The sequence below is a fragment of the Sorangium sp. So ce375 genome (genome assembly GCF_051473855.1).
In the GTDB taxonomy this organism is placed as follows: domain Bacteria; phylum Myxococcota_A; class Polyangia; order Polyangiales; family Polyangiaceae; genus Sorangium.
Genome location: NZ_CP150335.1, coordinates 12,001,563 through 12,059,233, shown reverse-complemented (window position 1 = coordinate 12,059,233; position 57,671 = coordinate 12,001,563). Strand labels below are relative to the sequence as shown.

Annotated in this window: 41 protein-coding genes and 1 pseudogene (1 of these 42 only partly in view); 20 read left to right on the top strand and 22 right to left on the bottom strand. The window is 69.7% G+C overall.

Annotated elements, in window-relative coordinates; translation table 11 throughout:
• The 4 genes from nirB to WME90_RS44815 all read left to right on the top strand — a co-directional run.
• Positions 1-1,083, top strand: the final stretch of a protein-coding gene (gene nirB / locus WME90_RS44830; RefSeq protein WP_437278236.1) for a nitrite reductase large subunit NirB. 1,458 nt of this gene lie to the left of the window's left edge; 1,083 of the gene's 2,541 nt are visible here — the last part of the coding sequence; the start codon falls outside the window, past its left edge; the stop codon is at positions 1,081-1,083.
• A gap of 36 nt (positions 1,084-1,119) precedes the next feature.
• Complete coding sequence (nirD, locus tag WME90_RS44825) at positions 1,120-1,518, top strand: nitrite reductase small subunit NirD (protein ID WP_437278235.1); 399 nt, start codon at positions 1,120-1,122, stop codon at positions 1,516-1,518.
• 119 nt (positions 1,519-1,637) lie between these two features.
• On the top strand, positions 1,638-3,380 hold the full coding sequence (locus tag WME90_RS44820) for a DmsC/YnfH family molybdoenzyme membrane anchor subunit (RefSeq protein WP_437278234.1): 1,743 nt from the start codon (positions 1,638-1,640) through the stop codon (positions 3,378-3,380).
• A complete protein-coding gene (locus WME90_RS44815) occupies positions 3,380-5,614 on the top strand; it encodes a molybdopterin oxidoreductase family protein (protein WP_437278233.1) in 2,235 nt (744 codons plus the stop codon). Before WME90_RS44820 ends, WME90_RS44815 begins: the two co-directional genes overlap by 1 nt.
• A gap of 44 nt (positions 5,615-5,658) precedes the next feature.
• On the opposite strand, the gene WME90_RS44810 is transcribed toward WME90_RS44815, so the two are convergent.
• Both WME90_RS44810 and WME90_RS44805 read right to left on the bottom strand, forming a co-directional pair.
• Positions 5,659-9,684, bottom strand: coding sequence for an amino acid adenylation domain-containing protein (locus WME90_RS44810; protein ID WP_437278232.1), 4,026 nt, complete (start codon positions 9,682-9,684; stop codon positions 5,659-5,661).
• Positions 9,685-9,728: 44 nt separating this feature from the next.
• Positions 9,729-10,964, bottom strand: a complete 1,236-nt coding sequence (locus WME90_RS44805) for a PAS domain S-box protein (protein ID WP_437278231.1) — start codon at positions 10,962-10,964, stop codon at positions 9,729-9,731.
• 1,113 nt (positions 10,965-12,077) lie between these two features.
• Between WME90_RS44805 and WME90_RS44800 the strand changes: the two genes are divergently transcribed.
• Positions 12,078-17,099, top strand: coding sequence for an AAA family ATPase (locus tag WME90_RS44800; RefSeq protein WP_437278230.1), 5,022 nt, complete (start codon positions 12,078-12,080; stop codon positions 17,097-17,099).
• Between the two features lie 153 nt (positions 17,100-17,252).
• Here WME90_RS44800 and WME90_RS44795 read toward each other — a convergent pair.
• Positions 17,253-17,447: pseudogene (locus WME90_RS44795) on the bottom strand (IS66 family transposase zinc-finger binding domain-containing protein); the annotation flags it as partial.
• Between the two features lie 387 nt (positions 17,448-17,834).
• Between WME90_RS44795 and WME90_RS44790 the strand changes: the two are divergent.
• Positions 17,835-18,164, top strand: a complete 330-nt coding sequence (locus WME90_RS44790) for a hypothetical protein (protein ID WP_437278229.1) — start codon at positions 17,835-17,837, stop codon at positions 18,162-18,164.
• Here the strand turns inward: WME90_RS44790 and WME90_RS44785 are convergent.
• The gene (locus WME90_RS44785; protein WP_437278228.1) at positions 18,148-19,338 is read right to left on the bottom strand and encodes a 2-isopropylmalate synthase; all 1,191 of its coding nucleotides are present in this window, start codon (positions 19,336-19,338) and stop codon (positions 18,148-18,150) included. The genes WME90_RS44790 and WME90_RS44785 overlap by 17 nt on opposite strands.
• A gap of 352 nt (positions 19,339-19,690) precedes the next feature.
• On the opposite strand from WME90_RS44785, the gene WME90_RS44780 reads away from it, so the two are divergent.
• The 3 genes from WME90_RS44780 to WME90_RS44770 all read left to right on the top strand — a co-directional run bounded on the left by WME90_RS44780 (position 19,691) and on the right by WME90_RS44770 (position 22,027).
• Complete coding sequence (locus WME90_RS44780; protein ID WP_437278227.1) at positions 19,691-20,398, top strand: RCC1 domain-containing protein; 708 nt, start codon at positions 19,691-19,693, stop codon at positions 20,396-20,398.
• A 241-nt stretch (positions 20,399-20,639) separates the two neighbouring features.
• A complete protein-coding gene (locus WME90_RS44775; protein ID WP_437278226.1) occupies positions 20,640-21,368 on the top strand; it encodes a metallophosphoesterase family protein in 729 nt (242 codons plus the stop codon).
• 197 nt (positions 21,369-21,565) lie between these two features.
• The gene (locus tag WME90_RS44770) at positions 21,566-22,027 is read left to right on the top strand and encodes a hypothetical protein (RefSeq protein ID WP_437278225.1); all 462 of its coding nucleotides are present in this window, start codon (positions 21,566-21,568) and stop codon (positions 22,025-22,027) included.
• A gap of 66 nt (positions 22,028-22,093) precedes the next feature.
• On the opposite strand, the gene WME90_RS44765 is transcribed toward WME90_RS44770, so the two are convergent.
• Positions 22,094-23,047: an IS110 family transposase gene (locus tag WME90_RS44765; protein WP_437277021.1), complete on the bottom strand. Its 954-nt coding sequence runs from the start codon at positions 23,045-23,047 to the stop codon at positions 22,094-22,096.
• Between the two features lie 1,100 nt (positions 23,048-24,147).
• Here WME90_RS44765 and WME90_RS44760 point away from each other — a divergent pair.
• The gene (locus tag WME90_RS44760) at positions 24,148-24,708 is read left to right on the top strand and encodes an NADPH-dependent FMN reductase (protein ID WP_437278224.1); all 561 of its coding nucleotides are present in this window, start codon (positions 24,148-24,150) and stop codon (positions 24,706-24,708) included.
• 37 nt (positions 24,709-24,745) lie between these two features.
• Here the strand turns inward: WME90_RS44760 and WME90_RS44755 are convergent, their stop codons facing one another.
• Positions 24,746-26,683 (bottom strand): transketolase, encoded by a 1,938-nt coding sequence (locus tag WME90_RS44755; protein ID WP_437283741.1) that lies wholly within the window; start codon positions 26,681-26,683, stop codon positions 24,746-24,748.
• A 745-nt stretch (positions 26,684-27,428) separates the two neighbouring features.
• On the opposite strand from WME90_RS44755, the gene WME90_RS44750 reads away from it, so the two are divergent.
• A complete protein-coding gene (locus WME90_RS44750; protein WP_437278223.1) occupies positions 27,429-28,766 on the top strand; it encodes a hypothetical protein in 1,338 nt (445 codons plus the stop codon).
• A 144-nt stretch (positions 28,767-28,910) separates the two neighbouring features.
• On the opposite strand, the gene WME90_RS44745 is transcribed toward WME90_RS44750, so the two are convergent.
• The 5 genes from WME90_RS44745 to WME90_RS44725 form a co-directional block, all read right to left on the bottom strand.
• Positions 28,911-30,230: a serine/threonine-protein kinase gene (locus tag WME90_RS44745; protein WP_437278222.1), complete on the bottom strand. Its 1,320-nt coding sequence runs from the start codon at positions 30,228-30,230 to the stop codon at positions 28,911-28,913.
• Positions 30,231-30,954: 724 nt separating this feature from the next.
• Positions 30,955-32,499, bottom strand: a complete 1,545-nt coding sequence (locus WME90_RS44740; RefSeq protein WP_437278221.1) for a hypothetical protein — start codon at positions 32,497-32,499, stop codon at positions 30,955-30,957.
• Positions 32,500-32,504: 5 nt separating this feature from the next.
• Positions 32,505-33,605, bottom strand: coding sequence for an HAD-IB family phosphatase (locus WME90_RS44735; RefSeq protein ID WP_437278220.1), 1,101 nt, complete (start codon positions 33,603-33,605; stop codon positions 32,505-32,507).
• On the bottom strand, positions 33,602-34,252 hold the full coding sequence (locus WME90_RS44730) for an AAA family ATPase (protein ID WP_437278219.1): 651 nt from the start codon (positions 34,250-34,252) through the stop codon (positions 33,602-33,604). The genes WME90_RS44735 and WME90_RS44730 overlap by 4 nt, the downstream gene beginning before the upstream one ends.
• Complete coding sequence (locus WME90_RS44725; protein ID WP_437278218.1) at positions 34,245-35,687, bottom strand: FAD-dependent protein; 1,443 nt, start codon at positions 35,685-35,687, stop codon at positions 34,245-34,247. Before WME90_RS44725 ends, WME90_RS44730 begins: the two co-directional genes overlap by 8 nt.
• A 486-nt stretch (positions 35,688-36,173) precedes the next feature.
• On the opposite strand from WME90_RS44725, the gene hpt reads away from it, so the two are divergent.
• A complete protein-coding gene (gene hpt / locus WME90_RS44720) occupies positions 36,174-36,740 on the top strand; it encodes a hypoxanthine phosphoribosyltransferase (protein ID WP_437278217.1) in 567 nt (188 codons plus the stop codon).
• A complete protein-coding gene (locus WME90_RS44715) occupies positions 36,737-38,155 on the top strand; it encodes an MFS transporter (protein WP_437278216.1) in 1,419 nt (472 codons plus the stop codon). Before hpt ends, WME90_RS44715 begins: the two co-directional genes overlap by 4 nt.
• Before the next feature lie 769 nt (positions 38,156-38,924).
• Here WME90_RS44715 and WME90_RS44710 read toward each other — a convergent pair.
• Genes WME90_RS44710 through WME90_RS44700 form a run of 3 tightly spaced genes read right to left on the bottom strand, consistent with a single transcriptional unit; the run spans position 38,925 to position 43,375 of the window.
• Positions 38,925-39,923, bottom strand: coding sequence for a hypothetical protein (locus WME90_RS44710; RefSeq protein WP_437278215.1), 999 nt, complete (start codon positions 39,921-39,923; stop codon positions 38,925-38,927).
• Positions 39,920-41,542 (bottom strand): M16 family metallopeptidase, encoded by a 1,623-nt coding sequence (locus tag WME90_RS44705; RefSeq protein ID WP_437278214.1) that lies wholly within the window; start codon positions 41,540-41,542, stop codon positions 39,920-39,922. The genes WME90_RS44710 and WME90_RS44705 overlap by 4 nt, the downstream gene beginning before the upstream one ends.
• A gap of 30 nt (positions 41,543-41,572) precedes the next feature.
• Positions 41,573-43,375, bottom strand: coding sequence for a M16 family metallopeptidase (locus WME90_RS44700; protein ID WP_437278213.1), 1,803 nt, complete (start codon positions 43,373-43,375; stop codon positions 41,573-41,575).
• A 198-nt stretch (positions 43,376-43,573) separates the two neighbouring features.
• Here WME90_RS44700 and WME90_RS44695 point away from each other — a divergent pair, with 198 nt between their 5' ends.
• The 3 genes from WME90_RS44695 (at position 43,574) to WME90_RS44685 (ending at position 45,656) form a co-directional block, all read left to right on the top strand.
• Positions 43,574-43,765, top strand: a complete 192-nt coding sequence (locus WME90_RS44695; RefSeq protein ID WP_437278212.1) for a DUF350 domain-containing protein — start codon at positions 43,574-43,576, stop codon at positions 43,763-43,765.
• Positions 43,766-43,781: 16 nt separating this feature from the next.
• Positions 43,782-45,017, top strand: coding sequence for a hypothetical protein (locus WME90_RS44690; protein WP_437278211.1), 1,236 nt, complete (start codon positions 43,782-43,784; stop codon positions 45,015-45,017).
• Between the two features lie 228 nt (positions 45,018-45,245).
• Positions 45,246-45,656 (top strand): response regulator, encoded by a 411-nt coding sequence (locus tag WME90_RS44685; protein WP_437278210.1) that lies wholly within the window; start codon positions 45,246-45,248, stop codon positions 45,654-45,656.
• Here WME90_RS44685 and WME90_RS44680 read toward each other — a convergent pair.
• Complete coding sequence (locus WME90_RS44680) at positions 45,653-45,880, bottom strand: hypothetical protein (RefSeq protein WP_437278209.1); 228 nt, start codon at positions 45,878-45,880, stop codon at positions 45,653-45,655. The two genes, WME90_RS44685 and WME90_RS44680, sit on opposite strands and share 4 nt — an antisense overlap.
• 340 nt (positions 45,881-46,220) lie before the next feature.
• On the opposite strand from WME90_RS44680, the gene WME90_RS44675 reads away from it, so the two are divergent.
• Entirely contained in the window at positions 46,221-46,658 is a 438-nt protein-coding gene (locus WME90_RS44675) for a hypothetical protein (protein WP_437283740.1), read from the top strand.
• Between the two features lie 74 nt (positions 46,659-46,732).
• Here the strand turns inward: WME90_RS44675 and WME90_RS44670 are convergent, their stop codons facing one another.
• Together WME90_RS44670 and WME90_RS44665 are read right to left on the bottom strand one after the other, a co-directional pair.
• Positions 46,733-47,092 (bottom strand): P1 family peptidase, encoded by a 360-nt coding sequence (locus WME90_RS44670; RefSeq protein ID WP_437278208.1) that lies wholly within the window; start codon positions 47,090-47,092, stop codon positions 46,733-46,735.
• 28 nt (positions 47,093-47,120) lie between these two features.
• Positions 47,121-47,735: an NAD(P)H-dependent oxidoreductase gene (locus tag WME90_RS44665; RefSeq protein ID WP_437278207.1), complete on the bottom strand. Its 615-nt coding sequence runs from the start codon at positions 47,733-47,735 to the stop codon at positions 47,121-47,123.
• Between the two features lie 68 nt (positions 47,736-47,803).
• Between WME90_RS44665 and WME90_RS44660 the strand changes: the two genes are divergently transcribed.
• From WME90_RS44660 to WME90_RS44650, 3 genes are all read left to right on the top strand, one after another.
• Positions 47,804-48,739: a LysR family transcriptional regulator gene (locus WME90_RS44660; protein WP_437278206.1), complete on the top strand. Its 936-nt coding sequence runs from the start codon at positions 47,804-47,806 to the stop codon at positions 48,737-48,739.
• 132 nt (positions 48,740-48,871) lie between these two features.
• Entirely contained in the window at positions 48,872-49,825 is a 954-nt protein-coding gene (locus WME90_RS44655) for a class I SAM-dependent methyltransferase (protein ID WP_437278205.1), read from the top strand.
• Positions 49,826-50,008: 183 nt separating this feature from the next.
• A complete protein-coding gene (locus WME90_RS44650; RefSeq protein ID WP_437278204.1) occupies positions 50,009-51,352 on the top strand; it encodes a serpin family protein in 1,344 nt (447 codons plus the stop codon).
• A 109-nt stretch (positions 51,353-51,461) separates the two neighbouring features.
• On the opposite strand, the gene WME90_RS44645 is transcribed toward WME90_RS44650, so the two are convergent.
• The 5 genes from WME90_RS44645 to WME90_RS44625 form a co-directional block, all read right to left on the bottom strand.
• Positions 51,462-52,442, bottom strand: coding sequence for an HTTM domain-containing protein (locus WME90_RS44645; RefSeq protein ID WP_437278203.1), 981 nt, complete (start codon positions 52,440-52,442; stop codon positions 51,462-51,464).
• Positions 52,439-52,993: a hypothetical protein gene (locus WME90_RS44640; RefSeq protein WP_437283739.1), complete on the bottom strand. Its 555-nt coding sequence runs from the start codon at positions 52,991-52,993 to the stop codon at positions 52,439-52,441. The genes WME90_RS44645 and WME90_RS44640 overlap by 4 nt, the downstream gene beginning before the upstream one ends.
• Before the next feature lie 240 nt (positions 52,994-53,233).
• Positions 53,234-53,473 carry a hypothetical protein gene (locus WME90_RS44635; protein WP_437278202.1) on the bottom strand — a complete coding sequence of 80 codons (240 nt, stop codon included), beginning with the start codon at positions 53,471-53,473 and terminating at the stop codon, positions 53,234-53,236.
• Between the two features lie 1,122 nt (positions 53,474-54,595).
• Positions 54,596-55,834, bottom strand: coding sequence for a type I restriction endonuclease (locus WME90_RS44630; RefSeq protein ID WP_437278201.1), 1,239 nt, complete (start codon positions 55,832-55,834; stop codon positions 54,596-54,598).
• A gap of 485 nt (positions 55,835-56,319) precedes the next feature.
• A complete protein-coding gene (locus WME90_RS44625) occupies positions 56,320-57,261 on the bottom strand; it encodes a hypothetical protein (protein ID WP_437278200.1) in 942 nt (313 codons plus the stop codon).
• Positions 57,262-57,671 lie beyond the last annotated feature (410 nt).

Here is a 57,671-nt window from a genome sequence, read left to right as displayed (position 1 = left end):
TGCGAGCACTTCAACCACTCGCGTCAGGATCTCTATCACCTCGTCCGGATCCACCAGATCAAGACCTTCGACGACCTGCTCGCCCGCCACGGCCAGGGCAAGGGCTGCGAGATCTGCAAGCCCGCGGTGGCGTCGATCCTCGCGTCGACGTGGAACGAGCACATCCTCAGCAAGAAGCACCTCCCGCTGCAGGACTCGAACGATCGCTACCTGGCCAACGTCCAGCGGGACGGCACCTACTCGGTGGTCCCGCGCGTGGCGGGCGGCGAGATCACGCCGGATCAGCTCATCGCCCTCGGGCAGGTCGCGAAGAAGTACAGCCTGTACTCGAAGATCACCGGCGGCCAGCGTGTGGACCTGTTCGGCGCGCGGCTCGAGCAGCTGCCCGACATCTGGCGCGAGCTCATCGCCGCCGGCTTCGAGTCGGGGCACGCGTACGGCAAGGCGCTGCGCACCGTGAAGTCGTGCGTTGGCAGCACCTGGTGCCGCTACGGCGTGCAGGACTCGGTGGGCTTCGCGGTCGCGGTCGAGAACCGCTACAAGGGGCTGCGCAGCCCCCACAAGCTGAAGTCCGCGGTGTCCGGCTGCGCGCGCGAGTGCGCCGAGGCGCAGGGCAAGGACTTCGGCATCATCGCGACGGAGAAGGGCTATAACCTCTACCTCTGCGGCAACGGCGGGATGAAGCCGCAGCACGCCCAGCTCTTCGCCTCGGATCTCGACGAGGCGACGCTCATCAAGTACCTCGACCGGTTCCTGATGTTCTACATCCGCACGGCGGACCGGCTCCAGCGCACGTCCGTGTGGTTCAACAACCTCGAGGGCGGCATGGATTACCTCCGCCAGGTCATCATCGAGGACTCGCTCGGGATCTGCGAGGAGCTGGAGAAGGAGATGGCGCACCTCATCGCGACCTACGAGTGCGAGTGGAAGGCCGCCGTCAACGACCCCGACAAGCTCAAGCAGTTCCGCCCGTTCGTGAACGCCGGCGAGCCCGACCGGAGCATCGTCTTCGTCAGCGAGCGCGCGCAGCACCGCCCCGCGGCATGGCAGGAGAAGTCGAACCTCGTCGAGGAGATGATCTGACAGCAGGGCCGAGGGGCCTTGTCTGAGGGAAACGTCATGAGCGAGCTGCACACTTCGGAAGCGCGTCGGAGCGAGACCACGGCGCAGGGCTGGGTCGACGTCTGCGGGGTCGAGGACATCATCCCCAACACGGGGGTCTGCGCGCTCGTCGGGAAGCGCCAGATCGCGGTGGTCCGGGTCGGCGAGGGCGAGGAGATCTACGCCATCAGCAACTTCGACCCGTTCAGCAAGGCGTTCGTCCTGTCCCGCGGCATCGTCGGGGACAAGGGCGGCGTCCCCAAGATCGCGTCGCCGATCTACAAGCAGAACTTCGATCTGCGCACGGGTCAGTGCCTGGACGACCCGGGCGTGCTCATCCCCGTGTATCCGACCCGGATCCGGGACGGGCGGGTCGAGATCCAGGCCGCGGCGGAGCCGCCCGCGGCGGCGAGCTGACGGGATGACCTGGCGAGCCAGCGGAAGGTGCTCCCTCGCGGCGGACGCGCCGCCGTTCGCGCCGTCTTTCTTGGAGTCCTCGGGGCTGGGCTTCCGCGCCGGGTAGACAGGGAATCTCGATGAGCGTTGCAAAGGTCTCGGACACTCATTTTCGCTTGCCCATCGTCAACTCGGCGCCGAAGGTCCACGACACAAACAAGAGCCTGCTGGAGTCGCTCCTGGCCGACCAGCAGAAGCTCACGGCGGTCGAGAAGTTCTCCAAGATGCACGAGGAGCACGCGCTCCCGGCGCAGTCCAAGTACTACCGCGACCTGATCCCGCTCGAGAAGCCGAAGCCCGGGCAGCAGTACGGCTTCGAGGTCGATCTGGACGCCTGCACGGCGTGCAAGGCGTGCGTCACCGCCTGCCACAGCCTGAACGGCCTCGACGACAACGAGGTGTGGCGCTCGGTCGGGCTCCTCCACGGCGGCACGCCCCAGACGCCGGCGCAGCAGAGCGTGACGACGGCGTGCCACCATTGCCTGGACCCGGCGTGCATGTCGGGGTGTCCGGTCAAGGCCTACGAGAAGGATCCTGTCACCGGCATCGTCAAGCACCTCGATGACCAGTGCATCGGCTGTCAGTACTGCATCCTGATGTGCCCCTACGACGCTCCGAAGTTCAACCCGGAGCGGGGGATCGTGCGCAAGTGCGACATGTGCAGCGATCGGCTGGCCAACGACGAGGCCCCGGCGTGCGTGCAGTCGTGCCCGAACGGCGCCATCCGGATCACGATGGTCGACCAGCAGCAGGCGGTGCAAGAGAGCCAGACGAGCGTCTTCTTGCCGGGGGCGGCGACGCCGGAGATCACGATCCCGACGACGAGCTACAAGACGCAGAAGTCGCTCCCGCGCAACATGCTGCCCGCGGACTTCTACCAGGTGAGCCGGGAGCACTCCCACCCTCCGCTCGTCGTGATGCTGGTGCTGACGCAGCTCTCGGTGGGCGCGTTCTGCGTGAGCCTCGCCCTCAACGAGCTCCTCGGCGCGCAGGCGACGCGGGATTTCGGCGGCCACAGCGCCGCGTTCGCGCTCGTCTTCGGGCTCGCCGCGCTGAACGCGAGCCTCCTGCACCTCGGTCGGCCGCAGTTCGCGTTCCGGGCCTTCCTTGGGCTCAAGACGTCGTGGCTCAGCCGGGAGATCCTGGGGTTCTCGCTCTTCGCCGGCGCCGCGACGCTGTACGCCGCGTCCTTCTGGGTGCCTGCCATCCCGGCGCTCGCCCCGGTGGTCTCGGCGCTGCCCCCGGTCGATCTCGTGCAGGCGCCGCTCTCCTATGGGGTCGCGCTGAGCGGGAACCTCGGGGTCTTCTGCTCCGTGATGGTGTACGCCGCGACGCAGCGGGAGCACTGGCGCGGGGCGCTGACGGGCTTCAAATTCGCGACCACGGCGGCGATCCTCGGGAGCTCGACGGTCCTCATGATCGGGCTGCTCCTGAGCGCCGAGCACGCGGCGCTGCTCCTGACCCGGGGCTTCCGCGCGCTGAGCGCGTTCCTGTGCGTGACGACGGCGCTCAAGCTGCTCGTGGAGCTCTCGATGTTCCGGCACCTCCGGAAGCGGAGCCACTCGACGCTCAAGCGGAGCGCGATCCTGATGACGGGGGAGCTGAAGGGCGCGACGGGCTGGCGCTTCGCGTGCGGGACGCTCGGCGGGATCGTCCTGCCGGCGCTCAGCCTCTTCTCGGCGCCGAACAGCGGCGTGAGCTCTGAAGTGCTGATGGCCATGGCGGTCGTGGCGTTCGTGTTCTGCCTCGCGGGAGAGCTGCTCGAGCGGTACCTCTTCTTCGCAGCGGCGCCCGCCTCCAAGATGCCCGGAGGGCTCTCCTGATGACCACCACCGATCCGAAGAAGACGTCTCCGGCGCCCATGACGGACAACCTCCTCTTGCAGCGCAACGGGCCGCTGACGCGCGATCTGCTCCTCACGCCCGGCGAGTTCGGCCTCGGGAGGGTGCCTGCGCGGCTCAAGCCCGACCAGACGACGACGGTCGTTTGCGGCTTCTGCTCGACCGGGTGCGGGCTGAACGTGCACCTCAAGGACGGGGAGGCGATCAACCTCTCGCCGAACACCGACTATCCCGTGAACCTCGGGATGGCGTGCCCGAAAGGCTGGGAGGCGCTCACCCCGCTCCGCGCGAGCGATCGCGCCACCGCGCCGCTCCTGAGGAACGCGCGCGGGAAGCTGGAGCGCGTGGAGTGGGACGTCGCGCTCCGCACGTTCGTCGATCGCTTCAAGGCGATCCAGGAGGCGCACGGCAAGGAGTCGGTCGCCTTCATCAGCACGGGGCAGATCGTCACCGAGGAGATGGCCTTCCTCGGCGCCCTCGCGAAGTTCGGCATGGGCATGCTGCACGGGGACGGCAACACCCGGCAGTGCATGGCGACCGCGGTGGTCGCCTACAAGGAGGCGTTCGGGTTCGACGCGCCGCCCTACACGTACCGCGATTTCGAGGAGTCCGACGTCGTGGTGCTCGTCGGCTCGAACCTCTGCATCGCCCACCCGATCATGTGGGAGCGGCTGTGCAAGAACAAGAACCGCCCCGAGATCCTCGTCGTGGATCCGCGCAAGACCGAGACGGCGATGGCGGCGACGGCGCACTATGCGCTCAAGCCGAAGTCGGATCTGACGCTGTTCTACGGCATCGCCCACATCCTCATCCAGCGCGGGTGGATCGACCAGGCGTACATCGACGCGAACACTGTCGATTACGAGGCGTTCAAGGCGCACGTCGAGGACTTCACGCCGGCGCGGGTCTCGGAGGCGACGGGGCTCAGCGAGGAGCAGCTCAGGTCGTTCGCGGAGAAGATCCACAACGGGAAGCGGGTGTCGTTCTGGTGGACCATGGGCGTCAACCAGAGCCACGAGGGCGTGCGGGTCGCGCAGTCGCTCATCAACCTGGCGCTGATGACGGGGAACATCGGCCGCCCCGGCACCGGCGCGAACTCCGTCACGGGCCAGTGCAACGCGATGGGCTCGCGGATGTTCAGCAACACGACGGGCCTGTTCGCCGGCCACGACTTCACGAAGGAGGAGCACCGGAAGAAGATCGCCGGCATCCTCGGCATCCCGGAGGAGGTCATCCCGACCCGGAACAGCCTGGCCTACGATCAGATCATCGAAGGCATCTTGAAGGGGAAGATCAAGGGCCTCTGGATCATCGCGACGAACCCGGCCCACTCCTGGATCAACCAGGAGGATCTGCACGAGCTCCTCGGACGCCTGGAGTTCCTCGTGGTGCAGGACATGTACGCCACGACGGAGACGGCGGAGCGCGCTCACCTCGTCTTGCCGGCGGCCTCGTGGGCCGAGAAGGAGGGCACGTTCATCAACTCGGAGCGGCGCATCGGCCTCGTCAAGAAGGTCGCGCGGGCCCCGGGCCAGGCGCTGGCGGACTTTCACATCTTCCAGCTCGTCGCCCAGTACTGGGGCTGCGGCGATCTGTTCAAGGAGTGGAAGAGCCCGGAGGCGGTCTTCCAGATCCTGAAGCGGCTGTCGAAGGGGCAGCCGTGCGACATCACGGGCATCGAGGGCTACACGATGCTCGACGAGCGCGGCGGCATCCAGTGGCCTTACCCCGAAGGGGCGTCCTTCGAGACGAACGAGCGGCGGCTGTTCGAGGATGGCCAGTACTACCGCCCGGATCGAAAGGCGAAGTTCGCGTTCCAGGCGCCTCGCCAGCTGCCGGAGCCGACAGACGAGCAGTATCCGTTCACGCTGCTCACGGGGCGAGGGAGCTCCAGCCAGTGGCACACGCAGACGCGGACCAAGAAGTCGGCGGTGCTCCAGCGGCTCTATCCGAAGGAGATCTACGTCGAGCTGAGCCCGGTCGACGCGAAGAGGCTCGGTATCGAGATGAACGAGTGGGTGGTGATCGCCTCTCGCCGCGCGCAGATCAAGGCGCGGGCGTTCGTCACGAACTCGGTGAAGCCGGGGGAGATCTTCGTCCCGATGCACTACGAGACCGCGAACAAGCTGACGTTCCCGGCGTTCGACCAGTACTCCCGGCAGCCGTCGTACAAGGCCTGCGCTGTGAAGGTGCGGCGGGAAGAGGATCGCGGGTAGCCCGCCGCGGCCTCATCGGGGAGCGTGCGGCGCGTGAGGCGCGCTCAGCCGTGTGCGCCCCGCCGCGACGGGCGCGCGGCGTGTTGCCATCTCTGCGGGCCGCGGGCCCTCGTCGCGGCCCGACGCACGCCGCTCTCGGCCGGCGCCGGGGCGCGCAGGTGCCCGCTGCGCAGGTAGTAGGCCAGGAGCGTGTCCAGCAGCCGGGTGTCCATGGGGGGACACGCGATCGCCGTGCCGGCCAGCCCATCGATCGTGTTCTGGCAGTCGCACGCGGGCATCTGCGCGTACAGCTCCCATCGGGTCAGGTCGCCATGGACCTTCTCGGTCAGCATCGGCAGGAGGGGAAGGAACGGGTTGTCGCCCGCTCGTCGTATCCGCGTCAGCAGCTCCTCGCACCACTGCGCGTAAGGCAGCCGCGCCAGCGGATAGCCGCGGGCGCCGAGCAGGTCGAAGAAGCCGTTCAGGTCGAGCCGGTGCGACGGCGGGGGCACCAGGTGGAACGCCTTCCCCAGGGAACCCGGCCGGCAGGACAGGCGCACGATCGCTCGGCTGACGTAATCGACCGTCACGAGCTCCTTGCTCTGCGCCGGGAGGTCGGGGGCACAGCGCATCTCGACGCAGCCTTTGATCATCCTGCTTACGAAGTCGGTCACGTGGGCGACGCCGGTCTCGCTGTGACCCATGATGAACCCAGGGCGGAAGACGGTGACGGGCACCCCCCGCGAGCGCGCGATCCACACGAGCTTCTCGGCGACCCACTTGCTCTGGGAATAGCCCATGTCCGTATGGAGGTAGTCCGCCCAGCGATCGAGGTCGTCGCTCTCCCGCACGGTCTTCGCTCCGGTGAAATAGCCGACGTGACCGATGACCCCTATCGTCGAGATGTGGTGCACCGGCTTCGTCCGGCGCCGGCAAGCGAGCCGCAGGATCTCCTGCGTGCCCAGCACGTTCGCCGCCTTGTGGGACGCGTAGGGCTTGATGTAATTGACCTCGGCGCCTGAGTGGTAGATCGCGTCGATGCGCTCCGCGAGCGCGTCGAAGCCGGCCGGGGTGAGCCCGAGCAGCGGCTCCTTCAGGTCGCCGGGCACCGCGACGATCCTCGCGCTCATCGAGGGATCCCAGAGCGAATAGGACGCAAGGCTCCGCCGGATCCTCGAGAGCCCCGCGGCGGCGTCGGGAGCGCGGACCAGGCAATGGACCGTGGCGCGCGTCTGCGCCAGCAGATCGCGCACGAGAAAGGCGCCCAGGAAGCCCGTGGCGCCCGTGAAAAAGACGTGGCGAGGCGGAGCGCTCGTGTCGACGGGCGAGCCGCAAGGGAGAATGTCGGGGGCGAGGGCGGCCTCCGCGCGGAGATCGATCGCGCCCATCGACTCCGTGGCGCCGCGCGCCTTCCAGCGCCGCGCCTCCTCGACGGCGCGGGCGAGCCCGGCCACGGTGGGCGACTCGAACAGCCGGCGCGCGGGCACGTCGACCTGGAAGACCATCCTCACATGGAGGAGCACCTGCGCCGCCAGCAGGGAGTTTCCGCCGAGCTCGAAGAAGTCATCGTCGACCTCAGGGCCGTCGGTATGGAGGACGGACGCCCAGATCTCGGCCACGAGGCGCTGGACGGGAGAGCGGGTGCTCTTCGGAGGGCGGGTGCTCTCCGGCGCTCCGGAGTGCATCCGGCCGATGTCGGGCGGCGGGAGCGCCCTGCGATCGACCTTGCCGGTCGCGGCGAGCGGCAGCGATGGCAGCACGACGAACGCGGCCGGGATCATGTAGTCGGGCAGCTTCTCCTGAAGAGATCGGCGCAGGGTCCTCGACACGTCGCGGGACGCGGGGCCGCTGCTGTCCGCGCCGGCCTCCTCCCACCGATCCCCGCCCGCGGGGCGCGACGGAGGGCCGCCCGGGCCGAAGTCCGAGACGACGTACGCCAGGAGGCGCCTGTCGCCGGGCGCGTGCTCGTAAAGCACGACCACGGCCTCGCGCACGCAGGGGCACGCGCACAGCGCCGCCTCGATTTCGCCGAGCTCGACGCGGAAGCCACGGATCTTCACCTGGCAGTCGATCCGCCCCAGATAATCGATCGATCCATCCGCCAGACAGCGGACCTGATCGCCCGTCTTGTACAGGCGCTCTCCCGGCTCCTCGGGCAACGGGTTCTGGATGAACGCCGCGGCGGTCAGCTCGGGTCGGTTCAGGTACCCTCGGGCCAGCCCGTCGCCGGCGACATAGAGCTCGCCGGGTACACCCACGGGCACCGGCTGGAGCCGGCGATCCAGGACATAAACGCGTGTGTTCGCGATGGGCCGTCCGATCGGGACGCGGGAGGCGCCCTCCGGGACCGCGCGCACGAGGTGAGCCGTGGAGAACGTCGTGTTCTCGGTTGGGCCGTAGCCGTTCACGAGGTGCTTCGGGGGGCCTTTCTTGAGCACCTCTCTGGACAGCTTCGGATTGAGCACGTCGCCGCCGACGACGAGGTAGGAGAGCCCCTGAAAGGCGTCCGGGCTCACGCGCGCGAGGTGGTGGAAGAGCGCCGTGGTCAGGAACAGGACGGTGATGCCTTCGCGGCGGAGGAGCGCCGGCATCGCTTCCGGCGACAGCAGCGTCTCGTGAGACACGATGACGAGGCAAGCGCCGTTGAGCAGCGCGCCCCAGATCTCGAACGTCGACGCGTCGAAGGAGAGGCTCGAGGCGTGCGCCACGCGATCCGATGGCCCGAACGCGACGTAACCTGTGTCCCGGACGAGGCGGACGACCCCTCGGTGCGGGACGGCCACGCCCTTGGGCCGGCCGGTCGAGCCCGATGTGAACATCACGTAGGCGAGATCGGTCGCGGCGGCAGGGATGGCCGGGTCTCCGTCGTCGCCGGACGCGCCGTGGTCCTCGTCGAGGCACATGACGTCTCCGCGGAAGCCGAGCTGTGCCACGAGCTCTCGCTGGCCGAGCACGAGGCTCACCGCGGCGTCCTCCAGCATGAAGCGCAGCCGCTCGGCTGGATAGCTCGGATCGAGGGGGACGTAGGCGCCGCCGGCCTTGAGGACGCCGAGCAGGGCGACGAGCGCCCTCGATGAACGCTCGATGAGGACGGCCACGCGCAGCTCGGGGCCGGCGCGGCGCGCGGAGATCCGATGAGCGAGCCGGTTGGCGCGGCGGTTCAGCTCACCGTAGGTGAGCGCGTCGCCGCCCTCGATGACAGCGATGGCGTCGGGCGTCCGCGCGACGTGCTCCTCGAAGAGCTCATGAACACACGCGTCGCGCGGGTAGGCGGTCCGCGTCGCGTTCCAGGCGACGGTCATCCGGCGCCGCTCCTCGGGCGCGAGCAGCGGGACCTCGGAGATCGGCCGCTCCGCGTCCTCCGCGACGCCCGCGAGCAGGAGGCCGAGGTGGTCCAGGAGCCGCTCGATGGTCCCGGGATCGAACAGGTCGGTGCTGTAGGCCATCGTCGCGACGAGCCCTCGCTCGGACGCCGCGACGGACAGCGACAGATCGACCGGCGCGCCCCGGCGGGCGCGCGAGCGCCGCGCGGCGGTCGTTCCCCTGATCGAGGCGCGGCGGAGGACATCCCCGGGTCGCGCGAGCTCGAAGGTGGTCTGGAACATCGGGGGATCGCCCGTGTCCTCCGCCGCCCCGAGCCCCGCCGGCCGCCGGTCGAGAGGCATGGGGCGGCGGGCCTCGGCCGAGGCGACCTGCGCGGCGATCTGCGCGAGGAGATCTCGAAAGCTGAGGTCCTCGTCGAGGCGGGCGTGAAGGACGAGCGGCCGCCGAGGCCTTGGCGCCGCGCGCCAGCCCCATCGGCCGCGGCGAGGCCAGGGCGTCCCGATCAGGATCTCGCTCTGAAGGGTATGGCGGTAGAGCAGCGCTGCATAGGCAGAGAGCAGGGTGACGAGGAGCGTCGCGCCCGAGCCCCGGCGCGCGCGGTCGAGCGCCAGCGCGAGCCGAGGCGGCAGCTCTCGCGACACCGAGGCGCGGCCGCGCGACGGGGCAGGCGGGCGGGGGCGATCGGTCGCCAGATCGAGCCGGGGAAGCTCGCGCGGGAGCTCCCCCGGTGCGTGGGACAGACGAGCCTGTGTCGCTCGAGCGCGCATGATCGAACCTCCCCCTGGGACTTCAGAGGACGACGCGTGGGAGCTCAGACGGTCATCGAGCGCGCCTTGCGCTTCAGCGCATAGGCGATACCGCTTTGCAGGGTGCCGCACGTGACGAGCCCTCTGAGCTCGGTGCCAAGATTGACGAGCGCCTGCGCGACGACGGGGCGGACGCCGGACAAGACAACGTCGGCGCCGAGCAGCCTCGCTGCTTGCGCGATGCGGACCAGCGCGGCGGCCACCTCTTCGTCCACGGCCTTCACACCCGTGATATCGAGTATCGCGACTGCAGCTTGCTTTTGGCCGAGCGCGTTCAGGAGCGTCTCCAGGATCTGCTGCGCGCGCTCCCGGTCGATCGCCCCGATGAGGGGCATCGCGATCACGCCCTCGGCGATCGGGATGAGCGGCGTACCGAGCTCCCGGAGCGCCGCCTGCTGCGCCTGGATCAGCCGCATCTGGGCGAGCGTCTCCTCCTCGTACCGGAGCTGCTCCGTGATGTCCCTGAAGAACGCCGCCATGCCCGTCGGCTCCCCCGCGGGGCCCACGAGCACGACGGCGGTGGTCTGCCCCATCCACTCGCTCCCGTCGGGCCGCCGGATCTTGAGGACGCCGCGCCACGCGCCGTCCTTCATCAGGATCGGCAAGACCTCGCTCGAGAGCTGGTGGAAGCTCTCGGGCGAATAGAAGTCGGCCATCGGACGGTTGACCGAGGCGTCGCCGAAGCCGCTCATCGCCTTGAAGGCGGTGTTGGCATAGACGACCTGCCCGCTCATGGATGTCAATGTGATGCCATCTAGCGCATTGTCAATCAACCTCTTCGACACACCGAGCTCTTCGGCCTGGCGGCGCTGCTCGACCTCCATGTCCTTTCGACCTGTGATGTCCTGGACTACGCTCATGACCTGCCGGGGCGTGCCAGCGCCGTCGCGCGCGAGGACGATCTCGCGCCTCGTGAGCCAGCACCACGACCCGTCGGCCTTGCGCAGCCGATACGCGAGCTCCGCCGAGTCGCTCGCGTGGCCGTCTCCGGCGTGATCGAGGTGCTCGCGGGCCCGGGTCTGGTCGTCCGGGTGCGCCAGCGCCACGAACGCGTCGAGTCCCGCGAGCCCCGGTTCGTCTGCGGCATATCCGAGCTCGACGGAAAGCGAGCGGTTCTCGTAGAGCTTGCGCTGCTCGGCCGGATCGTGGACGCAGAGCAGGTACGGCACCGCCTGCAGCACGGCGTTCGCGCGGCCCAGCTCCGCACGCAGATCCCGCTCGATCTGCTCTAGCCTGGACACACGAGCGCGCAGGGCGGCAAGCTCGCCATGATGCGATTGGAGAACCGTATCGTGAGGTGCCATCGAACTCCCCCAATGCTGGCAAAGGTCAGGCGGCGGCGGTGGACATCTCGCCTCCACCAGCGACGTTACACCTGATGAGCCATGGCAGACAGCATCAATCTACGCGGGGGGAGCGTCACAGTGGGGACAGCATGGCTCGCCGCTCGATACCATCACAGCGCGGACGTTTGCTGCGCTCATCGATCCATCGTTCGGTCCAGCGCCTGGTCGATTGCTTGGCTGCGCGCCTCTCCGACGGAGCGGGCGCCCCCGTAACCGCGCTGCCCTGCCTGGCCATCTTCGCCTGCGCTACCTTCCAGCCCCGTGTCCGTGATCCGTCACGGCCTTGATGCACCGTTACCGTTCACGCCATCATCTCCCGCCAGGCCGCCCCTTCCCGCCGCGCAGGACAGGATGCCTTGCCCAGCTCCACCCAGATCGTGGCTCATTGGATTCGTGAGTGGCAGAGGGGATCCACGTTCGCCGTCGCCACCATCGCCGTCTGTGGCGATACCACCCATCCCGTACGCGGCGTCACGGATCCAGGGATCGCGAGCCATGCACCGTCGCCGTTCGGGCAAGTGGAGGGTCGGCTGGCTCTTCGTAGGCTAGAGCGACTCACCCCCGAGCTGCGTGCCGTGCTCGCGGGCGCCGCCTTGGGTTGCAGCTGCAAGGAGTCAGCGGCGGAGCTCGGAGGAAACCAGCTCGCCGCGAGCAGGCGGAGGCGCCGCGTGTAGAAGGCAGTTGCGAGAAGTGCTTGGCTGAGCGCGGCGCCGACGCGACGCGCGGTCGGCGCGTGTGACGAGCTCCACGCGAATTCGAGCGCAACCCCGCGCTGTGGTGATTGGCCGCCGGCGCGGGGGTCCTCGCGGTGCATGCCGGAGCGTGTTGCTGCGTACAGTCCGCGATATTTGCGAGCCTCGGATCGCCGCGGCGATCGGCGAGGCGGCGATCTGCTGACACTGATGCTTTACCAGGTCGCGCCACGTCACGTACCCTCGGAAGCAATTGCGCGATCGATGATTCGCGCGGCGGCCGGGCGCGACGATCGACGGGTCACGAGGCACAATCATGGCAGAACAGGGCGCGTACACGTTCACGGCAAAGCTGCACGAGAGCGTGGGCGTCGTGATCCATCGGGCCGTCCGCGCCCGCGACGGCGCCCGCGTTGTCGTCAAGATCGGCAAGGGTGGGCCGCTCGCGCCGGCGATCCATTGCTCGCTGCGGCGGGAGTTCGCGGTGCTGCGATCGCTCGACCTGCCGGGGGTGATCAAGGCGCACGCGCTCGAGACGATCGGCGACGAGCTCGCGCTGGTGCTCGAGGACTGCGGCGGCCGCTCGCTCGACGTGCTGTTCCACGCCGGCGCCCTCGACCTCGCGGCGGTGCTGGCGATCGGCGTCGAGGTGGCGGGCACGCTCGACCTGCTGCACCGCTATCCGCTGCTGCACCGCGACCTCAAGCCGCACAACATCGTCTACGACCCGGCGACCGGGCAGGTGAAGCTGATCGACTTCAGCCTTGCGATCGCCGTCGGCGAGGACGAGGCGCGGCGCGTCGACGCGGGCGCGGGGATGGCGGGCACCCTGGCGTACATGTCGCCCGAGCAGACCGGGCGGATGAACCGGCCTGTCGACGCGCGCTCGGACCTGTACTCGCTCGGCGTGACGCTCTACGAGCTGGTGACCGGGGTGCTGCCGTTCGAGGCCGGCGACGCGATGGCGCTGGTCCACAGCCAGCTCGCGCGCGTGCCGGTCGCCCCGGCGGTGCTGATGCCGAAGGTGCCGCCGGTGCTGTCGGACATCATCATGAAGCTGCTCGCCAAGGCGGCCGAGGATCGCTACCAGAGCGCGGCCGGGCTGCGGGCCGACCTGCAGCGCTGCGCGGCCGCGTGGGCGGCGACGGGGACGATCGAGCCGTTCGCGCTCGGCAGCGCCGACCGGCCGTCGACCCCGCGGATCCCGCCGCGCCTGTACGGACGGCAGCAGGAGATCGACGTCCTGCTCGCGACCTCCACCGGCGTCGCCGGCGGCGCGCGCACGCTGCTGCTCGTGCGCGGGCCCGGCGGCACCGGCAAGTCGGCGCTGGTCCAGACCCTGGCGGCGCCGGTCGCCCGCGGCGGCGGGTTCTTCGTCGCCGCCAAGTGCGATCAATACGACCGCGGCGCGCCGTACGCCCCGATCGCCGCGGCGCTGCGCGAGCTGTGCCGCACCCTGCTGACGGCCGCGCCCGAGGTCCTCGAGGCGTGGCGGCGCGCCCTCGCGTCCGCCCTCGGCAGCAGCGGCAAGCTCCTCACCGATCTGATCCCCGAGCTCGAGCTCATCGTCGGCCCGCAGCCCGAGGTCCCGCGGCTCGGCCCGGCCGAGTCGCAGAACCGCTTCAACCTGATCTTCACCGCCCTGCTGCGGGTCTTCGCCGCCGCCGACCACCCGCTCGTGCTCGTGTTCGACGATCTGCAGTGGGTCGACCCGGCGTCGCTGCGCCTCTTGCAAGAGATGCTGCTCGACGCCGAGTGCAGGTACCTGCTGGTGCTCGGCGCCTACCGCGACGACGAGGTCGGCCCCGGGCACCCGCTGCCGGCCGCGCTCGCCGATCTGCGCGCGGCGGGGGTCGAGGTCGGCGACGTGCCGCTCGGTCCGCTGGCGCTCGCCGACGTCGAGGAGCTGCTGGCGGACACGCTGGTGATGGAGCGGCCGCAGGTCGCCGCGCTGGCGCGGATCGTCGCCGAGAAGACCCACTGCAACCCGTTCTTCATCGGCCAGTTCCTGCTGCTGCTCGCCGAGGACGGCCTCCTGCGCTGGGACCCCGCCGCGTGCCGGTGGGTGTGGGACGACGCAGAGGTGCAGGCGCGCGACGTCACCGACAACGTCGTCACCCTCGTCACCAGCAAGATCCGCCGCCTGACCCCCGCGGCCCAGCGGCTGCTGCAGCGGGCCGCGTGCGTCGGCTATCGCTTCTCGTGGCGCGTGCTCGCGGCCGTCGGCAGCGACGACGGCGACGACGCGGCCGCGGCGCTCGGCGAGCTGGTCCGCGAGGGCCTGGTGGTGCCGCTCGCCGGCGGCGAGGGCGACGATCTCCACCGCTTCCTCCACGACCGGGTGCAGCAGGCCGCCGGCTCGCTGCTGGCGAGCGAGGTGCGGGAGGCGACGCACCTGCGCGTCGGCCGGCTGCTGCGCGACGCGTACCCGGCGGGCGTGCCCGACGAGGCGCTGTTCGAGGTCGTCGGCCACCTCGACCTGGCGCTGCCGCGGATCGGCGGCGACGAGCGGATCGAGCTTTCGCGGCTCAACCTGCGCGCGGGCCGGCGGGCGCGCGCGGCGACGGCCTACCACGCGGCGCGGCAGTACTTCCAGGCCGGCTGCGAGTGCCTCGGCGCCGACCCGTGGGCGCGCTGGTTCGAGCTGGCGTTCGCGCTGCGCGTCGAGCTGGCCGAGTGCGCGTACCTGTGCGGGGCGTTCGCCGAGGCCGACGCGCTGTTCGAGGAGGCGCTCGCGCGGGCGCGCTCGCGCGAGGAGCGGGCGCAGGTCTACGACCTCCGCGTCCTCCTACACGCGGCGATGGGCGACTTCGCGGCGGTGGTCGCGGCCGGGCGCGCGGCGCTGGCGATGTACGGCTTCGGCCTGCCCGATGAGGGCCCGGCGCTGCAGGAGGCCGTCGCGGCCGCGTTCGCGGCGGCCCACGAGAACCTGGGCGAGCGGCGGATCGGCGCCCTGCTCGACGCCCCGCCGGCGCGCGACCCGGACGTCGAGGTCGTGATGCGGCTCCTGGCGTCGATGTCGGGGCCGGTGTTCGTCGGCAGGCCGGCGCTGTTCCCGCTGATCGTGCTGCACATGGTCAACCTGTCGCTGCGCCACGGCAACGTCGACGGGTCGGACTACAGCTACGCCGTGTACAGCATCCTGCTCGCCGGCGTCACCGGCGAGCTCGGCAAGGCCTACGAATTCGGCGAGCTCGGGGTCAAGCTCAACGAGCGCACCGGCAACCTGCGCACCCGCTGCATGGTGCACTTTTTGTTCGGCACGTCGGTCGTGTTCTACCGCCAGCCGTACGCGGACGGCGAGGAGTACCGCGATTCGGCGCGGCGCGGCGCGCTCGAGGTCGGCAACTTCGCCTACGTGTCGTTCTACTGCCTGCAATCGGCCGCCCTGGCGCTGATCGCCGACGCCGACATCCGCGGCGCCGAGGCCCGCATCGACGACGTCACGGCGCTCCTGCGGAAGACCCGCGACGTCGCGTCGACGGCGGTTGTCGAGTTCATGCGCCGCGTGGTCGTCAACTTGATGGGCGAGTCGGCGACGAGCGCCCTCGACGGTGACGGCTTCGATGATGACGCGTTCGTCGCCCACATGCCTCCCGGGGGGCTCGTGCCGTGGCTCTACGCGGTCAGCAAGCTGCGCCTCGCCTACCTGTACGGCGAGTACGAGCGCGGGCTCGAGCTCGCCGTCCGCGCCCGCGAGCTGCACGAGAGCGGCGCCGGGGCCGGGCACATGTACTCGCCCGAGCAGTACTCCTATTCGGGCCTGGTCGCCGCGGCCCGCTGGGACACGGCCGGCGAGGCGGAGCGCGAGGCGCTGGCGCAACGGCTCGAGCGCGAGCGAGCGGCCCTGCGGCCGTGGTCGACGAGCAACCCGTCGCAGTTCGTGGCGCTCCAGCACCTGCTCGACGCCGAGGCGGCGCGCCTGGCCGGCCGCGACGCCGAGGCGATCGCGGGCTACGAGCAGGCGATCGCCGAGGCGCAGGCGCGCGGGTTCGTGCTCCACGCGGCGCTGGCGAGCGAGTGCGCGGCGCGGCTGCACCTGCGCCGCAACCGTCGCGCGCTGGCCGGCGCCTACCTGCAGGACGCCCACGTCGGCTTCGCCCGCTGGGGCGCGGCCGCCAAGGCGAGCCAGCTGCTGCTCACCCGCGCCGACCTGCTCGCCCCGCCCGCGCCCGCGCGCGCCGGGCACAGCACGGGCCGCTCGACGACCACCACCCGCATGCTCGGCGGCAGCTCGCTCGACCTCGAGGGCCTGATGCGCGCCGCCCAGGCGGTCGCCGGCGAGCTGGTGCTCGACCGGCTGCTCGACCGCCTGATGCGGATCGTCATGCTCCGCGCCGGCGCTCAGCGCGGCTTCCTGCTCGTGCCGCAGGGCGATGATCTGTCGATCGCCGCCGAGATGCGCACCGCGCCCGACGAGGTCCACGTCGGCCTCGACCAGCCGATGCGCGACGACGCCGCCCTGGCGACCTCGGTGGCCCGCTTCGTCGCCCGCAGCCGCGAGGGCGTGCTGCTCGGCGACGCCGGCGCCGAGCCCCGCTTCGCCCGCGACCCCTACGTCGCCAGCCAGCGCCCGCGCTCGGTGCTGTGCCTGCCGCTGCTCCACCAGGGCCGGCTGTCGGGGATCCTCTACGTCGAGAACAACGCGACCCGCGACGCCTTCGCGCCCGACCGCGTCGAGCTGCTGCAGCTGCTTTCGGCGCAGGCGGCGGTGGCGATCGAGAACGCCCGGCTGTACGCCAGCGTGGAGCAGGCCCGCGAGCAGCTCGAGCAGCAGGTCGAGGCGCGGACACACGAGCTGCAGACCGCGCTCGAGCAGCTCCAGACCGTCAACGCCGACCTGGTGCGCCAGGGCGAGGCGCTGCGCGAGGCCCACGCGCAGACGCGCCGCGAGATCGGCGAGCGCGAGCGGGCCGAGCGCGAGCGGTCGGCGGCGCAGGCGGAGATCTTGCGCGTCCAGGAGGAGCGCCTGGCGGACATGGCGGCGCCGCTGCTGCCGATCACGGAGAGCATCGTGGTGATGCCGCTGATCGGGGTGCTCGACGACGCCCGCGCGTCGCAGGTGCTGGCGACGGCCCTCGAGGGCTCGGTCCGCACGCGCGCGCGGGTGGTGATCCTCGACATCACCGGCGTGCGCCAGCTCGATGCCGCCCCGGCGGCGATCCTCGCCCGGACCGCGAGCGCGCTGCGCCTGGTCGGCGCCCAGGCGATCCTCACCGGGGTGCGGCCCGCGGCGGCCCAGCTGCTCGTCCGCGACGCCGCCGGGCTCGACGGCCTGCTGACGCTCGGCACGCTGCAGAGCGGCATGGCCTACGCGCTCGCCCATACCCGCGGCTGAGGCGCCGGCGCCGCGGCATTTCGGCCGCTCCGTCGCGCCTCGCCAGCGTGTCGGCTCCCGGGTAGTGGCCAACTTTGCCCGGAGAGGGTCCACGGGAAGGCGGGAAGAGCATTAATGCTTTCTTCCCGCCTTCCCGCCTTCATGTTCCAATTTGACCACTACCTCGCGGTCTGCCGTCGTCACTCCCTGCTCCGGACAGCGCGGCCAGGCGAGCTTCTCCCGCTGCTCCTCGATGATCAGGAATTGCGCCGGGACGAACTCGAGCGCTTCGCTCGAGGGATGACCGATGCACTTCTTTTCCTCGCCACACTGCGCGCACTTCTGCTCAGTCTCAGGGACGGGCACGACGACAGGAGGGCAGCATTCTAGCCCGCGGTGGTCAGGCGAGAGGCCCCGCGTGACTCCTCACCTCGGGCCCCTCACTGCACGTTCCTCACCCGACCAGGTACCGCCTTCCACTCGGCTCAAACCCCGCGCGGGAAATCGCCTTGCGGCGGTAAGCGCGGGTCCTCCGTCGGATCGGGCGACGGCGGCTTTGGCTGCTCTGGCCCCGGATCCCCTGGGTTCGGCGGCAGCGGGGCATCCTCGTCGTCGCCGGGAAGGTCCGTCTTCGCGAGCTCATGCGTTCCGTGGTTCATGACGATCTTGCACTGCAATTTTCAAACCGCATCGCACACACGACCGCTCGACCCGCTGCTTGACGCCCCCGCCCGGCCCCCCTGATCTGCAGCCAGCGTGCTCTCGATCCGCCACGACCCCTTCCCGCTGGAGGCCGCCCGCGACCTGCTCGGCATCGTGCGCGCGCTCTACGCCGAGGCGCACGCCCGCGCGGCCAGCGCGGCAGATCTCCGCGCCATCGCCGCGGTCGGCGACGACCTCCGGCAGGCGATCGCCCTCGCCGAGGCGCACCCGCCCGGCACGCTCGGCTTCTCGTCGGCGTGGGCCCGCGCCGAGCGCGCGGCGGCCCGCGTCGGCGAGCTCGTGGACGCGGTCGCGCCCGCGGCGCCCATCGTCCGCGCCGCCGTGGCGCGCGTCGGCGGGGGCAACGTCACCCCCGGCGGGTGACCTGGCGCGTCAGCGCCCCCGCGATCGGATGGTCCGCCGCGATAGGCCAGGCCAGCGCGCGCGACGCGGCCGCACAGTACGCGGCGAGGCGCTCGCGCGGCACCGGGGCGCGCGCGCCGAGGCGACCGAGGTTGTCGACGAGCAACTCGAGGCAGGTGTTGCCCGTCCGCTCCCCGACGCCGAGCGCCGTGGCGTGGACCCGCTCGACGCCGCCGGCCACCGCCCAGAGCGCGGCCGCGAGGCCGAGCCCGCGATCGTTGTGGCCGTGCCAGTCGAGCTCGATCCCGGTCGCCCCCAGCGCGGCGAGCTCGCGCCGGGCGAACGCGATAAGCGCCTCCACCCCCGGCGGGGTGACATGGCCGGTCGTGTCGCAAAGGCAGAGGCGTGCCGCGCCGGCGTCGACGGCGGCGCGGAAGAGCGTGCGGAGCATGTCGGGCGGCGAGCGGGTCGCGTCCTCCGCGACGAGGCAGAAGGGCAGGCCGGCCGCCGCGGCCGCCCGCCCGGCCTCGTCGACGCTCCGGGCCAGGAAATCAGGCCCCCACCCCTCGACGAAGTGCCGGATCGGCGAGCTGCCGATGAACGCGTAGACCATGATCGGCGCCCCGGCGCGCTCGGCCACCCGGGCGACCTCCTCGACGTCCGCGGCGAGGGTGCGCGCGGCCGCGGTCAGGCCGAGCGGCAGTCGGGACGAGACGATCTCCCGGACGAGCAGGCACGCGTCGTCGAACTGGCGCGGCCCCGCCGCCGGGTAGCCGAGGTTCACGACGTCGACCCCGACGCTCGCCATCGCGTGGAGGAGCTCGATCTTGCGGCCGCGCGGCGGGTTCACGGTGGAGACGCCCTGGATGCCGTCGCGCAGCGTCTCGTCGAGCACCTCGACCGGCCGGGCTGCCCGGCCAAAGGGCAGCCACGCCTCGCCCTCAGCACGAGCGGCGCCCCACGCGGCCCCCCACACGTCAGCGAGCAGGCCGGAGGGCGGCAGCTGCCCGCCGGACGGCAACAGCTGCCCGCCAGACGGCAACTGCAGCCGCAGCTGCCCGCCGGACGGCAGCAGCTGCCCGCCGGGAGCCGACAGCTGCCCGCCGGGGCGCGGGGGGCTCTCCCCTGGCGCGGGCTCGGCGCGGTTCCAGTCGAAGGGGGCCGCGGCGCCGGGATCCCGGTCGTCGGCGCTCATGCGCTGCATCTCATCTCGAAGGGGGCTCTCGGCGTGGCGCGGGCGCGGCGCACCGCGTCGATCCGCGCTGGGGGAGAGGTTACTTCATGTCGGCCGCCGGAGCAGGTCCCAGCAGCACACGGCGAGCGCCGCGCGACGCACCGCGAGCACATCGAGCCGGCGCCGGGCGCCCGCGATCGCAGGACCGGACCCCCGCGCCCTCCGATCGGAGCGGCTTTCCGCGCGGAGAGCAGCAGCGTAAAAAGCTGACCAAGGAGCAACTTGCTGCTCCGGGACACCTGCCTGGACGGGGACGAGGGCGCCTTCTGCAACGACCCGGTCGAGATCGCTCGGCGCGGCGCACTCGTGCGCCGTGAAGACGGGCGACGCGCTGTACTGCTGGGAATCCGACATCGACGGGCAGATCGGCAATGGGGAATCGTCGCAGACGACCTATCCGACCCCTGTCCTCGTCCGGAGCGACATCCGGTACGTCGCGGCCGGCCAGGATCACACCTGCGCGATCAAGGCCTCCGACGCGGGCCTCCTCTGCTGGGGCAGGAACTTCGATGCACAGCTCGGCAACGGCTTGCGGGAGCACTCGCACTCTCCGGTGAACGTCCTCGCGCCGCTCGCGGCCGGCGTCGACGAGGTGGCCGCGGGCGACCGGCACACCTGCGCGCGCAAGGGCGCCGAGGTGTGCTGTTTCGGCAACGACTACAACGGCGCCGTGGGCGCCAACCGGTACGGGCCCGTGGAGGAGCCCACGCTCGTCGCCGTGCCGAGCGTGGCGCGCATCGATGTCGGCCGCGAGCGGAGCGGCGCGGTGTTCGGCGACGCGCGGGCCCTCAAGATGTGGGGAGTCGCCTACCTGGGCAATGGCGACGGGATGCTGTCCACGCAGCCGATCGACGTGCCCATCGACGGCGTGGCGCAGCTCGCCGGGGGCTACGACCACACGTGCGCGCTCAAGACGACCGGCGAGGTCCTCTGCTGGGGCAAGAACGACAGCGGGCAGCTCGGCGTGGGCCCGGACGTCGGCGAACAGCCGTCGCCGGTCGCGATCCGGTTCGACCCCTGAGCGAGAGCGAGGTCCGCCGGCCAGAGCGAGCGCCCGCGCTGATCCCGCGGGCTCGTGGTCCGGCGCGGGCAGGGAGGCTTCGCGGCTGTGACGTGCGTGTCGATGCGATCGCCCGGCCGGGCGCGAGAAGCTGGAGGCGCCGCCGGACATGGTCTATCGTCTCGAGTCCGCCGACCGGACGCCGTGAGGCGCCGAGAGCCGCTCCAACGTCTCGATGGCCGCCGAAGAAGAGGTCTTCCCCATGCGGATCGCGCTGATATCCGACATCCACGGCAACGAAGTGGCGCTCAAGGCCGTGTTGGCCAGCATCCAGGCGACGGGCGTCGATCAGGTGATCTGCCTCGGGGACGTCGCGACGCTGGGGCCGCGGCCTTCAGCCATCCTCGACATGCTGCAGGAGCTCGGGTGCCCGTGCATCCTCGGCAACCACGACGAATTCATGCTGGATCCGGAGCTGATCCGCACCTACACCGAGGCCCCCATCGTCGTCGACGCGGTGGACTGGTGCCGTGATCAGCTGTCGAAAGACGAGCTCGCCTTCCTGCGCACGTTCCAGGCGCGCCTTGAGATCCAGCTCGACACACACGCGACGCTCCTCCTGTTCCACGGCTCGCCCCGGTCTCACATGGAGGATCTCCTCGCGAACACCCCGCCGGAGGAGCTCGATCGCCGCCTCGCGGGCCACGCGGCGACGGTGATGGCCGGGGGGCACACCCACCTTCAGATGCTCCGCCAGCACCGCGGCACGCTCCTCGTGAACCCGGGGAGCGTCGGGCTCCCCTTCAAGGAGTACGCGAACGGCGGGCCGCCGACGCTGCTGCACCACGCCGAGTACGCGACCGTGGAGGCACAGGGCGGCGCGGTCAACGTCAGCCTGCACAGGGTGCCGGTCGACAGGGACGCGCTCCGCGCGGCGGTGACCGCCTGCGACAACCCCATGCGCGGCGCGCTGCTGCAGCAATACGCCTGAACGAGCCCGGCCGGTTCCGTCGAGCGCGGCACGCGGAGAGCGCAGGGGGCGCGAGCGCCTCGAGACCGCCCGCGACGCCGCGCGCTGGGCCGAAGAATCGCACGGCGTCGGCGATGTCGAGGGGCCCGATCCTCGTGCGACGGGGCGCGGCGATCTGGTAGCCTCGAGGGCGCGCGCCGGAGAGCGATGGAGCCCCGATGACGAAATACGAGCAGATCAAGCTGTCCTATGAGGCGTCCAAGGCGGCGATCGGCCAGGTCGCCGAGGAGCTCTTGCAGTGGATATACGAGCTCCGTGACCACATGGACTGGCCGAGGGACAAGTGGGCGCTCAACCGGATCTCCGGGGACGCCCACGCCAACGGGCTCTTGCAGCGGTTCGTCGTCGAGAATCAGCCCGGCGTCGGCGAGGTCTTGAAGTGCCAGCTGTCCCTCACCGTCGAGGACGAGCTGCCGTTCACCGTCGACTTCTTCGCGGTGGGCAGGACGGACAGGGGCCTCCTCGTCGTCCTCGTCGGCGGAGACCAGATCACCGTGAGCAAGGCGTCCCCCGAGGCCTTCTTCGACAAGGCCGTGGAGCACATCCGGCAGCAGGCGCGGCGCGTGGCGAAGACCCGCCGCGTAGGAGCCCACGCCGGCACGCCCCATCGCCCTGCCTAGAGCGACAAACGGGCTGAAACCACGAGAAAAAGCAGGAATCTTCACAGGGAGCAGCCGTGTTTCCCGTCAAGAGGTGGCTGCGGTGAAAGACCAGGGTCGGCGCGCCTTCACCATCGCGTTGAGGATGGTCAGGAGCTTGCGCATGCAAGCGGTCAAGGCGAGCTTGGCGGGCTTGCCAGCGGCGACCAATCGCTCGTAGAGCGACTGGAGGACCGGGTTGCAGCGCAGGCCCGAGACGCACGCCATGTAGAGCATCGAGCGCACGGGGGTGCGCCCACCGCGGATGCAACGGCGGCGCTCCTTGCCGCCGCTTTCGTCGTTGAACGGCGCAAGACCGGCGAGCGAGGCGATGGTCTTGCGGTCGAGCGTGCCGAGCTCGGGCAGCTCGACCAGCAGCGTCCGCGCCGTGCCCGGGCCGACGCCGGGGACGGTGCGGAGCAACTGGTCCTTCGCGCGCCAGATGTCGCTGCGCTCGATGTGGCCCCGCAGGTCCTCGTCGATGTCCGCGATCTCCTTGGTCAGCCAGTCGATATGGCGGTCGAGGCTAGCGAGCACGCGCTGAGTGCGTCGTGGTCCGAGCAGCGTGGAGCGTCGATTTTTCTCGGCGACGAGCTCTTGCATGAGCTGCCGGCGGCGCGCCAAGAGCTGCTCCAGGGCGAGCGTCGTCTCGTCGGGCATCTCGGTTCGCGATGGCTGCATGGCCGCCGCAAAGTGGGCGATGCACCTGGCGTCGAGCTTGTCGGTCTTGGCCAGCCTCCCGCTCGCCTTGGCGAAGTCGCGCACGTTGCGCGGATTGACCACGGCCACGGGCAGCCGCGCGACGCTGAGCGCGGCGAGCACGGTCATTTCGAAGCCGCCGGTGGCCTCGAGGACGATGAGCGCCGGTCCGATCGACGCCAGTTCCTTCGCCAGCGCCAGCAGACCGTCGTCGTCGTGAGCGCACCGCCACTCGCGCTTGGCCTCGTGCAGCGCGATGTCGAGGTGCTCCTTCGAAACATCGATGCCTACGTACTCTGCCATACTCTGGGACTTTCTTCCGGACGATGACGAAACGATCTCCCCGGCGCGCCCACCCTTGCAACAATGCGAGCTCTGGCTCAGGCAGCCGTTCGGGCTCTGCGAGGAGACCTACACCGCGGCGACCTCAGCTCCCTGACGGTCTTCCAGACCAGGGCGGGGTCGATCTGCCGCGGGGCAGCTTTGTTAACGCTTCGGCGCGCCCCCGACGAGCTTTCCCCCCAAGCTCCCCAAGTTGCCGGTCTCCCCCCGGGCCCCCCTCATCAGCGACGACGACGACGTAGACCAGGCGCTCCCGAGGGTCATACAAGGCGGGGAGCGAGAGACGGCAAGAGGGAGAAATTCATTTTTTCTTCCTCCCCGCCTCCCCGCCTCCCTGTGAAAATTCTCCGGGTTTCAACGTGATCGGTCTTCCAGGCGCAGCGCTCGCCCGGGCGCCTGGCGCCTGGCGCCTGGCGCCCGGGCGAGCGCCACCGCGCGGCCGCTCTCGGGAGACGGCGCACCCGGCGGTTCATCAACGAAAGCCGCCCCACCAGAAACGAAAGCCTCACCCGAACGACGCCTACGTAAATTCACGGACCCAGGTCAGGAGATTCCTGGCCCGGCTCCTGCATATGCCTGACACCGGAGCGCCTGAGGGACGGTTTCCCCCCCCACACCGTCGGACGGGCGCTCCTTTTTTCTTTTTGTGCGCGGCGACGCTCCGCGACTGCTCGCCTGACCGCTCGCCGTGCTCGCGCTGTGGTCAGCGATTCGGTCTGACCATCGCGCAGGCGCCCCTCGCCCGCAGAGCCAGGGCTGCTGCTCCATCACCGCGCGCCGAGCCGCGGTCGAGCCCGCCAGCATCGCTGTTCTGGCCGCTACGCTCCGGCCGGCGCACGCGACACGGGGACGGCACGGGACGTGCACTTACGTGCAGCCACTTGAAACGCGTGAACCACGCGAAACGCGCGAAACCTGGCTGGCGCGACACCTGATGGGGAATCACGTCGAGCTGGCATGAACATCGAACCGTCCCTCCTCTCCGCCGGGGTGTCGTGGGAGTGAGCATCACGCCGCCCGTTGGCTCGATCCGGGAGGGGGCCATTGCCTGGAGCGCAGACATGCTGAAGGTGGCGATCATCCTGGGGAGCACGCGGCCCGGCCGCAACGGTGAGGCGGTCGCGAAGTGGGTGTACGAGGTGGCGGCGAAGAAGGGAGGCGCCGACTACGAGCTCGTCGATATCAAGGATTTCGACCTGCCGCTGCTCGACGAGCCAGCGCCCCCGTCGATGGGGCAATACACAAAGCCCCACACAAAGGCGTGGGCGGCGAAGATCGCCTCGTTCGACGCGTTCGTGTTCGTCACGCCGGAGTACAACCACGGCACCTCCGGCGCGCTCAAGAACGCGATCGATTACCTGTACAAGGAGTGGAACAACAAGGCGGCTGGGTTCGTGAGTTATGGCAGCGCGGGAGGCGTCCGCGCCGTCGAGCACCTCCGGCTCGTGATGGCCGAGCTCCAGGTCGCGGACGTGCGCGCGCAGGTCACTCTCTCTCTGTTCGACGACTTCGAGAAGTTCAGCGTGTTCAAGCCCCGCCCCCGCCACGAGGCGTCTGTCGGCACCTTGCTCGACCAGCTGCTCGCGTGGGCCGGTGCGCTGAAGACCCTCCGCGACAAGTGAGCGACACGCGCTCGCGGCGCCTCGCTCTCCGCCGCCGTCAAGACGGGCCGCGCGCGCCTTCTGCGCCGGAGAGGAGGCGCTTCGCGGCGCCCGCGATGGAAGGAGCATCCAGCCCCGCCGCGTGCAGGAGCTCGGCCGGGGTGCCCGAGCCGGGCATCTCCCTCACGGCGAGGTGGACGACGCGCGCGACCACGGGCTCTTCGCCAGCCAGGCCTTCGAGCACGGCGTCGCCCAGTCCGCCCTCGGCCCAGTGATCCTCCACGACGATGGCGTTTCCAGCCGTGGCCCGCACCGCGGCGCGGATGCCGGCGGCGTCGATCGGCTTGATGCAATACGCGTCGACGACTCGAGCGGAGAGCCCGCTCGCCGCGAGCGCTGCGTGGGCCTTCAGCGCCTCGTGGACGGTGATGCCGGCCGCGATGATCGTCACGCGATCGTGGGGCGACTCGCGCAGCACCTTGCTCCCGCCGATGGGGAACGCCTCGGTCGAGTCGTACAGGACAGGCGTCTTCTCGCGCGTCGTTCGGAGGTAGACGATGCCCTTCTGGTCGGCCATGGCAGCGACCAACCGAGCGGTCTGATTGGCGCAGCACGGATAGAGCACGGTGCTCCCGTGGACGGCGCGCATCATGGCCAGATCCTCGAGCCCCATCTGCGACGGACCGTCCTCGCCGATGGATACGCCCGCGTGCGAGCCGCAGACGCGGAGATTGGCCCTCGACACCGCGGCCATCCGAAGGAAATCGTGGGCGCGCGTGAGAAAGGCCGCGAACGTCGACGCAAAGGGCGACCAGCGCCGGACGCTCAGCCCGACGGCGGCGGCCACCATCTGCTGTTCGCTGATGAACATCTCGAAATAGCGGTCCGGATGAGCCTTCGCGAACTCCTCGGCAAAGGTCGAGTTGCTGACCTCGGCGTCCACGACGACGACGTCCGCGCGCGCAGCGCCGAGCGCCTTGAGCGCGTCGCCGTAGGCTTTGCGCGTCGCGACGTCCGTGGAGCGCTCGTAGATCGGGAGCCTCAGGGGCTCGGCAGCGGGCCGCGGAGCGGGCTCACCCGGCGCCGGCGCCCGAGGCTTGATGACGAGGTCGCGCGTGCCTCCCAGCTCTTCGATCGCCGTCGCGCACTGCGCCTTGTCGAGCGCCTTTCCGTGCCAGCCGTCCTTGTCCTCGACGAGGGATACGCCCTTTCCCTTCACCGTGCGCGCGACGATCAGCGCGGGAGCATCCGAAGGGCGGAGGGCTTCGGCATAGGCGCCGGAGATGGCGGCAGGATCGTGGCCGTCGATCTCCAGCGCACGCCACCCGAACGCGCGGGCACGCGCTGCATAGGCGGCGGAGTCCCAGCCGAGGGGTGTCTGTCCGCGTTGCCCCAGACGGTTCATGTCGAGGATGGCAACGAGGCTGCCGAGCTTACCCTGCCGCGCGTGGTCGAAAGCCTCCCACATGGAGCCCTCGGACATCTCGCTGTCGCCGAGCAACACCCAGACACGGTAGGGCACCTTCTCGAGGTACTTCCCGGAGAGCGCGATCCCGACGCCGACGGGGAGCCCCTGACCCAGGGAGCCGGTGGCCACCTCGATCCAGGGGAGCGTCGGTACCGGGTGCCCCTCCAGCGGGCTTCCGAAGCGCCGGTAGGACAGGAGCTCGGCGTCGGAGATGACGCCCGCCGCCTTGAGCATCGAGTAGAGCAGAGGGGAGGCGTGGCCCTTCGAAAAGATCAGGTGATCGTTGTTCGGGTTCTCCGGATGGCTCAGATCCCAGCGGAGGTAGTCGCGGAGGAGCACCGCCATGAGATCGGCCGCCGACAGGCTGGAGGTCGGGTGCCCGGAGCCGGCCATCGTCGAGCAGCGGAGGCTATCGACGCGAAGCTGCTGGGCGAGCTCACGATAAGCGTGAGCTTGCTCGGAGCTGCTCCGGCGCGGCCCCTCGGTCCGGTCGCGCCCGCCGCGCGGTTCGTGCTCACGCTGAGGCACCCCCTGGGAGACGTGCGTCGCCCTCTCGCCCGGCGGCGCGTGCGAGCGGTCCCTCTCGGCCTTCAGCGCCTGCTCTCGATCATCCTGCGCAGGCAGGCCCCTGGGACGGCTCGGCGCGACGTCTTTCAGGGGGCTGCGTACGTGTTTCGGTCGTCTCTTCTCGGGTGACTTGGGGGCCTCTTGCGCCATGGCTGCTCCTGACGCTGCCGTCTCGATGCAAGCAGGGCGCCACCGCACACGAGCGTTCGCGAGCTGGGTAGCGGATCGGAGCATGCCGGCGACCTCCTCGGCCCGGGAGGACGCGCGCTCGCGGTCACGATGCGCGTCACCTGCTCGACCGGCCGATCGCGCACGAGCTCGCTGGCGATGGCCTCGACGCGCACGAACCCGTGCGCGCGCGACGACGCGACGACGCGAACGCGACGACGCGACGACGCGACGACGCGACGAGAGGCATTGCAACTGCGAACCGATTCGCATATGCATCCCATTGTGGGAGACCACGTGCGCGTGGTGCGCCGGCGTTGCGGAGGCATCAGCGCAATGGCGGGCTCCCATGGGCAGTGAATGTTCTTGCGGAGGGATCAGAGTCATGAACCACCAAGTTCGATGCGCCTTCTCGGCGCTGTTTGTCGCTGCGTCGGTGAGCGTGGCAGGACCAGCCAATGCAGACGTGACGACGTGGGGAGACGTATCGCCTCAGAATCCATCCGATCCTTGGGACCTGGGGCTGAACCGGCTCGTCGTGAGATCTGGGACGGTCGAGGTGACCGATGGTGGGACGTTGATCAGCCCCGGCGCGTCCGTGGACGGGGGGAGCGCCGATTTCGGCACCGTCCAGGTCGACGGGTATGGCTCGACATGGATCAACAATGGATCCATCGAGCTCGGCAGAAACTACACCGAGGGGTGGGTCGTCATCAGGAACGGTGCCGAGGTGATCACCGACGATCTCGTGGCGGGCTTCAGCGGCTCGCAGGGCTATGGCCGCGTGCTCGTCGAGGGGTACGACGCCACCTTGACGAGCAGAACGAACACCTACATCGGCGACCGCGGGCAAGGCCACGTCGAGCTCAAGCAAGGAGCGAGCTTCTTCTCACATAACGTCTATGTCGGCGGAGCCCACGGCTGCTCGATCTGCGGGGGCGAGATCGCCATCACGGGCTCCGCGACGACATGGGTGAGCACGGGGGAGTTCGTCCTTGGAGTGAAGAGCCGAGGCTTGCTGAACATTCAGCGCGGCCAGCTCTTCACGGTGGGCGCACGCATCGACGGCGATGACTTCATGAACAGCCACGCGAGCGTGAGCGGCTGGGGCGGCACGTGGACCAACCAGGGGCTCATGCGCGTGGGGGCGAACCGTGGATACGGCACGATCTCCGTCGGGGCTTACGGGACCCTCGTGACGGAAGACACCGAGATCCGCTCGGAGCTCGGCGGGGGCTTCGTCAAGGCGGACGACGTCTATGCCTCGTGGCTCAACAGCGGCGACGTCACCATCGTTGCCATAGGCAATCAGTCCCCCTCGCTCCTCGTCGGCAAGGGCGCTCTCGTGAGCATCGGCGGCCTCCTCCGGACCGTGCCGATGGTGAGCACCTATCCCTACCTGGGGCCCTCCGTGCGCCTCGCGGACGGCGAGCTCATCGCGGGCGCGATGGCGGTCGCGGAGGGCGACTTCGGCTTCGCCGGCGGGCGCCTCGAAATCGGCAGCTTCGAGGGCGATCTCGCCAACATGCAGGACGGCGAGCTCTCCGTTGGAGAGGTTTACCCTTCGACCGACATCGCCGGCAGCTACAGCCAGGGGCCGGGCGCCGCCCTCGGCATCACGGTCGCAGGATCGAGCGCCTTGCCGCTCCTCCAGGTGGATGGGGACGTCCATCTCGACGGGGCGCTGGAGGTCCGGCCGGCCGACGGGTCCGTGTCGTTCCAGGCCGGGGACACCATCGTCCTGCTCGGCTGGAGCGGTGACCTCACGGGGACGTTCGCTGCCGTGAACATCGCCTTGCCGCTCGCCCCAGGGCTCGCCTGGGACACTTCCGCGCTGTACACGACCGGCGAGATCACCGTCGTGACCGCGATCTGAGCGCCGCTGACCTTCCTGACCACACGCGATCCTCCCTCGAGTCAGGACGTCCGTGCCATCGGTAGGCCGCGCCCGCGCGCGCTCGTGTACGACAAGCCGCGCTGCGCCTCACAGTTCACTCGCGCGCTCGCTGGCAATAACCGCTCAGTGGCGCGTCCTGAGCAGCTCGCGTTCGGTGGGCACGCCGCGCGCGCCGGTCGCGCGGCCACCGCGGGGGATGCGAGCGCTCTGCGCCGCCGGGCGGGGGTCGACCGGGCGCGCGGCCTGCGCGGAGAGGGGGCGCGGCGCGGCCGCGGGGGCGGAGGCCTCCTTAGGCGCGGGGACGGCGGCCGCCACCGCCGCGGCGTCACCTGAACTCGCCGCCGGGCGTGGGCTCGCCTGGGCCGTGATGCGCGCCTGCGTGGCGCGAACGATGGCCGCGGCGTGCTCGTCGACGACGCTCGACGCCCGCAGCGCGGCGGGGACCTGGGCCTGGGCCCAGAGCGCGCCGGTCGACAGCACGACGCCAAGCGCCACGACGAGGCCGGCCGCGACGCCCAGCTTGCCCCGGCGCGCAGGCTCGGCCCGCTCGGCTCGCGCCGGCACATTCGAGGGGCCGACGGCGGCCTTGTAGGCGGCGACCATGACCTCGATCGAGGGGAACCGCTCCGCCGAATTCAGGGCGAAAGCGCGCGCGAACCAGGCCGAGAGCGCCGGCGGCGCCTCCGGGTACAGCGCCGGCCGCGGCGGCTGCGCTCTGGCCAGGATCGAGGCGAGCACGTCGCTCATTGTGTGGCCCGGGAAGGGCAGCCGGCCCGTGAGCGCCTCGTACGAGACCACCGCGAGCGCCCACATGTCCGAGTGCGGGTTGGTGTCCCCGTCGCACGCGTGCTCCGGGCTCAGGTACGCCGGCGTGCCCAGCACCACGCCGCTGGCGGTTCGACGGGGGAAGTCGGCTGGCAGATCCTTTCGGATCCACTTGGCGATGCCGAAGTCCGCGACCTTGGCGCGCACCTCGCCGTTGCGCTCCTCCTCGAGCAGCACGTTCGTCGGCTTGATGTCGCGGTGCACGATGCCGAGGCCGTGCGCGACGGAGAGGGCCTCGCCGATCTGGCCGAGGAGCGGGGCGAGCTCCGCCGGGGACATCGGCCCCCGCTCCTGCATGAGCTGCCTCAGGGACCGACCTCGAACGTAGCCCATGACGAGGTACGGACCCACGGCAGGATCGTTGCCGACGTCGCGCACGGCGACGACGTGGTCCGTCTTCTGCGCCAGCTGCGCCGCGACCTGGGCCTCGAACCGGAAGCGCTCCAGCGCGGTGCCAGCCTGGCTCTCGCGCTGGACCGTGAGGAGCTTGAGCGCGACGTCGATCCGCAGGGCCCTGTCGTGCGCGAGCCATACCTCGCCCATGGCGCCGCGTCCGACCAGCCGCACGAGCTTGTACCGCCCGGCGACGAGCTGGTTGCGCCGCGAATCCTGGGCCACGTCGCCCCGCCCGACAGCAGAAGAAGCGGGACCAGCGTCGCCGGAGCGGCTCGAGCGCGCCGCAACGGCATGCGCGCTGTCTACCGCCTGGAGACTGGCGTCAGATCGTCCACCGGAAGCCGATGCTTGCCACACGAGCGGTACCCTCCGTGCCGTCGTCGTGTCCAAGCTCATTGACGCACTGATACGACAATGCTCCTGGACACCGAGACCGGGGCATGAAAGCCACGATACCACAGGGAGGGAGAACCGGGAATCGCGAACGATGAAAGCGCCTCGCTCGGGAGGCTCCGGACCACCCTAAGGTGCGCAAGGGTGGTGGATTGGCGCCATTTCGGCGCCCTCGCCCAGGTCAGAATGTGGTTTTCGCGCCATCGACAAACCGCGCCAGGCTGCTTCGCCACACTTGGCCATCGAGCCAGTATCGCGTCGCCCAGGGACGAATCTGCGGTAGCGAACCGGGGCGTTCGGTGGGATCCGGCGCGGATTCGGGCAGGCGTGACGACGGATCGCAGCCCTTCGGACGGCGTGGGCCCAACCCGGGCCCCACGGGCGGGCCTCAAGCTTCGGGAGCTGGCATCGGCCGATCCGTCGCCCCGGGTCGCCTTGGTTGCCGAGCTTGCCAGCACCCTGAGCCGCGCCGTCGCCCTCGGGGACGACATGGCAGCCCGGGTCGTTCACGAGGCGATCGGTCGGCTGCCCGGGTTGCCGGTGGCGGCGATGTTCATGCTTCATGATCGTCATCCCAGTCATCGTAAGCACGCTCGGCTGCATCGCGATGACGGCCGAGGAGCAGCCCCACCTCTGATTTTCCACGAACTGCCGGGCGTGCCCACCGCGTTCCCATGGCAATGCCACTGCCTCGCAGTCTCCTCACGATCGCGTCCCGATCGTGGACGCCAGCCCGTGAGAGGCTCCGCCTGAGCACGCGGGTGAATTGATAGGCTACCTTCGCCGCTTCCACAGCCTCCCACTCGCGTCGTGTGCCAGAGTACAAGCTCGCGACGCCGACATCACTGATCCTCCCCAAAGGTCCTACGCCGCTCGCCCCGCGAATGTCCCCGGCCAGGGCCAGGAGGACGCGGGCGACACGTTCGTCCAGCGCGATCATCCGCCCGTCCGTCCCCTTCAGCACCCCGCGCGCGGCATCGAAGTAGAAGGCCAGATTGTCGGAACGCTCTCGCGGGAGTTGTTGGCGCGGGTTCTTTCGCGTTGCGACCCGCTGGCGCTCGTTCAACGCGCGCACCGCCGAATGAAGGGTCTTCTCGACAAACCCGACATAAGGCATCGACCCGTCAAACCTACACTTCGGCAGCCATCCGGCAATGACCCGGCTGATGCACCATGCGTCATACGATGTACCATCAGGCTTCTTCACCGCAGAGGCGGAGCCCTCGTCCCCACTTTGCTCCAGCAGAGAGCGCACAACGCCGACGAAGAAAGCATGGACATCCATCTCACGAATCCTAACGATACAATCTGCAGGCATGTCGAGGATTACAGGGTAAATACCAAGAACGTTATATATCTCGCGCCAGACGTTCAAGCAGTGAATCGGGAACGTCTGCGACAGCGCTTCGACCATGCGCAACCCGCACTTGAGCCCGGTAGGAATCGCCCCGCCGCACTCCGCCATGTATGACTCGATGTAGGCAAGGCTGATCTGCAGGTTGGACTGCACACGCCAGCTGTCATGCGCGTCGGCTTCGCGAAGCACCGGTTCGAACAGCGCCGGCGTGACGGGCGAGCCGCCGCACCGCTGCAGAATGCACCTCAGCCGCTCGATGAGCGACTTAAACCCCACAATCTGGCCACCGTCGAGGAAATCGCCGGAGGACGCAAGCAACGCGACCAGCCGCTGATCCACCCGGGTCTTCAGAAACTGCGTGGTGTCTTGCCTCTTCACCGCGAGCACCGGGGCCGCGTCCTCTATCTCTCGCCATGATTCGGTAAAATAGCGGGGATATCGGCTCCGGACCTCGGAGTAGTCGTGCCGCTTTCGCAGCACAAATTCTCCCAGCTGCTCGAATATCCCCGCCACGCGGATGATATCCTGGCGCGAGAATATCTCTCTGTACTGGAAGAACACGTCGAAAGCGTAGTCGCTCTCAAACAGGACGGATGTCGATATGTAGGCTGGCTCCGTGATCGACAGCAAAGACATGATGAAGTCGTCCTGGATTCTGCGAGCAGACATGTTTCCGTAGAGACCGCAGGTCGTCAACAACTCGCGATCCAGGAAATGAAGGTAGAGCCAACCATAGCCCACAAGTCTCACCTCAGGACATGAGACACAGCCGGGATCAGATCCGGCGCAAAGAGGGTCCTCAGATAATACAATGCTTTGCCCGCCAGCGCGTCGTCGCTATTCAACGCGATCGAGTTCTGAAACTCGCCGAAAAGCGCGACATCCGATCGCGAGTCTCCGACCACGACACAACGGCCGACCGGCACCCCCAGACGCGTGCATAGCGCCTGCGCGTGCTCGGGCTTGCCCGCGTCTCGCATCACGACACAGGAGGACATCTCTATCGGTCCTCGATGGACCGGGAACATGCCACCGATTACGTGATCAAACCGGAAGTGCTCCTTGAATTTGCTCGCGAAGAACGCGGGGCCCGTCGTGAGGACCGCGACATCGATGCGACGTGCTCGCGTCCAGCTCACCAGATCCAGCAACCCGTTCAACTTGGGAGCGCGCTTGAATGCCTGTTCGACATGATCCTCCGACAATTTACTGTAGAGGTCGAGGATCCGAGACGCATACGTATGGTTATCAATGAGGCCGGAACAATAGCTGCGCTCCAACTCCAGCACCACGCCCTCGGCCCCAAGAATTCGCGCAAGCTCCAGATTCGCGGTTGTCCCGGGGAGCAACGTTCCATCCATGTCGAAAATGATCAGACCGGCGCTCGCCTCGTCTCCGCTCCGCCCTCCGTCGCGCCCGTGGCACATGTGCATGTGGTACGCGTCCACCGCATCGGACGTGACGTGATTGATGTTCTCCGGCAGTTGATCGATACGAAACCAACCCACCGCATCATGCTTCTCTGGTTCGCACCGCCTGCACTCTCCCTCCTCAATCTGTCCGAGATAGGAGTAGGCGATCCATTGATTCTCATGATCGCGATGACAAGTGGCCGTCAGGAACCGTTGGACACGAATCTGGATCCCAAGCTCCTCCAATATCTCGCGCCGCACGGCTGCTTCCGGTGTAGCGTCGCCATCACTGAGGGCTCCCCCCGGCTGCGACCATAGCCCCCCGTCATTACGCGCCGTGACGCTTCGCAAGAGCAGGAGCACTTCGTTCAACTCATTCACTATCAGCGCTCCTCCTCCACGACGTGGACGCTCGTTGTAGCCGGAGAAGCTCATGATCCACCTCGAACGCCCGCGACCGCCCCCTGCCCGACAACGGCCTGAAGCGGCTCCGAGACGTCGATAGAAGGCAGAGGACACTGTGGCCTTCGCATGCGCTTCCGAGTCTCCATCAGCACGAATTCGATCCGCGCGGCGATCGGCATGACGGGGGCCGATACAATCTCGTACCCGAGCGACCTGTATGCACGTTGATTGAGCCTGGCGAGGGCGTTGGCCTCATCCTCAGAGTAGGGGCGCTGCGCATCGCGCTTGTACTCAGGCAGCGGATGGAGATCGAACACCAGATGATAGCGGCAACGGCGGCAGGCGTCTATGAAGGCATCCGAGGGAACGGTCTGATGGTACTCCATGAAGGCGATCGCATCCGCGATGCCGCGGTCGAAGAATACTGGCCCAGCGAGCCGCTGCGCAGCGTGGAACTGTCGCTCTTGCTGCCGCCAGAGCGAATCCACGAATTCGGTCAGGTGCGTCCATGGATAGACGTGGCCCCCGCGCTTCTGCTCCCGGTCGATCAACTCGCGCGCGATTTCTGTCATGACCACGAAGCCGCAGCGCTTCATTAGCTCTATGCTCGTGGTCTTTCCTGCTCCTGGAGGACCAGTGAGCACAACGAGGAACGGCTTTCTCGGGAGCTTATTCATGGGTCACCTCGGTCCACTCTTCCACGATTGACTGTGCAACAAGCAACCCGGTGGCAGCAGCCTGTACTAACCCGCGAGCGTGCCCAGCAGCATCACCCACGACGTATACACCGGGAGCCGTGGTCTTCATCGACGTCAGCTTGACCTTGTCCCAGCACTTTTCCAGCACAGGACCATAAACCAGATTGTATGGCGAGGCGAAGCCGGGACACACCTGATCGATCTGCCGTATCGCGTTCACCAAGTTTCGCCGGATCCTCTCGTCCAGGTGGAGCTCCACCTTTCCCGGCACCGCCGACGTCAAGGTGGGACGAACTGGGTTCGCGGTGAGGTCCTGCTCTGTCGTCTCCGCACCAGCGATGAAGTCGCACAGCCGTTGGACCGTCGCCCCGCCTCGCGCACGCCGGTTCTGCGCCTGGATGGAAGGAAGAAACTCGATGTACGGATTAATGCCTGCTGGCATCGAGATGCGGTTCAGCAGCGCAAGGTTGGTGTTCTCTGATCGCCGATCGCGCAGAGAGTAACCGCTCACGGTGGTCATGTCATCGTAGTAGGCGGCCAGCACGAATCCGCGCTGGCACAGGCAGAAGGTCCTTACCTCGCTGCCGTCGCTCGCCGCGATCTTGATCTTCGCGTCGCGATGGCATGCGGCAAGCCGTTCTGTCACGGTGTGCGGCATCTCCAGGCGAACACCGTGCTCGATCTCTGTGAATTGCCGTTCGATGCCGAGGCGGTCGAGAATGCCGCGCAGCCACCGGCCCGACGCCTTACCGGTGCCGAGCGAGAGGATGGAGGCCCGCGCAACCCGCAACTCTCCGCGATGGGTCCACGAGACGGAATGGCCGCCCATCTCGCATGGGGCAACGTCGGTCACGCGGGATTGGGACTGAATGATGACGCCGCTTTCCTGGAGCATTCTCTGCTTTTCCTGATAAAACTCCTGAATTGCCTCAGAGCCTGCATGGATCACGTCATAACCCTTGAGCTCCAGGTTACGCGAGCACAGCGACCTGGCCAGCTCGCTCGACTGCGTGCAACTCGTGGCCGTGCCGCCATCGCGGCGCAGTTTTTCATAGTAGGTTCGGAGCTTATCGTCGAGGGCGAGCACGGACGACAGCTTTCCGGCCATATGCAGCAGTCCGCTCCCTGCAGGCCAGAAGCTCACCTTGCCGTCCGAGTAGGCTCCCGCGCCCGCGATGCCATGGACGGCATGGCAGAGCTTGCACGGTGGACATAACGAGTGACTGGCCAGCGGGCAGTGCCGGCTGCCGATGTCCCTGCCGAGCTCGAGAATTAGGATGGATGCCTCCCTGCGCCGCTTTTTCAGCTCTTCGGCAAGAGCGAGGTTGGCAGGACCGCCGCCCACACAGATCAGATCGTAGCGGGGAACGTTCAGAGCTCTACCAGACAACCTGGATCGTACGGCGTACAGCACGGCGACCTCCTCTCGAACGACGGAAGCGGAGCGCTTCTCTCTCAATAGGTGAGAGAGGCTCCGGCCCGGGAAGCAAGCGGTCGATGCCATCAACGAAATGTGCGCGCGATACCGGTGTGTGCGCAGCCAGGAGGGGCCAATGCGCCCCCGTCAGCAGCTCAAAACGGGCTCAAGTCGGATCACGTTCACCCAGTGCTACTCCGTCTGCACCGCAACCTGGAGTATCCAGACACCATCGGCCGTCATGTTCTACACATCCGACGGAGACCGCTCTCGACTGCGGCGCTTGGCTGTCGGCGCTGCCCTCCGAAGAATCTACATGGTGCGCCTTTTACGGAGAGACCAGAGCAGATGGTCAGACTGGAGCGAACGCCAGATGAATTTGTGACTCTCTCCAGTTGAGCGCACGCGCGCTATATGTGACGCAGCAGACTGTCTCGCGCGTCGTGCATACCGAAGGTCTATCGGCGCGCGGTCGGAGGTGCCATGTCGAAAAGGGAAGAGCTCGCTCGCGTCCTGTTTACGGAGAAGCAGATACGACGTCGGGTGCAGCAGATGGGCGCGGATGTCACGCGGGACTACGCCGCATGTGACCTGATGGTCGTCGGCGTGTTGAAGGGGGCCGCGACATTCACGGTCGACCTGACACGCGCAATCAACTTACCTGTGACCATCGACTGGGTCGCCGCGTCGACGTACGGACGCGGAACTACGCCCGGGACGCCGCGCCTGCTGAAGGACCTCGAGGAGGATGTGAGCAACCGCGACGTGCTGGTCGTGGAGGACATCCTCGATAGCGGGGTCACGCTGTCCTGGTTGATGAACAGGATCCGGGATCGCTCTCCAGCCTCGGTGCACTGCTGCGTGCTGCTGCGCAAAACCTGTCCGCTCGCCGTGTCCGTCCAGCCCCGTTACGTTGGGTTCGACATCACCGCTCACTGGGTAGCTGGCTACGGCATTGATTATGCAGAGAGGTACCGCAATCTCGGCGATCTCTACGAGGTGAGCTTTCCCGTCACAACGGGCCGCGATGCGACAGGGCGTGAGGCATGATCGTCCAAGAACACGTCCTGTTCGACAGCCGTGCGTGGATCCGGCTCCTCGTGCTGTGTACCGCGATCCTCTTCGAAGGAATGAGCCTGTCGGGGATCAACGTGCAGCTCGCCGACATTCAGCATGATCTGGCTCTCCTGCCAGATCAGCTTCAGCTGGTCGCGAGCGCGTTTTTGACCGCCTACGCAGGCTTCCTGCTGGTCGGCGGCAGATGCGCAGATCGGTGGGGTGGCCGCCGCGTGTTTCTCTCGGGAGTCGCGGCGTTCGGCGCAGGATCGCTCGGCGCCGCCGTGGCGCATGATGCGATACAGATCGTTGCGGCACGAGCAGTCCAGGGAGCCGGAGCAGCGATCACCGCTCCGGCGGCAGTCGCCCTGATTGTCTCGGAGTTCCCGGACGGCGCCGCTCGCGGCCGGGCGCTCGGGGTCTTCAGCGCCATGGGGGCCTTCGGCTTCTCTCTCGGCGTCGTCGCGGGAGGCCTGGTCACGGCTGGGCTAGGGTGGCGTTGGGCATTCGGATTGTACGTGCCGCTAAGCGCGACGGTCCTGGTTGTCGCGCCCCGAGTGCTGACGGTAGGACGTAGTGAGCCGCGAGGCGGAATCGCGTGGCACCAGGCGCTGCTGGCGACGACAGGGCTGACCCTCCTGGTGTACGCGGTCGGTCGCATCGGCGCAGCACCCGCGAACGAGGTGATCGCCACCGGCTGCGTGGGGGCGGCTCTTGTGGCCCTGTTTTTCTACATACAATCTCGCGCGATCCAGCCGCTGTTACCGCTAGCGCTGCTCGCCGACCGCTGGATAGCGGCCGCCTGCATCGCGCTGGGAGGCGCGTTCGCCGCCGTCACTGGCGCGATGTTTCTGGTGTCGACGGCGCTGCAGGAACGCCATGGGTACTCCCCGCTCAATGCAGGCCTCGCTTTCCTACCCCAAGGGCTGATCGTGGGGCTCCTATCCGCTCCTGCCGCGCGTCTGGCGACGCGCTGGCGCTTGACGCCGCTCCTCCTCGTCGGCCTCGCCGTGCTCGTGTCGGGCCAGCTCCTCTACACCCGGGCCACCGACGCCGGATACACCGATCACCTCCTCCCCGCTGCCCTCCTCGTTGGAGGCGGGATTGCTTGCATCTATCCAGCGGCCACGATGATGGCCGCCGCGACCGCTGGGACGCATGAACAAGGCGTGGCCTCGGGCGTGCTGATCTCGTGCCAGCAGGCTGGCGGGGCGCTTGGCGTGGCGGTGGTCACCGCGATGGCAAGCCGAGCTTCAGCACACGACGGAGACAGAGCGGGCCTCGGTGCGTGCGCCGCCTTCGCCATCGCGGCGCTGGCTGCGTGCGCCAGCCTGCTGCTCTGGCGACTGGACGAGGGAACACGACGACGCTCCGCTAGAGGCGAAGCTGGGAGAACGCGGTTTCGATGAGCATCTTCGGGATCCGGGCGATCTGGATGAGCTTCTCGCCTTCGTCATGCAAGAGGGGCACGATGCGTTACCGAGGCTCGATCCGCAAGAGCTGCCGTTAGCAACTCGCGCGCCTCGACGGGCCCCCGAAATCCCGGGAGATGCAACGGATCGCGACGGTTCGCCCCCCGAAAATTCGTTGCCCAAGTTCGTCCCTGGTTGCGGGCGAGCGAGAGGTCTAGCCGAGCTGCCCGGCCCTCGGGGAGGGGGCTCTCCGCGCGGCGCGGGGGGGCCCGCCGAACTCGCCTGGGACGTTGCTCCTCCGGCTGCGCCGGAGGAGCAACGTCAATCGGGCTCGGACATCGGCCCGTCCCCCGCACCGCGCGGAGAGCCCCCTCCCCGAGGGCCTACGAGGGTCCCGCAACCAGGGAAGTCCTTGGGCAACGCGATACTAGGCATGAAGGAAACCCTATGGCGGCACCTGATGACTCGATGAGGGGCCGCCGCCCAAACAGCCATCGATCCTGCCAGAGCCCCCGTCGGGGCGGTTCCGCTGACCACTCCGCAGGTGCAGCAGCCGCCTTCATCGCCTTTCCACATTCACCATTCGATGTGGTGGAGCCGCCGCTGGATGCGGATGCTCCCGTCCGCAGCCGCCCTCATCCTCGACCGGTCGGGGCCCAGAGCCAGAGCGTGCCCCTCTGCGCGATCCCCTCACAGGATCCTCGTCCTGCCTGTCTCAAACCTGTTGGCATTCTCAGAACGGACGCGGCGGCGCGTCCTCGGACGGTCAGGGCGACACGCAGGGCACGCTCGGCGCGGCGTCCGGCGAGAGCAGCGGCGGCAGCCACCGCCGCAGCACCAGGGGCACCATGGCGTCGTGGGGCATCGGCTCCGTCGGCTGGAGCGGCTCGAGCTCGCGGAGGACGCCGGGCGCCGCAGGGTGCGCCTCGGCGCCCCGCTGGAAAGCGCGGCGGAAGTCGGCGATGGGGCGCTTGGCCCAGGACATCGTCTGCCACGACACGACGACGTGTGTGGTCGGACGCGAGCGGGCGAGCGGGAGGGCGATGTCGACGTCCATGCAGGTGTCGATCACGAGCGCCGCGTGCACGGGGGTGGACGCGCGCAGGGCGGTCGCGATGCCGCCCTCCTTGTTGCAGCCGCCGCCGGAGTGGCCCGCGACGACGACGCGCGCGCGGTCGAGGGTCGCGACCCCGCGCAGCCGCGCGGCCGTGGCGTCGAGGAACGCGTCCAGATCGAAGGCAGGCCAGCTCGTCCGCGCGACGGCCACGGCCGCCGGGAGCACGGCGCTCGGCGCCGCGACGAGCATCGGCGGGATCTGGCCCGCCTCCATGAGCTGCGCCGCGATCCGGCGCACGTCGCCCTCCTGGCCGCCCCCCATCCACCGATGCTCGATCCGCGCCTCGTTGGTGCCGTGCAGGAACACGAGGATCGGCAGCGGCCGCGCGGGCTCGGCGGCGGCCAGGCGGTGCACGAAGGCGCGCCCCCGCCAGCGCCGCTCCGGCGGCACCGCGGGCGCAGCGGCCCCGGCCTGCGCCGCGCCCGGCTCGGCGGCGCCGCTCGCCGGCGCAGACGGGTGCTCGTAGTCGTACGACGCGCCGTCGAGCTGCCCGGCCGCCGACGCCGACGGCGCGGCGGCCACCGGCGCAGGCTTCGGCTGCGCCCCCACGGGGCCCGGGGAGGACACGGCCGCGAGCCCCGCCGCGAGCGCAAAGGCGCGCGCCGCCAGCGGAGCGCGCGCGCCACCGCGACGCCCGGCGGCGGTCACCGCTGCTCCTGCGACGGGGCGGGCGTGGCGCTCGCGTCCCGCGGGATCGTGCGCTTCCGCTCGAAGCCGCGCGTCGGGTCGACCACCTTGACGTCGCCGAGGCGGCTCAGCGCCGGGCCGATCGCCTGGGCGTCGCCCACCACGACGAGCGCGGCGTGCGCGGGACGCACGTCGTCGGCCGCGACCTTGCCGGCGAAGGCCGGCGTGATGTCGCGGAGCTCCTTGCGGTAGCCCTCGTGGTGGTCGTCCGGCAGGTCGAGCGCCTGCATGACGGCGATCTCGTCCGCGAGCCCCGTGGCCGTCCCGAGGCCGAGGCCGAGGCCGGCCGTGAGCCGCCGCGCCGCCGCGTCGACCTCGTCCTGCGAGGGCGTCGCGGCCGCGAGCCGCTCCGCGTGCTCGACCATCGCCTGCGCAGCGAGGCCCGTCCGCGCCGCAGGGACGCTCACGCGGGCCACCAGCGGGACGGGCCCGTGCGCGACGTCGATCGTCGCCGCGGACACGGCGCGCGCCGGCCCGCGCGGCTCGAGGAGCTCCTGCGAGAGGCGCCCCGAGGGGCCGCCGAGGACCTCGCCCACGACCGCGAGCGCGGGCCACTCCGGGGCGCTGCGCTCGGGGCCGAGCACGCCCAGGAAGATCTCGCTCTCCGCGCTCTTCGGGCGATCGACGATGGTGATCTTGAGCGCCCCCGGCGGCACCGGATCGGTGAACGAGAGCGCCGGGGGCTCGTCGCCGCGGCGGTCGGTGAAGGCCTTCTCCACGGCCGCGCGCGCGGCCTCGGGCGTCGTGTCGCCCGCCACCACCACCACGGTGTTCTTCGGGACGTACCACGCCGCGTGGAACGCGCGGCAGTCGGCGGCGGTGATCCGCGGCAGCTCCGCCGCCGTCGCGCCGAACGAGGCGTAGGGGTGCAGCTCGGTCGGGAGCGCGTAGAGGTCGCGGAAGAGGACCATCAGCGCTCCCCAGCGGCCGTCCTCGTGCGCGCGGTCCCGCGCCGCCTCCACGGCCTGGGCCTTCAGCTTGGCGAGCTCCGCCGCGTCGAGGCGCGGCCGCTGCACGACGAGCCCGAGCAGCAGGGCCGCCTCCGCGAGGCGATCGCCGGGGGCGCGCAGGCTGATCACGGTCGCGTCGAGGCCCGTGTCGACCCGCAGCGAGGCGCCGAGCGACTCGACGCGCGCGAGCAGCTCGCGGCCGGGCAGGCCGCCGGCGCCGCCGCGCAGGAGCAGCTCGCCCGTGAGCGCGGCGAGCCCCGTGCGCTCGCCGTCGGCCGCGGACCCGCCGCGGATGACCACCCGGACCTCCACGAGCGGCAGCGCGCGGCTGACCGCCGTGGCCACGCGGAGGCCGCTCGGGAGCTCGACCCAGGCGATCGGAGGCATGCGCGCGGGCTTCGCGGGGCCGGACGGCGGCGGCTGGTCCCCGCGCGCGGCCTCGGGCGGCGGCGCCGCCTGTGTGGACTGCGCCGGCGCGGACTTCGCCGGCGCGGCGGCCTGCGCGGGCGGGCGCGGCGCGCCCCCGGCGCAGCCGCACGCCACGGCGGCCGCGAGCGCCGCGGTCCAGGAGAGCCAGGGGCGCGCCGTCCGCCGCCCGCGCAGATCGCGTCGCTCGCTTCGCTCGCTCATCGCGTCACGCCTTCCCATCGCCTCGTCGCGTCACTTCTTCCTGGGTTTCGCCGGCTTCGTCGGCTTCTGCTTCGGCGCGTGCCGGCTCGCCGCGCCGTGCGCCTTCGCCGGGCTCTTGCCCGGCGCCGCCTTCGCCGGGCCCTTGCCCGGCGTCGCCTTCTCCGCGCCCTGCCCTCGCGCCGTCTGCGCCGCGGCGTGCGCCCCGCCTCCGGCCTGCGGCGCGCCGGTCGACGCGTGCCCCTGCGCCCGCGGCGGCGGGGCGGCTCCCGGCGCCGCGGGGGGATAGGTCTCGACGATCGTCCGGCGCGTCGGGCCGAGGAGATCGCGCGCGACGCGCTGGACGTCCTCCCGGGTCACCGCGAAGCAGCGCGCGAGCTCGCCGTTCAGGTGGGCGGCGTCCCCGAAGAGCAGCTCGTGCTCGCCGAGCGCCCGCGCCCGCGCGCTCGCGTCCGCGAGGCCCGACACGAACGCCGACTGGAGCAGCCGGCGCGCCCTCGTCAGCTCGGCCTGCGAGGGGCCCGCCGTCGCGAGCGCCCGGATCTCGCCCTCGATCAGCTTCTCGACGTCGCCGACCCGGGCGTCCTCGGCGAGCCGCACGTCGATGGAGAACAGATCGGGCCCGCGGTGGCCGTCGATCGCGACCCGCACCGACCGCGCGACGGCCTTGTCCCCGACGAGGAGCGCCTCGAGCCGCGAGCTCTCGCCGCGCCCGAGCAGCGAGGCCGCGACCGCGAGCGCGTGGTGATCCGGGTGCTCGCGCGGCGGCACGGCCCACCCGTAGAGGATGGCCGGCGCGCGCGCGGCGGTGTCCCTCACGACGCCGGTGCGCTGGCTCGTCTGCTCGGGGAGCGGCGCGTCCTTGAAGGGCGCCGCGGTGACGGCGGGGATGCCGTCGAAGTACTCGTGCACGAGCGCCATCGCCGCGCCCGCGTCGAAGCCGCCGGCGATCGCGAGCACCGCCCTGTTCGGGCCGTAGTGGGCGGCGTGGAAGTCGCGGGCCCACGAGAGCTCGGCGCCCGCGAGATCGTCGGCCTCGCCGAGCGCCGGGTGCTCGTGGGGCCAGTACCCCTGGAAGACGAGCTCGCGGAGCCGGATCGCGCCCTGGCCGTAGGCGGCGCCGAGGACCGCGCCGCGGCGCTCGAGCGCGTCCCTGCGCTGCTCTTCGAAGCCCTGCGCGCTCGGCGCTGGCGCCCTCATGCGATCGGCCTCGATCCACAGCGCGAGCGCGAGCTCGTTCGCGGGCAGCGCCGCCGTGTAGGTGGTGCGATCGACGTCCGTCTCGGCGTGGAGCTCGCCGCCGCGCTCGGCCGCGAGGCGCTGGGCCTCGCCCGCCGGCAGGTTGCGGCCGCCCCGGGCCATCATGTCCATCACGACGCGCGCCACGCCGCTTCTGCCGCTCGGCTCGTCGCGCGAGCCCGCGTCGTACGTCACGGCCACCGCCACCGTGGGGGAGCTCTCGTCGGGGCTCAGCACCACGCGCAGCCCGTTCTTCAGCGTGATCCGCTCGATGGGCAACGCGAGCTCGAGCGGCGCTTCCGCCGGCGGCGCGCCGGCGCCCCGCGGGCGCGCCGCGTTGCCAGCCGACGCGCCCGCCGCACGCGCCGCGCTGCCGGCCGGCTTGCGCTGCACCCCGGGAGCACGCGCGCGCTGCGTCGAGGCGGGCCGCGGGCGTGCGGCAGCTGACGTGCGCGCGCCCGCCGGCGACCTGGCGGCGATCGGCGCCGGCTCGCCAGGCCGAGGCGCCGCTTTTGCGGAACCGGGCGCGCCGGCGCACAGCAGGCCGAGCGTCGCGAGCGCGGCCGTGAGGGCGCGGTGGAACAGGGTTCGGCTCACGGTCGTGGACACGGCAGGGCGATAGCACGTCGCCGGCCGGGCGCGCCCGCCTTGGCGCGGCGACGCCGATTCACCCTGCTTCACCCTGTCGGCCGACTCGCGTAGGCTCACGCCCCGAGCGCCGGACGTCACGAGCGCGCGCCGCCCCGAGCCCAGAGAGAACCGCCGATGCCCGACGTTGAAAATTTGATCAAAGCCGTGGTCGGAACGCTCGTCTTCGTCGCCGTCGGGCTCCTCGTCTTCCTGCTCGCGTTCGTGCTGATCACGAAGCTCACCCCGTTCTCCATCCGCAAGGAGATCGAGGAGGACCAGAACACGGCGCTCGCGATCGTGATCGGCTCGGTGATCCTGGGCCTCGCCTGGATCATCTCCGCCGCCATCCACGGCTGACGCGCGGGTCTCGGCGTTGGCCTCGGCCGAGCCCGACCTCCTCGGCGCGCTGCCGGCCGGGCCCCGCGGCGCGGCGCGCGGCGCTTTCATGTGGGGCCGCGGCCTCGACCTCGCGGTGTTCGGCGGCTCCGCGGCGGTCGCCCTCGCCCTCGCGGCGCTCTCGACGGGCGGCGCGCTCCCGACCTGGGGCTTCCTGCTCTTCGTGGTCGGCGTCGACGTGGCCCACGTGCACACGACGCTCTTCCGCACGTACCTCGACCCCGAGGAGCTCCGCCGCCACCCCGCGCTCTACGCCGGCGTGCCGCTCGCCTGCTACGCCGGCGGCGTCGCGCTGCACCTCGCCTCCGAGCTCACCTTCTGGCGCGCGCTCGCCTACGCGGCCGTGATCCACTTCGTCCGCCAGCAGATCGGGTGGGTCGCGATCTACCGCGCGCTCGCGGGCGAGCGCTCGCGCGTCGATCGCCTCCTCGACGACGCGCTCGTCTACGCGGCGACGGGGTGGCCGCTCCTCTACTGGCACGCGAACCCGCCGCGCGCGTTCCAGTGGTTCGTGGAGGGCGATTTCGTGAGCGCGCCCTGGCTCGCGGCCGCGGTCGGCCCGCTCGGCGCGCTGTACGCCGCGCTCGCCGTCGCGTACGTCGCCCGCGCGATCCAGCGGGCCTGCGTCGATCGCGCGCCGCAGAACCTCGGCAAGCACGTCGTCGTCGCGACGACCGCGGCGACCTGGTACGCCGGCATCGTCGCGACCGACAGCGACTTCCAGTTCACGGTCACCAACGTGATCGTCCACGGGGTCCCCTACATGGCGCTCGTCTTCGCGTACGCGCGGGAGCGGGCCCGCGAGGCGAAGCGCTCGCTGATCGCGCGCGTCCTCGCGTCCGGGCTCCTCGCCTTCCTCGGGGTCGCGCTGGCGCTCGCGTTCGTCGAGGAGATGCTCTGGGACCGGCTCGTCTGGCACGACCGACCGGAGCTCTTCGGCGGCGCCGTGGACGAGCCGCTCCTGGGGCCGCGCGCGCGTGCGCTGCTCGTGCCGCTGCTCGCGCTCCCGCAGGCGACCCATTACCTGCTCGACGCGGTGGTCTGGCGCCGTCGCCACACCCGCCCCGCCCAGGCGCGCGCGCTCGGGTTCCGGCCCGGCTCGCTGGATGGAGTGGAGGGCGAGGGGAGCGGACGGGGCGAGCGCGGCCCAGGCGGCGCGGGCGACGAGCGCGCGACGGGCGCCGGAGCGCCGTCGGCGAGCGGAGAGGCTTGACCCGCGGCGCAACTCCCGTAACCCTCGGCGCTTCGCATGGCTTCGCCCGCGGTGCCCGTGCTCCCGCCACGCCCCTCGCCCCCCGAGCGGCGCGGATCGGCGCCGCCCCGCGTAGCCCGGAACCATGATCCGGAGAAGATCCGACGATGCTGAGGGCATGCAATGCGTGCGCGGTCCTCGCCTGCTATCGCTCCTGCATGCTTGCGCAGTCTGGAAGAGGTAACAGCGATGAGTGAACCCTTGCCAACCGACGGGCTCAACGGGCCGCGCGTGACGCCGATTCCCCCGAACCCGCGCGCCCCCGTCCTCCTTGTCGACGACGACGCCGAGCTCCGCGAGATGCTCCGCGAGATGCTCGAGGCGTCGGGCTACGACGTCTACTGCGCCAGCAACGGCAAGGAGGCGCTCGATCTGCTGCACCAGGCGGACCCGCCCCCCGGGCTCATCCTGCTCGATCTGATGATGCCGATCATGACCGGCGAGGAGATGCTCGCCGCGCTGAAGCAGGTGCACGCGCTCGCGGCGATCCCGGTGACCATCGTCTCCGGTCACGACGGCCCGCCCGAGGGGACGGCCTACCTGAAGAAGCCCGTCGACTTCGGCGCGCTGCTCGGCGTGGTCCAGAAGACCTGCGGCTAGGCCCAGCGGCCGAGCGCGCTCAGGGCACCGACGAGCGCGCCCACCTTGACCGGGGACGGCGACCGCGGGGCCATCGCCGCGAACGCGAGGAGCGCCACGACGGTCAGCAGGAGCGCGAGCGCGAACGCCGCGGCGAGGAACAGGATGCCGAGCGACGCGCGCTCGCCCCCGACGTCGCCCGCGCCTTGGTCCGGGTCCTCGTCGCGTCGCTCCGGCTCATCCACGCTCCGCCCTCCGCTCGCCGGAAGTGCTTACCGCCTCGCGCAGGACGGCGCAACGGACGCGGCGGCGACGTCCGTGGTGGCCGCGTTCGCCTGGCGCGGCGGCGTCCTCGGCGGACGCGCCCGTCAGGACATTGTCTGTCCGGAAGGGCCATCGCCGTCCGCCGTCAACGGCTGTAGGTTCGCCTCCTCGGAGGGCGTGAGAATGGCCGAAGGCCGCACCAGCGACGCTGCGGAGAAGAGCGGACAGGCGAGCTCGGATCGCCTGTGGATCCTTGTCAACACAAGTCATCGTGAGTCTGCGTCAGACAGCGTGAGCGGCCGACGCCCCCGGGAAACCTTGGTGATACGTGACGGCGATACCCTCCTCGTCAGCGTCGATGTCGGCCGGGGGCGCAGCTCGGCGCTCACCGTGCCATTCAACGTGGTAGAGCTCGGTCGCCTCGAGGCGACGCTCGTGGTGCGGCTCGCGGCCACCTCCGGGCCGTGCGCCCCGTGCGCCGCGTGCATCGACGAGAGCCTCGCCAGGGCGGCTCAGGAGCCCGGGGGGCTCGACACCGAGCGCGTCTTCCGCGCGGTGCGCGCCGCGGTCGCCGGCTGCGCGCAGCGCGCGCACGGCGAGGGGCCCTGCGGCGCGGCCGACGCCGGCGGGACTCCGCCGGAGAGCGCGGGGCCGCGGCCTTCGGGCGTGCTCCGGCTCGCGCCGGCCAACGCGCCTCACGTGCCCGCGGGGGACGCGCCGGCGAAGGAGAGCGAGCTCGATATCCTGCTGATCATCTGAGTCGGGACTTCGCTCTTCCCGGGGGGCGCCCACGGCGGCTCGTGCTCCGGCGCCGCGGCGCGCGCGGGTCCGGCTCAGCGCCCCGGCTCACCGAGCCTCCCGTACCGCCGCATCACCTCGCGGAGCCGGTCGAGCGGGATGGCGTGGGCGACGTGGTCGTCCTGTCCGAACGTCGTCGTCGCCATGGTCATCGCGTTGAGGATGGCCTCTTCCACCGCCTCTTCGGCCCCCTGGAACATCGGATTCAAGCGCGCGTCGTCCACCTCGCGGCGGTTCGCGCGCCGGCGCGCCTCGCCGGCGCGCGGCGCGGGCGACGCGCCGTCGCCCGGTGCGGGAGGGAGAGGCCGAGCCCGAGGGCCGGCGCACGCGAGCAGCGAGGGCAGCAGGAGCGCCGCGGCGAGCGCGGCGCCGGCGGGAAGGCGGGGGCAACGCATCGGCGAGAGGATACTCCACCACCCACCTTCACGCCGGGGCCAGCGTGCGGGAGGATGTGGCGCGGAATTGCCGCGCATCCCGCTCACCGATGCGCTCCATTTCCTTGAGCCATGCCGCTCGTTGCTCGGGGGTCCGGGTCTTCTGATCGAAGAAGGTGGTCTCGCGGACGGGCCCGAAGCCGACGAAGCGCAATGTCGCGTTGACGAACGAGGTATGGACGGAGCGCCAGTGCCAGAAACGGTACCACCAGCCCGGGCTATCCATCGTGGTCACGACGCGGGCGCTGCGGCCGGCGAGCAGCCCCTCGGGCAACGCGCTCCGCTTTCGATAGGCGAACGACCATCCCGGCAAGAAGGTGCGATCGATGAAGCCCTTGACGAGCGCGGGTGGCCCTGCCCACCAGGTGGGAAAGAACCACGCCACGTGGGTCGCGCGCTCGATGGTGGTCTGAGCTTGGCGGAGATCGGGCTCGAGCTCCTGTTTACCGCTGAAGCCAGCGCGCAAGTGCGGATCGAAGGTGAGCGAGCGCAGCGTCAGGTACTCGACGCGGGCTCCGCCTCGTTCGAGGCCGCTGGCGTAGGCCCGAGCGAGCGCGTCGCTCAGGCTGTCTGGGGCTGGGTGACCTTGGATGACGAGGTGCATGCGTCGATCTTGGCCATGCAACAGCGTCTGGGTAGACGGATCGGAGCAGGCGTGCCATGCGTGGATGCATGGCACGCTCACCCGCTTCCCCGCCCGCGCGCAGGCCGCTCGCGGATCTGGATTGGGCCGATCTGCGCCTCTTCCTGGAGGTGGCGCGCGCCGGCAGCTTCTCGGCGGCCGCACGCAAGCTCGGCGTCGAGCAATCGACGGTGAGCCGGCGCATGGCGACCTTCGAGCGAACGCTCCGGGTGGCGGTCTTCGACCGGCTGCCGGGGGGCTCCATGCTCACGCCGCTCGGCGAGCAGCTCTGTCGCCACGTCGAGTCGATGGAGGCCGGCGCCGACCAGTTCGTGCGCGAGGCCAGCGGCCACGAGAGAGAGGCCGAGGGGCTGGTCCGCCTTGCGCTCACCGAGTCGATCGCCGTGCACGGCGTCATCCCGCGCGTGCTCCCGGCGCTCGCCGAGAAGCACCCGCGCGTCTCGCTCCACCTGCTGACGAGCTACGAGGTGGCCGATCTGGGCCACCGTGAGGCCGAGATCGCCGTGCGCTTCTTCCGACCGAAGAGCGGCGATCTGGTGGCCGCGCGCGTCGTCACGTTGCCCACGGTGCCTATCGCCCACCGCAGGCTCTCGAAGAAGGGCCGCGACGAGCTCGACTGGGTCGGCGTCGATCTGGGCCGCGCCCCGACCGTCGAGGACGACTACCAGAAGCGGTATGTCCGAAAGGCCCCGAAGCTCATCGTGAGCAGCTACATCGCCCAGATCGAGGCCGTGCGAGCGGGGCTCGGCGCCGCGGTCTTGCCGTGCAGCGCGCTCGATCTGGACGACGATCTGGTGGAGCTCGACCTGGGCCTGCCCGCGGGTCCCGTGCTCGAGCTCTGGCTCGTCACGCCGCGCAGCCTGCGCCAGGTGCCGCGCATCGCCGCCGTGTGGAGCGCCCTCGAAGAGCACCTCCAGTTCTTGAAAGCGCCGCGACGCGCGCGGGCGCGCTTGCGCTCGCGGTGAGCCGCGTCGTCGGTGCAGGTGGAGCCCCCCGAGCAGGTCACGGGGCTCATTGGACCCGAGACCCGCCCGCGAGGTAGCCTGTCCGGAGGCGAGCTTCCGCATCGGGAACCTGGGGAAGAAAGGGGCAGAGCCATGCTGGACAGGATCTGGGATCGCCATCGCGCCGCCGGGCTCGACGCAGCGGCGGCCGCTGTCGCCACGCCGTCGCCGGAAGGCCTTTGCTACCTCGCGATGCTGGCGTTCTCCGGCGAGCGCTACGCGGACGCCGCAGCCTTCGCCGCCCGCGCCGCGGAGGCCTCGCCGGGAGACATCCTGTTCCAGGCGGCCGCGGCGCACCTCGCGCGGGTCGCCCGGGAGGGGAAGCGCAATGTCTACGTGTCCGCGGAGGGGTTCGCCGCCTTCATCCGCGGCGGCGGCAATGTGCCGCTCTACCGGGCGACCAGCGCGGCGCTCGCCAGCGAGTACCCGGAGGCGCCGTTCGATCTGCTCGATATCGGCGCCGGCGATGGACTGGCACTCCTGCCCGCGCTCACGCCGGCGGTGCGGCGGGTGACCGTGGCGGAGCCGGCGGCGCCGCTGCTCGAGCGTTGCGCCGCAGCGCTCTCCGCGCGAGGGGCCGACGTCGAGGCCTTCGGCGGGCGGCTCCAGGATCTCGCCGCCGACCCAGGCATGGCGCCGCGGCGCTGGGCGGTGGCGCAGGCGACCTTCTGCCTGCACGCGATCGCTCCGGCCGAGAGGCCGGCGCTGCTCCGCTGGGCGCGCGCGCACTGCGATCTGCTGCTCGTCGCCGAGTTCGACGCGCCGCGCATGGACGAGCCGCTCTCGCCGGAGATCGCGCGGCACGTGCTCGCGCGCTACCGTGAAGGGCTGGCCGAGTACGCTGGCGCCGATCTCGACACGGTCGCGCAGGGCTTCCTGATGCCGGTGCTCTTCGGCTATGTGGACCGCGGCGCCACCCGCACCACGTTCGAGCACCCCATCGACGACTGGGCGGCGCTGCTGCACGAGGCCGGCTTCGCGCGCGTCGACCGCCGGCTGCTCCATCGCTATTGGTGGGCGCCGGCCTGGATGCTGGCGGCGCGCTGAGGCGCCTGGCCAGCTGGGCTCTCACAGGGCCTCTTGTGCCAGAACGGGCCAGCTCTTCTCCGGATGTCAGGGTCCGGGGGCGCCCCGCGCTCTGCGGCTCGGTCGCTCCGCGCGTTTCGCCTCGGAAATCGACGAGCCCGCGATCGGGGCCGGCGCGGCACGGCCGATGCTGGACGGGGCGGCATGCAGCGAACCCTCCGAACCTGCGCTCCGCTCTTCGTCCTGTCTCTGGCCGCGATCCTCGGTTGCGAGACGTCCACCGATCCCAACACCGACTCGAACCCCGACCTCGGGGGCGAGGAGTGTACCGACGCCGACACGCCCATCTGCGTCATCGCCTCGGACAAGCAGCGCATCTCGAGCCCGGACATCCCCGCGGAGGACAAGACCGCGCTCGTCTCGGGCAACTCCGCGTTCGCGCTCGACCTCTACCAGCAGCTGCGCCAGGAGCCCGGCAACGTCTTCTACTCGCCCTACAGCATCTCGACGGCGCTCGCGATGACGTGGGCCGGCGCGAAGGGCGAGACCGAGACGGCCATGGCCGACACGCTGCACTTCGACCTCGGACAGGACAAGCTCCATCCGGCGTTCAACTGGATCGACCAGGAGCTCGAGAGCCGCGGTCAGGGCGCCCAGGGCGCCGACGGAGAGGGCTTCCGCCTCAACGTCGTGAACGCCCTCTGGGGGCAGATCGGCTACTCGTTCGAGGCGCCCTTCCTGGACACGCTCGGGCTGAACTACGGCGCTGGAATGCGCGTCGTGGACTTCGTGGGCCACCGGCAGGAATCGGTCGATCTCATCAACGGCTGGGTCAGCGACCAGACAGAGGGCAAGATCGAAAAGCTGCTGCCCGTCGAGGCGATCACCGCCGATACGGTGCTCGTGCTCACGAACGCCATCTACTTCAACGCGGCGTGGCGCACCCCGTTCGAGCCCACCGCGACAGAGGACGGCCCGTTCGAGACGGCGGATGGGACCGAGGTCACGGTGCCCCTGATGCACGCCAGCCTGGAGATGCCCTACGCCGAGGGCGACGGCTACCAGGCGGTCGCGATGCCCTACGACGGGAACGAGCTGTCGATGGTGCTGATCCTCCCGGCAAAGGGCACGATCGACGCGTTCGAGGCGTCGCTCGACGCGGCGAAGGTCGACGGCATCGCCGGCGCGATGAGCGAGCACCTTGTCGACACCACGATGCCCAAGTTCAAGTTCGAGTACGAGCTGAGCCTCAAGAAGACGCTGGAGGCGATGGGGATGGAGATCGCGTTCAAGTCCGGGGCCGCGGACTTCACCGGCATCAACTCCGGCGGACGGCCCTACATCCAGGACGTCATCCACAAGGCGTTCGTCGGCGTGAACGAGGCCGGCACCGAGGCGGCGGCGGCGACCGCGGTCATCGTCGGCGACGAGTCGGCGCCCCAGCCGGCGTCGCTCGCGCTCGTGAATCCCTTCCTGTTCCTCATCCGCGACAACGCGACGGGCAGCATCCTGTTCGTCGGCCGCGTCGCCGATCCCAGCGCGAGCTGAGCTGCTGAGGCCGGTTCCGCGATGGATCCGGACGTCCCGACGAAGCCGCGATGAAGTCGGTCGCTCGGCGCCTCGCTAGCAAGGCGCTCGAGGGCCGCCGGGTTGAATGTTAGGCCTCGCCACGCTGAGCACAGCGCGCCACGGCCGAGGGCGCCGGCGTAGGTCGAGGGTCCGCCTTCACGCCAAACGCCGCAATGGTGAACACCGACATGATGGCGCCGAAGACATCGAGCCTCATGAAGACCGCGATTCCGACGTGCAATCCGACCGTGGCTGCCACCCAGAGTCGCCCGGTCCGACGTGGCCAGATGAAGAACGGGTACCCGATCTCCACGAGCAGCACGATCCACCCCGCGGCCACGGCGATCCAGGCGTGGCGAGCGAGCCATGAAAAATCGAACCGCCGGTACTCGGGCAGCATGAGCGATCGCCACATCGCGTCGCCATCCCACCACGCTCGGCCCAACGCCTTTTCCACACCACTCGAGAGGTAGACGAGACAGAGGTGCAGCTGCACCACCCGCAGCGCGAGGCGCGCTGTCGCGCTCGGCTCGGGCGGCGCTCGCCCGGAGGCGCGATCGAGCGACAGCGCGGCTCCAGAAGGCATGAATATGAGGTAGAACAAGAAGATGTTCGCGAACTGATCTGCTCCGTAGTTCGTCCTTTCGGCGGTCATCATTAACGTGAGGTGCACGAGCCACGCGCACGCCGCGGAGAGCCTCGTCCTCCAGCCGAACAGGAGGCCAGCCAGCGACAGCACGTAGAGCACGCCCACGCCAGCGATCACCGCGCTCTCACCGATCCCGAAGCGCGAAAATGCATTCACGAGATGGCCGATCCGGGGGAAGCCGCTCGCGCCAGCCCCGTCGAGGATCTGTCCCTGCACGATGCCCGAACGCCCGTACAGCTCGTAAGCGATGGGCGCGATCAGCGCCGCCTGCATCAAGAGGACCGACGCGAGCCCTATCCGGAGCGCTGCCAGGGGCCGCGCCGACGCGGGCGCGAAGACGAATCGCCCGATCGAGCCCCACGAGCGGGCAGCTGCCTCTCCAGCATTCGGCAGGAACAGGGAATGGGTCCGCTGCCTCATGGCGTCGCTTCTTTGTTGATCTCGCCGGCAGCGAGCTGCGCCTTCAGATTGAACTTGGCCTGATATTCGACATGCCACCGCGGCTCTTTACCCTCACGGTACTCCGCCATCGAGGGCAAATCGTAAATTTCGAGTCGGACAACGACGCTGTCCGCCTCTGGATGCTTGGCGAACACCTTCGCTGCCCAGGACGCAACCAGGGAGCGCCTTACGGCCGGGTCCTGCTCATCCCAGTACATACCGACGATATTCTTGACGCGGATGTCCGCTTCGCGGCTCGCTCCCGTCTCCAGCACCTCGGTCGTCAGCGTTCCGGCGCGATCCCGGACCTGGAACGTGGCCCAGAGCAGGGGCCCGACGCTCGGAGCGAAGAAGGAGTACGCGCTGCTAGCCCCCGAGAACGCGCCATAATAGCCCACCGCGCGTTCCGCCCAGCCTCCGTAGGGCAAGCGCACGTGCAGCACACCCAACACGATCACCAGCCCGAGGTGGATCGCAGCAGCGGGAAGCAGGAAAAGAGCGCGCTTTTCCATGTCTCCTTTTTCCTCCATGGAGCTCACCCCCGCGGAGCCATACTGCGCGCGGCGTGCCACCCGCTTTCGCCACCCAAGTTTCCAATGCCTCGTCATCGGGCCGCGGTTCAGTCTGACGTCGGACGGCGACGCGCGACGTACGATGTCTTCGCGCGAATCGCCCGTAACATTCGCCTCCGCGCTCGGCAAAGCAGACCCGGAATTCCGGTGATGGCCTCGCCCAAATCCGCAGCCATCACGGGCGGGGCCATACCCATCCTAGCGCCAATAGGGACGATAATGACCGATCGCCGGTCGGTAGTAGCCGACAGCCGGACGGTAATAGCCGACGGCCGGTCGGTAGACGCTACGGTCGTTGTCGGGCGAAGTTGGCGTCGAGGTCTCCTCGATGAGATTCAGGTTATCGATTGGCACCGTGTTGGCCGCAGAAGCAAGCGCAGAAATCCCGCAAATTCCTGCGCTGGTGGCGATAAGGGCAAGAATTTTCACATGATTCATGTATCGGATCCTTTCCTCTTCGGTCGCGCCCGCAGGCGCGACGTCGCGTGACGTTGCGCCCACGGGCACGACGGTGCGCCCACGACGAGGCAGGGGACGGGCCGAGTTCGACCGGCGCGGCAGGTGGCAGGCGGATGATCGCGGCGCGCAACTCATTCCGGACATGTGGGTCGGCCAGGTGAAGGTGAGCAACGCGTGAGCAGCGTGCTGAGGCATCGCAGCATCAGCGGCGTTACAGCCATTCCTGGAAGCCAAGAACCTATCGCAGCAGGAGCATCTGGGATCAGGGGAGACGATGTTCGGGAACATGCAGAGATCCTGGTGAGGCGGCTCGACATCGGCGCGTGACGCGGCAGCCGCGGCAGATGAAGCGCCTCTGGGCCGATTGCCATCCTGGTCAACAACGCAGGGGGCGGTTCTCTGAGTGTTTTCGAGGGCACCTCGATGGAGACGGTCCGCGCACCTTCGAGACGAAGACCCTCGGTACGACGGCCGGAACCCACGCGATGCGAAGGCCGATCCCCATGATCTCCGTGTACATCGAGCCCACCGCGACGGAGACGTCGTCCACAACGCGCTCATCGGCGTGGACGAGGCCGGCACCGGGCGGCGGCGATCGTGGTCATCGTCGGCGACCAACCGGCGTCGCTCGTGCTTGTGGATTTCTTCCTGTTCCTCATCCGCGACAATGCGAGGGCAGAATCCTGTCGTCAGCCGTATCGCCGACCCCAGCGCGAGCTGGCCCGCTGAGCCTGGTGCCGCGGCAAACGCGGACGCATCCGGTGAAACCCGATGAAGCCGGTCGCTCGGCGCCTCGCACCTCGATGGCCCTTGCGGGGGACGGCGCCTGCTCCTCGGCCCATGCGGTGAGAGCCGCGAGGGTCACCTTCCGGGCGCGGTAGGCCTCATCGTGCGGGCGCGATCGCGCTCGCCCCTCCTCTACCGCCCGCGGCCCGAGCAGCCGACCGATGGCCTTGTGAACGACCGGGGCGGCTATCGACGGCGTCTTCGGTCGGGTGGCGAAGGCCGCGCGGTGGTCGACGGTCGTTTATGGCGGCGTGGGGAGCCAGTGTGGGGTCAGGACGCGCCTAATGCTCGCACTAATGCTGACACTCGGCGTTGCTAGTGAGGCATGGCGACGCCAGCCGGCGACTCCTCTTCTTCGGGTGCGTCGCCCGCTTCGGCGCGACGAACCTCGTCCTCGAAGGCGAGCATCAGCAGAGGCCTCAGCCGCTCGAGGTCCTTCAGGCCGCTGACGTATACGCGGCTCTTCCCGACGTTTTCGCTCGGCACGTCGACCTCAAATCCGGGCGCGAGCAGCGCTGCTCTGTCGGCGGGGACTTTGGTAACCACGGACTTGCGCTTGCCATCGAAGAACAGGCGAACGAACCACTTTTTCGTGTTCCCGATGTTGATGCCGAAGTAGTTAACCGCGTCTCGGTAGTGAACCTGGGCCTTGCTGGCCGCTGGAGAGTCGGCGCATATGCGACGAACGACCTCGTAGGCGTCCAACTCCTCTTGGGTCGTGACGACGCCTTTCCCGGCCTCCGGAGCTGAGTCTCTTGAAGGCGGCGCAACCTGCGGGGGTGGTTGCGGCGGGGGCGGGGGCGGGGGCGGCGCGGCCGCTGCTACGTCCTGCGTCTCTTGCCTGATCGATCTGGTGGCCATGTCGAGCAGGGTCGTCTGGATAGCTTTGCGTACGATCGGGATGAATTTTTCGACGCGCTTCGCCGTGAGCTTGCCGGTCGTGATGTTCAACTCGCCGAGAATGAAGCGCGTGAACTCTTCTGTCGGGTTGCGGAGCACGTCGTTGATGTAGGCCGTCATTCGCCCGGTGAAGATGATATCCTCCGCGCGCGTTCGCACGGTGCCAGCGTCGAAGTTGTCCTTGGAGAACGCATCGAGCGTTTCGACGTCTCTCTCCGCGAATTCGAGCACATTGAACTCGAAGAACGGGCGCTCGCCCATAATGTTAGGTTCTTCAAGATCGGTGAAAAACATGTATCGAACGCCATTCGTGACAACCGCCACCTTGACGGACGGAGTCGAGTTAAAATATCGTGACAGCTGGCCGCTGTGCGTGTTCGGCTCTGCATCGGACGGCTTGCACTCGATGAACATCACCGGCACGCCATTGATGTAGATCGCGTAGTCGACCTTCTCGAACTGACCGTTGCTCTTCTTCTTGGCGAAGTCGGCCACATACTCAGGGCGAACCTCCGTCGGATCGAACACGTCGTAGCCAAGTGCGCCAAGAAATGGCATCACGAGAGCGTTCTTGGTCGCTTCTTCGCCGATCGTGTTTGGGAGCCTCTTCCGAACTTGCTCCGCGAGACGCCGCATGTTGTCAATAAGCGCCATCGTTGCCTCCTGCTCCAGCCGAGCCATACCTGGCTAGGAAGCCTGTAAGGCTACGCTCTCGACGAGATGCCAGTCAACGGCGCGGTCTCGGGACAACAGTCGCCGTCGCGGTGGTAAAAGGTATTACCTGGGTTCCCTTCTCCGCTTGCGCACGGGCCGAACCAGCGGCTCCGCGCGTGCGTCCTCCCGCTCGACCTGGCGCTCGCCGGCGGCTGCGCCGTATCGATCCATGGGTTCGGCCGCGCGGAGGACGGACGCCTCGGCGGTGGTGGCATAGGGGCGGGGGCTGTGGGGCGGGTAGGTGCGGCTCGGCGCCGAACACCGGCCAGCATGCCTCGTCGACGAAGATGGCCGACACAATTTCCCATCATTGCGAGGCTCCTAGCCCTATGAGGAAGGGCGACGTCGCGAGCCTCCCGCCCCGGAGACCGCGTGAATCTGGACAGGCCGACCCCTGGGTCTCTACGCGGCTGGTCGCCCCCAGCTCACGAAGGGCTTCCCTCCACGCGCTCCGGGGAGGGCGTCCCCTCCGGCTCCTCCCCGCCTGCGCCATCGCCGCTCCCGCCGCCGTCGCTCTCCCCACGCCTGTCCGACTCACTCTCCTTCCTCGGTCGGCCCGAGTTCGGCCGGCCCGCGGCGAACAACGACGGGAACCGCTCCTGCACGCGCGCGTTGCGCCGCCACAGCCACAGCGCCGCCGCCCGCACCTCGTCGTAGCGCCGGCAGAGCAGCGTCCAGACCCGCACGTACCGGCCGTAGGCCTCCCGCGCCTCCGGCGTCATCGCCGTCGAGCGCCGCTGGACCATCACCCCGGCCAGCTCCCGCGCGCGCGCCGCGTCGCCGGCCCGGTAGAGCTTCCTGTCGCCCTTCACCACATCGGCGCGCAGCTCGTAGATCCGCGCGTATCCGAGCAGGTCGTTCGCGAGGTCGCTGTGCCCGGTGCCGGGCCGCAGGCGATCGAGCTCCGGCTTGATCGCCGGGTCGTCCGAGAGGTGATACTCGCATAGCGCCTGCATGCGCCCCTCGATCTCCATCGCCTCTCCGACGAGCTCGGCTGGCGGCCGCGCGTCCGTCGTGAGCGCGCCGGCGGCGCGGGCCTCGGCCAGCGCATGGAGCGCGGCGAAGCACACGAGCTCCAGCCCGTCGAGCTGCGTGATGTCGAAGTGCTCCCGGGGCAACCGCGCGAAGTGCGCGCGAACGTCGGGTGAGGACACGAATCCGACGACGCCGAGGGCCGCATACGTGGCCGCCTCGACATCCAGCCTCACGGTCACGAGGTCGGCCTCGACGAGGCGGTCGAGCTCTGGAGCGAGCGCCTCGAGCGCCCTCTTGCCGGCCAGAGGAGTGTAGATGGGCGAGGGATACGTCGCCTCTCCAGCCGGCATGGCGGCCGCGGAGCGCTCCTTCGACTTGGTCACAGCAGGCATATCTCTCCTCCTGAAGTCTCCTCGAAAAGGGAGTCTGTCGGTTGCGTCCGACCCGGGCCGTCGCCTCGCCGCGCAAGCAGCGCGAGCGAACGATGGACCAGGGCCGCCGGGACCGAGCACGCCGCGCGAAGGGGATCCGTCGCCCGGCGTCCTTCCGTCCCGTCGAGGAGGTAAATCGGGAGGGCGACCCCGATCGGGTCACGAAAATCGACCAGGGCCTGTCGTTTCTTTGTTTCTGCGTCCGGCAGGCGGCCCTGCACAGCCGGAGATCCACCGACACGAGAAAGAGACACCTGCAAGGCTCTCGGTAGCCGCCGGGTCGAGCCTCGACTCACCCCGGTGGCTACCCAGAGTCTCCGTGGAGAGCTCGAGCTCTGGCCGGAAGCTCTCGACAGCCTCGGAGCAGAGTT

Excerpts from the sequence above, each read along its gene's own strand:
- WME90_RS44715 (WP_437278216.1), top strand. The coding sequence starts at position 36,737 with ATGATCGTCCAAGAACACGTCCTGTTCGACAGCCGTGCGTGGATCCGG.
- WME90_RS44770 (WP_437278225.1), top strand. The coding sequence starts at position 21,566 with ATGACGAAATACGAGCAGATCAAGCTGTCCTATGAGGCGTCCAAGGCG.
- WME90_RS44645 (WP_437278203.1), bottom strand. The coding sequence starts at position 52,442 with ATGAGGCAGCGGACCCATTCCCTGTTCCTGCCGAATGCTGGAGAGGCA.
- WME90_RS44810 (WP_437278232.1), bottom strand. The coding sequence starts at position 9,684 with ATGCGCGCTCGAGCGACACAGGCTCGTCTGTCCCACGCACCGGGGGAG.
- WME90_RS44685 (WP_437278210.1), top strand. The coding sequence starts at position 45,246 with ATGAGTGAACCCTTGCCAACCGACGGGCTCAACGGGCCGCGCGTGACG.
- WME90_RS44705 (WP_437278214.1), bottom strand. The coding sequence starts at position 41,542 with ATGAGCGAGCGAAGCGAGCGACGCGATCTGCGCGGGCGGCGGACGGCG.
- WME90_RS44655 (WP_437278205.1), top strand. The coding sequence starts at position 48,872 with ATGCTGGACAGGATCTGGGATCGCCATCGCGCCGCCGGGCTCGACGCA.
- WME90_RS44775 (WP_437278226.1), top strand. The coding sequence starts at position 20,640 with ATGCGGATCGCGCTGATATCCGACATCCACGGCAACGAAGTGGCGCTC.
- hpt (WP_437278217.1), top strand. The coding sequence starts at position 36,174 with ATGTCGAAAAGGGAAGAGCTCGCTCGCGTCCTGTTTACGGAGAAGCAG.
- WME90_RS44820 (WP_437278234.1), top strand. The coding sequence starts at position 1,638 with ATGAGCGTTGCAAAGGTCTCGGACACTCATTTTCGCTTGCCCATCGTC.
- WME90_RS44760 (WP_437278224.1), top strand. The coding sequence starts at position 24,148 with ATGCTGAAGGTGGCGATCATCCTGGGGAGCACGCGGCCCGGCCGCAAC.
- WME90_RS44665 (WP_437278207.1), bottom strand. The coding sequence starts at position 47,735 with ATGCACCTCGTCATCCAAGGTCACCCAGCCCCAGACAGCCTGAGCGAC.
- WME90_RS44635 (WP_437278202.1), bottom strand. The coding sequence starts at position 53,473 with ATGAATCATGTGAAAATTCTTGCCCTTATCGCCACCAGCGCAGGAATT.
- WME90_RS44625 (WP_437278200.1), bottom strand. The coding sequence starts at position 57,261 with ATGCCTGCTGTGACCAAGTCGAAGGAGCGCTCCGCGGCCGCCATGCCG.
- nirD (WP_437278235.1), top strand. The coding sequence starts at position 1,120 with ATGAGCGAGCTGCACACTTCGGAAGCGCGTCGGAGCGAGACCACGGCG.
- WME90_RS44765 (WP_437277021.1), bottom strand. The coding sequence starts at position 23,047 with ATGGCAGAGTACGTAGGCATCGATGTTTCGAAGGAGCACCTCGACATC.
- WME90_RS44660 (WP_437278206.1), top strand. The coding sequence starts at position 47,804 with ATGGCACGCTCACCCGCTTCCCCGCCCGCGCGCAGGCCGCTCGCGGAT.
- WME90_RS44735 (WP_437278220.1), bottom strand. The coding sequence starts at position 33,605 with ATGAGCTTCTCCGGCTACAACGAGCGTCCACGTCGTGGAGGAGGAGCG.
- WME90_RS44630 (WP_437278201.1), bottom strand. The coding sequence starts at position 55,834 with ATGGCGCTTATTGACAACATGCGGCGTCTCGCGGAGCAAGTTCGGAAG.
- WME90_RS44640 (WP_437283739.1), bottom strand. The coding sequence starts at position 52,993 with ATGGAGGAAAAAGGAGACATGGAAAAGCGCGCTCTTTTCCTGCTTCCC.
- WME90_RS44800 (WP_437278230.1), top strand. The coding sequence starts at position 12,078 with ATGGCAGAACAGGGCGCGTACACGTTCACGGCAAAGCTGCACGAGAGC.
- WME90_RS44785 (WP_437278228.1), bottom strand. The coding sequence starts at position 19,338 with ATGAGCGCCGACGACCGGGATCCCGGCGCCGCGGCCCCCTTCGACTGG.
- WME90_RS44730 (WP_437278219.1), bottom strand. The coding sequence starts at position 34,252 with ATGAATAAGCTCCCGAGAAAGCCGTTCCTCGTTGTGCTCACTGGTCCT.
- WME90_RS44815 (WP_437278233.1), top strand. The coding sequence starts at position 3,380 with ATGACCACCACCGATCCGAAGAAGACGTCTCCGGCGCCCATGACGGAC.
- WME90_RS44670 (WP_437278208.1), bottom strand. The coding sequence starts at position 47,092 with ATGCGTTGCCCCCGCCTTCCCGCCGGCGCCGCGCTCGCCGCGGCGCTC.
- WME90_RS44650 (WP_437278204.1), top strand. The coding sequence starts at position 50,009 with ATGCAGCGAACCCTCCGAACCTGCGCTCCGCTCTTCGTCCTGTCTCTG.